This is a genomic window from Nocardioides aquiterrae, from assembly GCF_039526625.1.
GTDB classification, from domain to species: Bacteria; Actinomycetota; Actinomycetes; order Propionibacteriales; family Nocardioidaceae; genus Nocardioides; species Nocardioides aquiterrae.
Window position 1 is genome coordinate 1 of the sequence record NZ_BAAAJE010000007.1, and the last position, 54,708, is coordinate 54,708.

The 54,708-nt window shown below is 72.0% G+C and carries 57 protein-coding genes (1 of these 57 only partly in view); 28 read left to right on the plus strand and 29 right to left on the minus strand.

Going from position 1 to position 54,708, the window contains the following annotated elements; translation table 11 throughout:
- Together ABD086_RS10085 and ABD086_RS10090 are read left to right on the plus strand one after the other, a co-directional pair.
- A partial coding sequence (locus ABD086_RS10085) for an HNH endonuclease signature motif containing protein (RefSeq protein ID WP_343907387.1) occupies positions 1–1,010 on the plus strand: 1,010 nt, incomplete at its 5' end.
- A 37-nt stretch (positions 1,011–1,047) separates the two neighbouring features.
- Positions 1,048–1,314 carry a hypothetical protein gene (locus tag ABD086_RS10090; protein WP_343907388.1) on the plus strand — a complete coding sequence of 89 codons (267 nt, stop codon included), beginning with the start codon at positions 1,048–1,050 and terminating at the stop codon, positions 1,312–1,314.
- Between the two features lie 15 nt (positions 1,315–1,329).
- On the opposite strand, the gene ABD086_RS10095 is transcribed toward ABD086_RS10090, so the two are convergent.
- Genes ABD086_RS10095 through ABD086_RS10105 form a run of 3 tightly spaced genes read right to left on the minus strand, consistent with a single transcriptional unit; the run spans position 1,330 to position 3,607 of the window.
- A complete protein-coding gene (locus ABD086_RS10095) occupies positions 1,330–2,271 on the minus strand; it encodes an esterase/lipase family protein (RefSeq protein ID WP_343907389.1) in 942 nt (313 codons plus the stop codon).
- 52 nt (positions 2,272–2,323) lie between these two features.
- Entirely contained in the window at positions 2,324–2,818 is a 495-nt protein-coding gene (locus ABD086_RS10100; protein ID WP_343907390.1) for a mismatch-specific DNA-glycosylase, read from the minus strand.
- 12 nt (positions 2,819–2,830) lie between these two features.
- Entirely contained in the window at positions 2,831–3,607 is a 777-nt protein-coding gene (locus ABD086_RS10105) for an SDR family NAD(P)-dependent oxidoreductase (protein ID WP_343907391.1), read from the minus strand.
- A gap of 107 nt (positions 3,608–3,714) precedes the next feature.
- Between ABD086_RS10105 and hsaA the strand changes: the two genes are divergently transcribed.
- The 4 genes from hsaA (at position 3,715) to ABD086_RS10125 (ending at position 7,392) form a co-directional block, all read left to right on the plus strand.
- Positions 3,715–4,881, plus strand: coding sequence for a 3-hydroxy-9,10-secoandrosta-1,3,5(10)-triene-9,17-dione monooxygenase oxygenase subunit (gene hsaA / locus ABD086_RS10110; protein WP_343907392.1), 1,167 nt, complete (start codon positions 3,715–3,717; stop codon positions 4,879–4,881).
- Complete coding sequence (gene hsaD / locus ABD086_RS10115; protein ID WP_343907393.1) at positions 4,882–5,787, plus strand: 4,5:9,10-diseco-3-hydroxy-5,9,17-trioxoandrosta-1(10),2-diene-4-oate hydrolase; 906 nt, start codon at positions 4,882–4,884, stop codon at positions 5,785–5,787.
- Positions 5,784–6,686 (plus strand): iron-dependent extradiol dioxygenase HsaC, encoded by a 903-nt coding sequence (gene hsaC / locus ABD086_RS10120; RefSeq protein WP_343907394.1) that lies wholly within the window; start codon positions 5,784–5,786, stop codon positions 6,684–6,686. The genes hsaD and hsaC overlap by 4 nt, the downstream gene beginning before the upstream one ends.
- 94 nt (positions 6,687–6,780) lie before the next feature.
- On the plus strand, positions 6,781–7,392 hold the full coding sequence (locus ABD086_RS10125; RefSeq protein ID WP_343907395.1) for a flavin reductase family protein: 612 nt from the start codon (positions 6,781–6,783) through the stop codon (positions 7,390–7,392).
- Between the two features lie 147 nt (positions 7,393–7,539).
- Here ABD086_RS10125 and ABD086_RS10130 read toward each other — a convergent pair whose 3' ends face one another.
- The 6 genes from ABD086_RS10130 to ABD086_RS10155 all read right to left on the minus strand — a co-directional run bounded on the left by ABD086_RS10130 (position 7,540) and on the right by ABD086_RS10155 (position 12,605).
- The gene (locus ABD086_RS10130; protein ID WP_343907396.1) at positions 7,540–7,707 is read right to left on the minus strand and encodes a hypothetical protein; all 168 of its coding nucleotides are present in this window, start codon (positions 7,705–7,707) and stop codon (positions 7,540–7,542) included.
- A gap of 132 nt (positions 7,708–7,839) precedes the next feature.
- A complete protein-coding gene (locus ABD086_RS10135) occupies positions 7,840–8,229 on the minus strand; it encodes a cupin domain-containing protein (protein WP_343907397.1) in 390 nt (129 codons plus the stop codon).
- 4 nt (positions 8,230–8,233) lie between these two features.
- On the minus strand, positions 8,234–9,187 hold the full coding sequence (locus tag ABD086_RS10140; RefSeq protein WP_343907398.1) for an acyl-CoA dehydrogenase family protein: 954 nt from the start codon (positions 9,185–9,187) through the stop codon (positions 8,234–8,236).
- Positions 9,187–10,017 carry an acyl-CoA dehydrogenase family protein gene (locus ABD086_RS10145; protein WP_343907399.1) on the minus strand — a complete coding sequence of 277 codons (831 nt, stop codon included), beginning with the start codon at positions 10,015–10,017 and terminating at the stop codon, positions 9,187–9,189. The genes ABD086_RS10140 and ABD086_RS10145 overlap by 1 nt, the downstream gene beginning before the upstream one ends.
- Positions 10,014–11,159: an acyl-CoA dehydrogenase family protein gene (locus tag ABD086_RS10150; RefSeq protein ID WP_343907400.1), complete on the minus strand. Its 1,146-nt coding sequence runs from the start codon at positions 11,157–11,159 to the stop codon at positions 10,014–10,016. The genes ABD086_RS10145 and ABD086_RS10150 overlap by 4 nt, the downstream gene beginning before the upstream one ends.
- A complete protein-coding gene (locus ABD086_RS10155; protein ID WP_343907401.1) occupies positions 11,160–12,605 on the minus strand; it encodes a FadD3 family acyl-CoA ligase in 1,446 nt (481 codons plus the stop codon).
- A gap of 21 nt (positions 12,606–12,626) precedes the next feature.
- Between ABD086_RS10155 and ABD086_RS10160 the strand changes: the two genes are divergently transcribed.
- The 5 genes from ABD086_RS10160 to ABD086_RS10180 all read left to right on the plus strand — a co-directional run bounded on the left by ABD086_RS10160 (position 12,627) and on the right by ABD086_RS10180 (position 18,855).
- Positions 12,627–13,820 (plus strand): acyl-CoA dehydrogenase family protein, encoded by a 1,194-nt coding sequence (locus ABD086_RS10160; RefSeq protein ID WP_343907402.1) that lies wholly within the window; start codon positions 12,627–12,629, stop codon positions 13,818–13,820.
- A complete protein-coding gene (locus ABD086_RS10165; RefSeq protein ID WP_343907403.1) occupies positions 13,817–14,599 on the plus strand; it encodes an SDR family oxidoreductase in 783 nt (260 codons plus the stop codon). The genes ABD086_RS10160 and ABD086_RS10165 overlap by 4 nt, the downstream gene beginning before the upstream one ends.
- Positions 14,592–15,179 (plus strand): TetR/AcrR family transcriptional regulator, encoded by a 588-nt coding sequence (locus tag ABD086_RS10170; RefSeq protein WP_343907404.1) that lies wholly within the window; start codon positions 14,592–14,594, stop codon positions 15,177–15,179. The genes ABD086_RS10165 and ABD086_RS10170 overlap by 8 nt, the downstream gene beginning before the upstream one ends.
- Positions 15,176–16,339 carry an acetyl-CoA C-acetyltransferase gene (locus tag ABD086_RS10175; RefSeq protein WP_343907405.1) on the plus strand — a complete coding sequence of 388 codons (1,164 nt, stop codon included), beginning with the start codon at positions 15,176–15,178 and terminating at the stop codon, positions 16,337–16,339. Before ABD086_RS10170 ends, ABD086_RS10175 begins: the two co-directional genes overlap by 4 nt.
- A gap of 326 nt (positions 16,340–16,665) precedes the next feature.
- Complete coding sequence (locus ABD086_RS10180) at positions 16,666–18,855, plus strand: M4 family metallopeptidase (RefSeq protein ID WP_343907406.1); 2,190 nt, start codon at positions 16,666–16,668, stop codon at positions 18,853–18,855.
- 54 nt (positions 18,856–18,909) lie between these two features.
- Here the strand turns inward: ABD086_RS10180 and ABD086_RS10185 are convergent, their stop codons facing one another.
- Positions 18,910–19,281, minus strand: a complete 372-nt coding sequence (locus ABD086_RS10185; protein WP_343907407.1) for a hypothetical protein — start codon at positions 19,279–19,281, stop codon at positions 18,910–18,912.
- A gap of 54 nt (positions 19,282–19,335) precedes the next feature.
- On the minus strand, positions 19,336–19,794 hold the full coding sequence (locus tag ABD086_RS10190) for a hypothetical protein (RefSeq protein ID WP_343907408.1): 459 nt from the start codon (positions 19,792–19,794) through the stop codon (positions 19,336–19,338).
- 70 nt (positions 19,795–19,864) lie between these two features.
- Here ABD086_RS10190 and ABD086_RS10195 point away from each other — a divergent pair, with 70 nt between their 5' ends.
- Positions 19,865–20,851: a GNAT family N-acetyltransferase gene (locus ABD086_RS10195; RefSeq protein WP_343907409.1), complete on the plus strand. Its 987-nt coding sequence runs from the start codon at positions 19,865–19,867 to the stop codon at positions 20,849–20,851.
- A 52-nt stretch (positions 20,852–20,903) separates the two neighbouring features.
- Positions 20,904–21,575: a sulfotransferase family protein gene (locus ABD086_RS10200; protein WP_343907410.1), complete on the plus strand. Its 672-nt coding sequence runs from the start codon at positions 20,904–20,906 to the stop codon at positions 21,573–21,575.
- Here the strand turns inward: ABD086_RS10200 and ABD086_RS10205 are convergent.
- From ABD086_RS10205 to ABD086_RS10220, 4 genes are read right to left on the minus strand one after another with little or no spacing between them, the layout of a single operon-like run.
- Complete coding sequence (locus ABD086_RS10205) at positions 21,542–22,645, minus strand: NAD(P)H-dependent flavin oxidoreductase (RefSeq protein ID WP_343907411.1); 1,104 nt, start codon at positions 22,643–22,645, stop codon at positions 21,542–21,544. The genes ABD086_RS10200 and ABD086_RS10205 overlap by 34 nt on opposite strands.
- Positions 22,642–23,397, minus strand: coding sequence for a CoA-transferase subunit beta (locus ABD086_RS10210; protein ID WP_343907412.1), 756 nt, complete (start codon positions 23,395–23,397; stop codon positions 22,642–22,644). The genes ABD086_RS10205 and ABD086_RS10210 overlap by 4 nt, the downstream gene beginning before the upstream one ends.
- Positions 23,394–24,287, minus strand: a complete 894-nt coding sequence (locus ABD086_RS10215) for a CoA transferase subunit A (protein ID WP_343907413.1) — start codon at positions 24,285–24,287, stop codon at positions 23,394–23,396. The genes ABD086_RS10210 and ABD086_RS10215 overlap by 4 nt, the downstream gene beginning before the upstream one ends.
- Positions 24,284–25,039 (minus strand): enoyl-CoA hydratase family protein, encoded by a 756-nt coding sequence (locus ABD086_RS10220; RefSeq protein ID WP_343907414.1) that lies wholly within the window; start codon positions 25,037–25,039, stop codon positions 24,284–24,286. Before ABD086_RS10220 ends, ABD086_RS10215 begins: the two co-directional genes overlap by 4 nt.
- A 147-nt stretch (positions 25,040–25,186) precedes the next feature.
- Here ABD086_RS10220 and ABD086_RS10225 point away from each other — a divergent pair, with 147 nt between their 5' ends.
- Complete coding sequence (locus ABD086_RS10225) at positions 25,187–25,945, plus strand: SDR family oxidoreductase (protein ID WP_343907415.1); 759 nt, start codon at positions 25,187–25,189, stop codon at positions 25,943–25,945.
- Complete coding sequence (locus ABD086_RS10230; protein ID WP_343907416.1) at positions 25,945–26,826, plus strand: SDR family oxidoreductase; 882 nt, start codon at positions 25,945–25,947, stop codon at positions 26,824–26,826. The genes ABD086_RS10225 and ABD086_RS10230 overlap by 1 nt, the downstream gene beginning before the upstream one ends.
- 101 nt (positions 26,827–26,927) lie before the next feature.
- On the opposite strand, the gene ABD086_RS10235 is transcribed toward ABD086_RS10230, so the two are convergent.
- On the minus strand, positions 26,928–28,091 hold the full coding sequence (locus ABD086_RS10235) for a steroid 3-ketoacyl-CoA thiolase (RefSeq protein WP_343907417.1): 1,164 nt from the start codon (positions 28,089–28,091) through the stop codon (positions 26,928–26,930).
- Positions 28,092–28,200: 109 nt separating this feature from the next.
- Here ABD086_RS10235 and ABD086_RS10240 point away from each other — a divergent pair, with 109 nt between their 5' ends.
- A complete protein-coding gene (locus ABD086_RS10240) occupies positions 28,201–29,439 on the plus strand; it encodes a cytochrome P450 (protein WP_343907418.1) in 1,239 nt (412 codons plus the stop codon).
- Between the two features lie 3 nt (positions 29,440–29,442).
- On the opposite strand, the gene map is transcribed toward ABD086_RS10240, so the two are convergent.
- Positions 29,443–30,210, minus strand: a complete 768-nt coding sequence (map, locus tag ABD086_RS10245) for a type I methionyl aminopeptidase (RefSeq protein WP_343907419.1) — start codon at positions 30,208–30,210, stop codon at positions 29,443–29,445.
- Positions 30,211–30,309: 99 nt separating this feature from the next.
- Here map and ABD086_RS10250 point away from each other — a divergent pair, with 99 nt between their 5' ends.
- The 4 genes from ABD086_RS10250 (at position 30,310) to ABD086_RS10265 (ending at position 33,250) form a co-directional block, all read left to right on the plus strand.
- Positions 30,310–31,203 carry an aldo/keto reductase gene (locus ABD086_RS10250; RefSeq protein ID WP_343907420.1) on the plus strand — a complete coding sequence of 298 codons (894 nt, stop codon included), beginning with the start codon at positions 30,310–30,312 and terminating at the stop codon, positions 31,201–31,203.
- Between the two features lie 62 nt (positions 31,204–31,265).
- The gene (locus ABD086_RS10255; RefSeq protein WP_343907421.1) at positions 31,266–31,862 is read left to right on the plus strand and encodes a ClpP family protease; all 597 of its coding nucleotides are present in this window, start codon (positions 31,266–31,268) and stop codon (positions 31,860–31,862) included.
- Complete coding sequence (locus ABD086_RS10260) at positions 31,859–32,461, plus strand: ClpP family protease (protein ID WP_343907422.1); 603 nt, start codon at positions 31,859–31,861, stop codon at positions 32,459–32,461. The genes ABD086_RS10255 and ABD086_RS10260 overlap by 4 nt, the downstream gene beginning before the upstream one ends.
- A gap of 15 nt (positions 32,462–32,476) precedes the next feature.
- Positions 32,477–33,250 carry a maleylpyruvate isomerase family mycothiol-dependent enzyme gene (locus tag ABD086_RS10265; RefSeq protein ID WP_343907423.1) on the plus strand — a complete coding sequence of 258 codons (774 nt, stop codon included), beginning with the start codon at positions 32,477–32,479 and terminating at the stop codon, positions 33,248–33,250.
- 98 nt (positions 33,251–33,348) lie between these two features.
- On the opposite strand, the gene ABD086_RS10270 is transcribed toward ABD086_RS10265, so the two are convergent.
- From ABD086_RS10270 to ABD086_RS10290, 5 genes are all read right to left on the minus strand, one after another.
- Positions 33,349–33,660: a helix-turn-helix domain-containing protein gene (locus ABD086_RS10270; protein WP_343907424.1), complete on the minus strand. Its 312-nt coding sequence runs from the start codon at positions 33,658–33,660 to the stop codon at positions 33,349–33,351.
- A gap of 80 nt (positions 33,661–33,740) precedes the next feature.
- Entirely contained in the window at positions 33,741–33,962 is a 222-nt protein-coding gene (locus ABD086_RS10275; RefSeq protein ID WP_343907425.1) for a putative signal transducing protein, read from the minus strand.
- A 24-nt stretch (positions 33,963–33,986) separates the two neighbouring features.
- Complete coding sequence (locus ABD086_RS10280) at positions 33,987–35,153, minus strand: thiolase domain-containing protein (RefSeq protein ID WP_343907426.1); 1,167 nt, start codon at positions 35,151–35,153, stop codon at positions 33,987–33,989.
- Positions 35,153–36,205: a thiolase domain-containing protein gene (locus tag ABD086_RS10285; RefSeq protein ID WP_343907427.1), complete on the minus strand. Its 1,053-nt coding sequence runs from the start codon at positions 36,203–36,205 to the stop codon at positions 35,153–35,155. The genes ABD086_RS10280 and ABD086_RS10285 overlap by 1 nt, the downstream gene beginning before the upstream one ends.
- A 12-nt stretch (positions 36,206–36,217) precedes the next feature.
- Positions 36,218–37,225 (minus strand): Zn-ribbon domain-containing OB-fold protein, encoded by a 1,008-nt coding sequence (locus ABD086_RS10290; RefSeq protein WP_343907428.1) that lies wholly within the window; start codon positions 37,223–37,225, stop codon positions 36,218–36,220.
- An 81-nt stretch (positions 37,226–37,306) separates the two neighbouring features.
- Here ABD086_RS10290 and ABD086_RS10295 point away from each other — a divergent pair, with 81 nt between their 5' ends.
- On the plus strand, positions 37,307–38,350 hold the full coding sequence (locus ABD086_RS10295) for an LLM class F420-dependent oxidoreductase (RefSeq protein WP_343907429.1): 1,044 nt from the start codon (positions 37,307–37,309) through the stop codon (positions 38,348–38,350).
- A 27-nt stretch (positions 38,351–38,377) separates the two neighbouring features.
- On the opposite strand, the gene ABD086_RS10300 is transcribed toward ABD086_RS10295, so the two are convergent.
- Both ABD086_RS10300 and ABD086_RS10305 read right to left on the minus strand, forming a co-directional pair.
- Positions 38,378–39,943: a peptide chain release factor 3 gene (locus ABD086_RS10300; protein ID WP_343907430.1), complete on the minus strand. Its 1,566-nt coding sequence runs from the start codon at positions 39,941–39,943 to the stop codon at positions 38,378–38,380.
- Between the two features lie 53 nt (positions 39,944–39,996).
- Entirely contained in the window at positions 39,997–41,013 is a 1,017-nt protein-coding gene (locus tag ABD086_RS10305) for a zinc-dependent alcohol dehydrogenase (RefSeq protein WP_343907431.1), read from the minus strand.
- A gap of 69 nt (positions 41,014–41,082) precedes the next feature.
- Here ABD086_RS10305 and fadD8 point away from each other — a divergent pair, with 69 nt between their 5' ends.
- Complete coding sequence (fadD8, locus tag ABD086_RS10310) at positions 41,083–42,687, plus strand: fatty-acid--CoA ligase FadD8 (protein WP_343907432.1); 1,605 nt, start codon at positions 41,083–41,085, stop codon at positions 42,685–42,687.
- Here the strand turns inward: fadD8 and ABD086_RS10315 are convergent.
- Complete coding sequence (locus ABD086_RS10315) at positions 42,614–43,474, minus strand: phosphatase PAP2 family protein (protein WP_343907433.1); 861 nt, start codon at positions 43,472–43,474, stop codon at positions 42,614–42,616. The two genes, fadD8 and ABD086_RS10315, sit on opposite strands and share 74 nt — an antisense overlap.
- Before the next feature lie 65 nt (positions 43,475–43,539).
- Complete coding sequence (locus ABD086_RS10320) at positions 43,540–44,340, minus strand: crotonase/enoyl-CoA hydratase family protein (RefSeq protein WP_343907434.1); 801 nt, start codon at positions 44,338–44,340, stop codon at positions 43,540–43,542.
- Positions 44,341–44,387: 47 nt separating this feature from the next.
- Between ABD086_RS10320 and ABD086_RS10325 the strand changes: the two genes are divergently transcribed.
- The 4 genes from ABD086_RS10325 to ABD086_RS10340 all read left to right on the plus strand — a co-directional run bounded on the left by ABD086_RS10325 (position 44,388) and on the right by ABD086_RS10340 (position 48,295).
- Positions 44,388–46,040 (plus strand): acyl-CoA synthetase, encoded by a 1,653-nt coding sequence (locus ABD086_RS10325; RefSeq protein ID WP_343907435.1) that lies wholly within the window; start codon positions 44,388–44,390, stop codon positions 46,038–46,040.
- A 3-nt stretch (positions 46,041–46,043) separates the two neighbouring features.
- Complete coding sequence (locus ABD086_RS10330) at positions 46,044–47,144, plus strand: NAD(P)H-dependent flavin oxidoreductase (protein ID WP_343907436.1); 1,101 nt, start codon at positions 46,044–46,046, stop codon at positions 47,142–47,144.
- Positions 47,145–47,244: 100 nt separating this feature from the next.
- Complete coding sequence (locus ABD086_RS10335) at positions 47,245–47,412, plus strand: hypothetical protein (RefSeq protein ID WP_343907437.1); 168 nt, start codon at positions 47,245–47,247, stop codon at positions 47,410–47,412.
- Between the two features lie 28 nt (positions 47,413–47,440).
- On the plus strand, positions 47,441–48,295 hold the full coding sequence (locus ABD086_RS10340; protein ID WP_343907439.1) for an NAD(P)-dependent oxidoreductase: 855 nt from the start codon (positions 47,441–47,443) through the stop codon (positions 48,293–48,295).
- Positions 48,296–48,338: 43 nt separating this feature from the next.
- On the opposite strand, the gene ABD086_RS10345 is transcribed toward ABD086_RS10340, so the two are convergent.
- The 3 genes from ABD086_RS10345 to ABD086_RS10355 are packed head-to-tail and all read right to left on the minus strand — an operon-like array spanning position 48,339 to position 52,158.
- Positions 48,339–49,388: an NAD(P)H-dependent amine dehydrogenase family protein gene (locus ABD086_RS10345; RefSeq protein ID WP_343907440.1), complete on the minus strand. Its 1,050-nt coding sequence runs from the start codon at positions 49,386–49,388 to the stop codon at positions 48,339–48,341.
- A 47-nt stretch (positions 49,389–49,435) separates the two neighbouring features.
- Positions 49,436–50,680: a DUF1501 domain-containing protein gene (locus ABD086_RS10350; RefSeq protein WP_343907441.1), complete on the minus strand. Its 1,245-nt coding sequence runs from the start codon at positions 50,678–50,680 to the stop codon at positions 49,436–49,438.
- Positions 50,681–50,688: 8 nt separating this feature from the next.
- Positions 50,689–52,158, minus strand: a complete 1,470-nt coding sequence (locus ABD086_RS10355) for a DUF1800 domain-containing protein (protein ID WP_343907442.1) — start codon at positions 52,156–52,158, stop codon at positions 50,689–50,691.
- Positions 52,159–52,342: 184 nt separating this feature from the next.
- Between ABD086_RS10355 and ABD086_RS10360 the strand changes: the two genes are divergently transcribed.
- Positions 52,343–53,704, plus strand: coding sequence for a hemolysin family protein (locus ABD086_RS10360; protein ID WP_343907443.1), 1,362 nt, complete (start codon positions 52,343–52,345; stop codon positions 53,702–53,704).
- Positions 53,701–54,708 carry the 5' portion of a hemolysin family protein gene (locus ABD086_RS10365; protein ID WP_343907444.1) on the plus strand. 39 nt of this gene lie beyond the right edge of the window, so 1,008 of the gene's 1,047 nt are visible here — the first part of the coding sequence; the start codon lies at positions 53,701–53,703; the stop codon falls past the right edge of the window. Before ABD086_RS10360 ends, ABD086_RS10365 begins: the two co-directional genes overlap by 4 nt.

Consider the following 54,708-nt stretch of genomic DNA (forward strand, 5'->3'; position numbering starts at 1 on the left):
GCCGCCGCGACCGCGGCGAGTGCCGCCGCCGGCTGCGGCTCGGCCGGGCCCTGGCCCAGCATCCGGCCGTCGGGGGCGCGCTGCGGGCCGGCGGCGTCAACGTCGCGCAGGCCGAGGTGGTGGTCCGCGCCGTGGACGCGCTCCCGGCCGAGGTGGACGACCAGACCCGGGTGGCGGCCGAGGAGCGGCTGGTGACCGAGGCCGGCCGGTTCGGGCCCCGGCAGCTGCGGATCCTGGGCCGCCGGGTCCTCGAGGTCGTCGCCCCCCAGGTCGCCGAGGACATCGAGGGACGGCTGCTGGCCCAGGAGGAGGCCCACGCCGCGGACAACGTGTTCGTCCGGGTCCGGCGCCGCGGCGACGGCACCACCGACCTGCACATCCGCACCGACCACGCCACCGCGGACCGGTTCCTGGCCTACCTGCACGCCTACACCGCACCCCGCCACGAAAGCGCCCAGGGCGCCAGGCGGGAGAGTGCCGGGCCGGTCGAGGACCGCCGCCCCTACGACCAGCGCCTCGGGGCCGCGTTCGCCGCGTTCCTCGAAGCGATCGACCCGCAGCGGCTGCCGCTGCACGGCGGCGACGCCACCACCGTGATCATCACCGTCGGCCTCGACCAGCTCCGCAACCAGCTCGGCGTCGCCCACCTGGCCGACGAGCCCATCACCGCCGCCCAGGCCCGCCGGCTGGCCTGCACCGCCTCGATCCTGCCCGCGGTCCTCGACGGGAAGAGCACCGTCCTCGACCTCGGCCGCGCCCGGCGGCTGTTCTCACCCGCCCAACGCAAAGCCCTCGCCGTGCGCTACCCGGTCTGTGCCGCCGACGGCTGCGACATCCCCGCCCCCTGGTGCGAAGCCCACCACGCCGGCCACCCCTGGGCCCACGGCGGCCACACCGACCTCGCCGACGGCGTCCTGCTCTGCTCCTTCCACCACCACCGCGCCCACGACACCCGCCACCGCACCGACCGGATGCCCGACGGCAGCGTCCGCTTCACCAGGCGGACGTGAGGAGCAGTCGATCGACGGGCGAGGCACGATCCGACCCATGCTCAGTGACAAGCCTGGCCCACGAGCTCGGGCGCGCAGCCGGCTCGGCCCGGTCGCGATCGCGGTGGCCGTCTGCGCAGTGCTGCCGGGATGCACCGCGGCCGACGAGACCGATGGCGACTGCGTGGGCCGCGTGAGGCTCGACGGCGTGCTGTACGAGCCCAGGTACGACGTGACGCTCGCGCCAGCTGCGGTCGGCGGGCCGCTGGGACGTGCGGACCGGGTCGCCGTTCGGCATGGCCGCCTGCCCTACGACAGGCGCTGACGTCCGAGGAGTGACTCAGCGCGCGTACGCCGGCAGCGGCGGCTCCTGGTCGACCCAGCGGGTCGGGTCGGCGAGACCGGTGGCGAAGCGCGCTACGGCCTGGAGGAACACCGGCGACCCGGCGAGGTCGCCGTGCGGGATGAACGTCTGCGAGCAGGTGTCGGCGGGGAGCCGCGCGGGATCCGCCGGACCGCGGTGGGTGAGCGCGTCGAGCGCGAGAGCGTAGGCGACCGGGTCGCCGAGGATCACCCCGTGCTCCGAGGGATCCGGGGCGCACACGTCCTGGAGCAGGATGTTCGTCGCGCCGTCGAGCTGGCTCGCGGCCGGCTGCGGCCGGACGATCTCGTCGTACCGTGAGGCGATCGAGGTCACCGCGACGCCGGCCGGCAGGGGAGCGGCGCGCAACGCGGCGACCGTGTTCGCCCCCTGACGCAGCTGCCAGGCGAGCGGGGCGCAGCGGCCGGGAGCGCACAGCTCGTTGCCGAGCGCGGTGCCGCCGAACGGCCCGGCCAGGCTGACCACGTCGGTCACCCGGCCGGCGAGGCCGGGCCAGTACTTCACCGCCCAGACCGGCAGGGCGCCGCCCTGGCTGTGCCCGACGACGGCGATCGGCCCGCCGGCGCGCCGCGCTGCGGTGCGGATCGCCGCGACGACGTACGGTGCGGCCTCGGTGAAGCTGCCCAGCGCGTGGTCCGGCAGCTCGACCGTGCAGGTGGCGAAGCCGTCGGCCCGCAGCGCGGGCTCGTAGCTCCACGACCAGGTCTCGTCGGGGGTCGAGCCGGTGCCGGCGACCAGCAGCACGACACCCCGGGCGGCTCGCAGCTCAGCTCGCGGCGGGCAGCTCGTCGCCGCCCGCAGGTCCGGCCCGCCCGGGGCCGACGCGGGGGCGGGTTGGGGAGCGAGGCCGACGGTGAGGCCGAGAACGAGCGTGAGCGCGGCGAGGGCGAGTCGGTGCACGGGCCTTCAACGACGCCCGGGCGCCCGGGTGACGACACCTGGGCGCGCGCGGTCAGCGGGCGAGCGCCGCCAGGTCGCGCCACCACGAGAGCCGGTTCGGCCGGCCGTCGTAGTCCTTGCGCTGGTTGGCGCCGCTGACGCCGGGGAGGACGAAGACCTGGGCCGGGCCGAGGTACCAGTCGGCCGGTCCGAGCCCGGGACGGCGGACGCCGAGGGCTCGAGCCGCCTCGTGGGCGACGGCCTTGCTGGTGAACGCCAGCCAGTCCGGCTGCCACCGCTCGAGCTTCTCGACCAGCGCGTCGATCTCCACCCAGCGCGGGTCCCAGTGGCCGACCAGGTCGGTGAGCCCGAGGCCGAGGTCGGCGACCAGGCGGTCCTCGTCCGGCCGGAGCCGCCGGGGGGAGAGGCCGCTGCGGTGCAGCGACTCCCAGAAGCTGTTGCCGGGCGTCTCGTAGTAGTGGTCGCGGAGCTTGGTGCTCTCCGCGCCCGCCAGTCCGCAGAAGACGATGACCGGCTCGGGCGCGACGATGTCGGGCAGGACCTCCACCTGGACAGCGTGTCAGCCGCCCGGTGAGATCGAGATCCCGCCGTCGACGGTGAGCATGGACCCGGTGACGTAGCGGGCGTCGTCCGAGCACAGCCAGGCGACCGCCTCGGCGATCTCCTCGGGGTCGGCGCGCCGGCGCAGCGGCACCATGCCCTCGATCATCGCCACGTTCTCGGGCGTGGCGCCGCCGATCGACTCCAGCACGCCGTCGTGCATGGGCGTCACCACGAAGCCGGGCCGGATCGAGTTCACCCGGATGCCGCGGTCCGCGTTCTCCAGCGCCGCGACCTGGGTGAGCATGTCGAGGCCGGCCTTGCTGGTGCAGTACAGCGCAGCGCCGCGCTCGGGCAGCGTGGCGTTCGCGGAGCTGACGTTCACGACCGCCGCGCCGTCGGCCATGGCGGCGAGCTCGTGCTTGAGGCACAGGAAGGCGCCGCGCAGGTTGGTGCCCATCGTCAGGTCGAAGTCCGCGGCGGTCAGGTCCGTGATCGCGCCCTCGGGGCCGACGATCGCGGCGTTGTTGCAGGCCAGGTCGAGCCCGCCGAAGGCCGCCACGGTCGCGTCGACCAGTCGCTCCACGTCCGCCTCGACGCTCACGTCCGTGGGTACGGCGAGCGCCTCGCCGCCCGCGTCGCGCACCAGCCGGGCGGTCTCCTCGAGGGCGTCGGCGCGCCGTCCGGCGACGGCGACGCGCGCGCCGTACCGGGCCAGGACCACCGCGACGGCGCGGCCGATCCCGGAGCCGGCGCCGGTGACGAGGGCGGATCGGCCGGTCAGATCGATGGTCACCGTCCGAGGCTAGCCAAGGGTCACGCCGGCCGTGGGCGATCCGCCTGGTCCAAAACGAGAACGTGTTCTAGTATTGCTGACTGTCCGTACACGTGACAGGAGATGCGATGTCCCAGGCTGTTCTCGACGGCGTCCGTGACCTGCTTCCCGGGATCCGGGAGCGGGCCGACGAGGCCGAGCGACTTCGCGTGGTTCCCGAGGCCTCGATCAAGGAGCTGGAGGAGGTCGGGTTCTTCCGGCTGCTCCAGCCGCGCCGCTTCGACGGCTACGAGGCCGACCCCGTCGACTTCTACACCGCCGTCCGCGACATCGCGAGCGCGTGCGGCTCGACCGGCTGGGTGTCCAGCGTGGTCGGCGTGCACCCCTGGCAGGTCGCGCTGTTCGCCGACGAGGCGCAGCAGGCCGTGTGGGGTGCCGACACGACGACCCGGCTGAGCTCGTCGTACGCCCCGACCGGCAAGGCGGTGCTGACCGACGGCGGCTACACGCTGTCCGGCAAGTGGAGCTTCTCGTCCGGCTGCGACCACTGCGGCTGGGTGCTGCTCGGCGGCCTGGTGTTCAACGGGGAGGGCAACGTCGTCGACTTCAAGACGTTCATGGTGCCCCGGGAGAGCTACACGATCGTCGACGTCTGGAACGTCGTCGGGCTGGCCGGGACGGGCTCGAACGACATCGTGGTCGAGGACGTGTTCGTGCCCGAGGCGTTCACGCTGTCGATGAGCGACACCGGCCGCTGCTACGGTCCCGGTCAGGAGCAGAACACCTCCGACCTCTACAAGCTGCCGTTCCACTCGATCTTCACCGGCACCATCACCACGCCGATCATCGGCATGGCGATGGGCGCGTACGCCGAGCACGTCGAGATGCAGCAGAAGCGCGTGCGCGCGGCGTACCTCGGCGAGAAGGCCTCCCTGGACCCGTTCGCCGCGGTGCGGATCGCGAAGGCGTCCTCGGAGATCGACGCCGCCTGGGCGCTGCTGGTCAACAACATCCGCGAGGAGCAGGCCTGCATCGTGCGCGGCGAGAAGATCCCGCTCCAGCTGCGGCTCAAGGTCCGCCGCGACCAGGTGCTCGGCACCCAGCGCGCGATCGACGCCATCGACTCGCTCTTCGAGGCGTCCGGCGGCCGCGCGCTCGCGACCGGCAGCTACCTGCAGCGGGCCTGGCGGGACGCGCACGCGGGCCGGGTGCACGCCGCCAACGACCCCGAGCGGGCGCTGCAGATGTACGGCGCCCACGAGTTCGGGCACAAGATCGACCCGGGGATGTACTGAGTGACGATCACCAAGGACTCCGTCCAGCGGTCCGCCAAGGCCAAGGACATCACCCTCACCTACTACGAGGCCGGCCCCTCGACGACAGAGGCGACCGACCCGGGCGGCGGACTGCCGCTCGTCATGCTGCACGGCGGTGGGCCGGGAGCATCGGCGTGGTCGAACTTCGGCAGTGCGCTGCCGAGGTTCGCCGCGTCGTTCCGGACCCTGCTCGTGGACCAGCCCGGCTTCGGCGGCTCCGACAAGCCGCCGGTCGTCGGCAACTACTACCGGCACGCGGCCGACCACGTGGTGGCGCTGCTCGACGAGCTCGGCATCGACCGCGTGCACCTGCTCGGCAACAGCCTGGGCGGCGGTACGGCGATGCGGCTGGCGCTCACCTACCCCGACCGCGTCGGCCGGCTGGTGCTGATGGGCCCGGGCGGGCTGTCGCTCAACCTGTTCCACGCCGACCCGACCGAGGGCGTGCAGCGGCTGATGGCGTTCGGCGCCGAGCCGACCCGCGAGAACCTCCGGGCCTTCATCTCGACGATGGTCGTCAACCAGGACCTGGTCACCGACGAGCTGGTCGAGGAGCGGTTCGCGGACGCGACCGCCCCCGGCGCTCAGGAGGCGATGCGCTCGATGGGCATGTCGTTCTGGAACCCGGAGACCGCCGAGGACGGCATGCTCTGGCGCGAGGCGCACCGCCTGCGCAAGCACACCCTGCTGACCTGGGGCCGCGAGGACCGGGTCAACCCGCTCGACGGCGCGTTCACCGCCCTCAAGCTGATCCCGAAGGCCCGGCTGCACGTGTTCCCCAACTGCGGGCACTGGGCGCAGATCGAGGCCGCCGACGAGTTCGCCGAGGTCGCCACGTCGTTCCTCGCGCGACACGTCGAGAAGAGCAGGGAGGAGCGCTCATGACCATCGACATCAAGTCCATGGGCTACGTCCGGGTGGCCAGCACCGACCTCGAGCAGTGGGAGACCTTCGCGGGCAAGGTGCTCGGCCTGGCCAAGGGCCGCGGCCCGCACCCGGACCACCAGTACTGGCGGATCGACGAGGTCTCCGCCCGGCTCGTCGTGTTCCCGTCCGACGTCGACCAGCTGTCCTGCGTCGGCTGGGAGGTGGCCGACCACCGGGCGCTGCAGGAGGCGCGCGAGCACCTGCAGAAGGCGGGGGTCGACTTCGAGGAGGGCAGCCGCGACGAGCTCGACGAGCGGCGCGTGCAGGAGCTGGTCCGGTTCACCGACCCGTTCGACAACGTCTTCGAGCTGTTCCACGGCATCACCTACGAGTCGCGGCCGCTGGTCACGCCGTACGCCGCGAGGTTCGTCACCGGCGACCAGGGCATGGGCCACATCGTGCTGCCGGTGACCGACGACGTGGAGGCCCTGCGGTTCTACGCCGACGTGCTCGGCTTCCGGCTCCGCGACTCGATGAGCATGCCGGGGGAGTTCGTCGGGAAGGAGCCGGGCTCGAAGGTCTGGCTGCGCTTCCTCGGCGTGAACCCGCGGCACCACTCGCTGGCGTTCCTCCCGATGCCCAACCCGGCCAAGTGCGTGCACATCATGCTCGAGGTCGACGAGCTCGACCACGTGGGCCGCGCCCTGGAGCGGGTGCGCAAGCACCAGGCGCCGCTGTCGGCCACGCTGGGCCGGCACATGAACGACGAGATGATCTCGTTCTACGTGAAGTCGCCCGGCGGCTTCGACGTCGAGTTCGGGACCGACGGGCTGACGGTGGACGACGCGCGCTGGGTGGCGCGGGAGTCGACGGCGGTGTCGTACTGGGGCCACGACTTCGGCGCCGGCGGCCAGTGAGCTTCGACGCAGTGAGACCATCGACCTCATGAGCTCGGAAGCCCGGCGCCCGGAACCCAGGCGTGAGATCCCCAGCTCCGAGGTACCGGAGGGGATGAACCCTGACGCGCGGGAGACCTGGCCGAGCCCGGAGCTGATCTCGTCGTGGCTCGGCGACCAGGACATCGACTTCGAGTTCCGTCCGGGTGAGGACGTCCCGGTCCACGACGACCCCGAGCACGTCGCCGCCGCACGCCGGTTCCGCGACGTGCTGGGCCGGTTCGCGTCGGGCGTCACGGTCGTGACCGGTACGTCGAACCACGAGCCGGTCGGCCTCACCTGCCAGTCGTTCTCGAGCGTCTCCCTCGAGCCGCCGCTGGTGGTGTTCATCCCGGCCAAGTCGTCGCGCGCCTGGCCGCTGATCCAGCGCTCCGGCAAGTTCTGCGTGAACTTCCTCGCGGCCGACCAGGCCGAGCTGTCGAACACGATGGCCAGTCGCGGCACCGACAAGTTCGCCGACGTGAAGTGGACGCCGTCGCCCGAGACCGGCTCGCCGATGCTCGAGGGCGCGCTCGCGCAGGTGGACTGCACGATCCACGCCGTACACGAGGCGGGCGACCACTACCTCGTGATCGGGCGGGTCGTCGACCTGATCACCGACGACGACGGCGAGCGGGACCCGCTGCTGTTCTACCGCGGCGAGTACCGGACGATCAACGCCCGCTGAGGTGCGCCCGTCTGATCCGGATGGGTCAGATCCGGATGCGCGACTGGTTCGCGGTCGAGGTCGGCCAGTCGTCGGCGGCGGTGTCGTCGGTGGTCTCGGTCTCGAAGGTCTCGTCCGCGGGCATGACCCCGACTTTACGAGGTGCGTTCAGACCGACGGCAGCCGGTCCCCGGCGTCCTTCGCGTAGCCGGTCCAGGTCGTCCGGCGCGGGTTCGCCACCGTGGTGGGGGCCGGCTCCTGACGATCCCCGACGCCGTCGAAGAGCGGCTCGAGGTGGAGGTCGAGGTCCGTCGGGTTGGACATGAAGGTCGTCATGTCCCGACGGTAGGAGTGACGGGTGTGACGGAGGAGAATTCCGCTGGAACTGCTGGCAACGGTCCAGAGCGATCGGTAACGAGTCGCCCACATCCGGTCAACAGAGCCGGAACAGCCCTTGACGCGCCCGTCTCAGTGCGGCGGCGGGGGCTGGTCGACGTTCACCGTCGGTACGCCGCCGCCCACCCGCGCGATGACCGCCAGCGAGGGCTCGCCGGCCGGGTTGCTCTCGCGGTGCACGGTCCAGGCCGGCACGTGCACGAAGTCGCCGGCGACGGCGTCCAGGTAGCCCTCGTGCCCCTCGAACTCGAAGCGCAGCACCCCACGCACGATGTAGAGGCTCGACTCGTTGCGGTCGTGGTGGTGCCAGCCGGACGTGACGCCGGGGGCGGTCTCGACCTGACCGGCCCACAGCAGCGGCAGCTCGAAGGCGCGCTGCCGGTCCATGCCCGGCGTCGGGTCGGCGCCGACGAGGTCGGCCGGACCGAGGACCCGCACGGGGCGGGGGAGCTCCAGACCCATGGGATCAGAGTGTCACAAGCGCCCGGTGCTCGCGGGACGACCCGAACAGCCGGCCGAGCGCGTGCGCGCGCTTGAAGACCAGGTGGGCGTCGTGCTCCCAGGTGATCGCGATGCCGCCGTGCAGCTGGATCGTCTCGCCGGCGATCGTCGACAGGGCGTCGCAGCAGTACGACTTCGCGACGTGGGCGAGCTGCTCGGCGTCCTCGGCGTGGGTGGCGACGGCGTACGACGCCGCCCAGGACGCCGAGCGGGACATCTCGGAAAGCACCAGCAGGTCGGCCATCCGGTGCTTCAGCGCCTGGAACGAGCCGATCGGCCGGCCGAACTGCACCCGCTCCCGCGAGTACGCGACGGTCATCTCCAGGGCGCGGGCCGCGAGCCCGGAGGCCAGCGCCGCGCAGCCGACGGCGCCGACGAGCCGGGCCCGCCCCCGCGCGGCCGGCCCGTCGCCGATCCGGGTCCTCGTGCCGCCGCTGACGGTGGCGAGCCGGATCGTCTGGTCCATGGTCGGCACCCAGGCGGTCTCGGGGCCCTCGACCTCGAACAGGCCGTCGTCGGTCACGGCCACCACGATCGAGGCGAGGTCGCCGTCCAGGGTGGGGCCGTCGCCGTCGACGAGCGCCGCGACCTCGCCCGCGGCGATGCGTGGGAGCAGCCGGGCCTTCGCGTCGTCGTCCGCGCCGGCGAGCAGCGCCTCGGCCGTGACGACCGAGCTCAACAGCGGGGAGGGTACGAGGTGGCGCCCGAGCTCTTCCAGGACCACGGACGTCTCGAAGGACGAGGCCCCGAAGCCGCCGTGCTCCTCGGGGATCGCCAGGGACGCCACCCCGATCTGCTCGCACAGCGTCCGCCAGAGCTCCGCGTCGTACCGCTCGACGCGGGGGTCCGCGCGCTTCGCGAGCAGCGACCGGACCGTCGCGGCCAGCTCCTGCTGCTCCTCCGACAGCGCGAACTCCATCAGCGCAGCCCTTCCAGCACCCGGGCGCGGTGGTACGCCGGCGTGCCCCACGCGGTGACCAGGGCGCGGACCTTGGTCAGCCAGATGCTGAGGTCGAGCTCCTGGCTGTAGCCGATCGCGCCGTGCACCTGCAGGCCCGTGCGGGCGGAGCCGTAGGCCGCGTCGCCTGCGGCCACCTTCGCCGCACTCGGGGTGATCTCCCCGAGGGCCGCGCCGTAGACCAGCGGCCGGGCGAAGTCGAGGGCGATCCGGACGTCGGCGAGCGCGTGCTTGATCGCCTGGTACGACCCGACCTCCCGGCCGAACTGCTTGCGCTGCTTCACGTAGGCCACGGAGTCGGTGAGGATCCGCTCGCCGGCGCCGAGCAGCTGGGCCGAGACGGCGAGGACGGCCCTGTCGAAGGCCACCTGGTCGACGTCGGCCCGGTCCGCGACCTCGAAGAGGTGTCGCGTGCGGTCGATCGAGGCGTGCGCGGCACCGAGGTCGGTGACATTGTCGGCGATGTCCGCGTCCAGGGCGTAGGGCACGTGCGGCGGGAGGGCGACCGTGTGGATCCCGTCCTCCGCTCCGACGTAGGCGACCGACTCGACCCACGGGCCGGGTACGGCGTGCCGGCCGAGCGCCTCGAACGCGAGGCACAGCTCCACCGGGGTGTCCTCGGTCGCGAGTGAGGTGACGCCCATGTCCGCGAGCCGCGACCAGAGCTCGAGGCCGGGTCCGTGGTCACCGTCCGCCCACGCCCGGGCGACCGCGACGGTGTCCGCCGACGCGAGCAGCGAGTCCAGGGCGGCGGCGAAGTCGCGCTGGTCGGCGTCGAGCTCGAACCTCATCCTCTCCCCTCCCGGGGAAGGCCGAGGATCCGCTCGGCCACGATGTTGCGCTGGATCTCGTTGGTGCCGGCGTAGATCGGCCCGGACAGCGCGAACGTGTAGCCGTCGAGCCAGCGCGACTCGACCTCTGCCTCCGGGCCGAGGATGTCGAGCGCGGTCTCGTGCAGCGCGATGTCGAGCTCGGACCAGAACACCTTGTTGACCGACCCGGCCGCGCCGACTCCGTCACTGGTGGGTCCGCCGTCCCGCAGCTTGGTGACCGTGCCCCACGTGTAGAGCCGGTAGGCCTGGGCCTTGATCCACGCGTCGACCACGGCGTCATCGAAGCCGCCACGCTCCCGGTGGAGGTCCACCAGCCGGTCCGCGGCCGCGCAGAACCGGCCGGGGGAGCGCAGCGACAGGCCGCGCTCGTTGCCGGCGGTCGACATCGCGACCCGCCAGCCGTCGCCCGGTGCGCCGAGCACGTCGGCGTCCGGCACGAAGACGTCCTCGAAGAACACCTCCGCGAAGCCGGCCTCGCCGTCCAGCTGCGCGATCGGGCGGACGGTCACGCCGTCGGCGTCGAGCGGGAACAGGAAGTAGGTGAGCCCGTGGTGGCGCTGCGCCTCCGGATCGGATCGGAACAGCCCGAACCCCCAGTGCGCGTACGTCGCGCGCGACGACCAGGTCTTCTGGCCGTTCAGCACCCAGCCTCCGCGCTCGTCGTCGCGGCGTGCGGTCGACCGGAGGGACGCGAGGTCGGAGCCGGCCTCGGGCTCCGACCAGCACTGCGCCCAGATCTGCTCGCCGGTGGCCATCGACGGCAGGAACCGGTCCTGCTGCTCCTTCGTGCCGTGCTCGAAGAGGATGGGGGAGAGCAGGAAGATGCCGTTCTGGCTCACGCGTCCGGGGCTGCCGGCGCGGTAGTACTCCTCCTCGAACAGCACCCACTCGACCAGCGACGCCCCGCGGCCGTGGTACTCCCGCGGCCAGGAGACGACCGACCAGCGGGCGTCGGCGAGCCGGCGCTCCCACTCCTGGTGGGCGGCGAAGCCCTCGGCGGTGTCCATCGACGGCAGCGGCTCCGGGGGGACGTTCGCGGCCAGCCAGGTGCGGGCTTCGTCGCGGAACGCGAGCTCGCTCTCGGAGAGGTCGAGATTCATCTACTTCCTCAGCTCGTTCTTCAGGACCTTGCCGGGCAGGTTCCGCGGCAGCGCGTCGACGAGCTCGACGTACCGCGGCACCTTGAAGTTCGCGAGTCGCTCCTTCGCGAAGGCGACGACGTCGTCGGGCTCCACCGTGCCCACGACGTAGGCCTTGCCGACCTCGCCCAGCCGCTCGTCGGGGACGCCGACGACCGCGACGTCGGCGACGCCGTCCATCCGGGCCAGCGCCTGCTCGACCTCGGCGGGGTAGACGTTGAAGCCGCCCGAGATGTACATGTCCTTGAGCCGGTCGGTGATTGCGAGGTTGCCGTCCTCGTCGAGGACGCCCACGTCGCCCGTGTGCAGCCAGCCGTCCGCGTCGATCGCCTCGGCGGTGGCCTCGGGGTCGTCGAGGTAGCCGAGCATGACGTACTCGCCGCGCACCAGGAGCTCGCCGTTCTCCTCCGCGATCCGGACCTCCATGCCGGGGATCGCGCGGCCGTTGGTGGTCGCGACCGTCTCGGCGGAGTCGCCCTCGCGGCACATCGTCACGACGACGGCCTCAGTCATCCCGAACGCCGTGACCACCTGGTCGATCTGCAGCTCGTCGCGCATCCGCTCGATCAGCACGACCGGTACGACGGCCGCACCGGTGACCGCGAGCCGCAGCGACGACAGGTCGCGCTCGGCTCGTCCCGGAGCGTTGAGCAGCGAGGTGAAGATCGTCGGCGCCCCGGGGAGCACGGTGATCCGCTCCTCCTCGATCAGGCGCATGGTCTCGTCGAGGTCGAAGGTCGCCATCGGGTACAGCGTCGCGCCGGTGAGCAGGCCGACGACGATGCCGATCTTGTAGCCGAACGAGTGGAAGAACGGGTTGACCACCAGGTAGCGGTCGTCCTGGCGGACGCCGCCGAGCTCCGCCCAGGCGCGCGCGACGCCGATCGTCTGGCGGTGCGCACTCATCGCGCCCTTGGACCGGCCGGTGGTGCCGGAGGTGAAGAGGATGTCGGCCACGTCGTCGGGCGAGAGGTCCGCGGGCGCCGCCGGCACCTCGTCCCTGGAGACGACGTCGTGGAGCGCGATGACCTGCTCGGACACACCGGCGTCGGCGAGCTCCCGGACCTGGTCGCGGCCCAGGAAGCCGTCGTGCACGACGACCACGCGGGCGGCGGTGCGCTCGACCACGTCCGCGACCTCGTGACCGACGTAGCGCGAGTTCACGGGCACGAGCACGCCGCCCGCGTACGAGACCGCGAGCGCGGCCACCGCCCAGTCGATGCTGTTCGGTCCCCACAGCACGACCCGGTCGCCGCGGTCCAGGTCGTACGCCGCGGCGGTGCTCTCCACCAGGCGCAGCAGCCCGGCGTACGACACGGTGCGACCACCCTCGACGTACGCCGGGTGGTCGCCGAACCGCTCCGCGGCGTCGCGGAGCAGGGCGGGCAGGGTCTCCAAACCAAGCATTTGCTTGGTAGGGTAGCACCTGTGGACCTGACCTACTCCGAGGCCGACCAGGCCTTCCGCGCCGAGGTGCGGGGCTGGCTCGAGGAGCACCTGACCGGCGAGTGGGCCGCGCTGCGCGGCCTCGGCGGTGCCGGTCGCGACCACGAGGCCCACGAGGAGCGGGTGGCCTGGAACCGGCTGCTCGCCGAGCACGGCTGGACCTGCGTCGGCTGGCCGGAGGAGTACGGCGGCCGCGGGCTGAGCCTGGTCCAGCAGGTGATCTTCCACGAGGAGTACGCCCGGGCGGACGCGCCGGTGCGGGTGAACCACCTGGGGGAGGAGCTGCTCGGCCCCACGCTCATGGCGTTCGGCACCGAGGAGCAGAAGGCGCGGTTCCTGCCGAAGATCGTGGCGGTCGAGGAGCTGTGGGCGCAGGGCTACTCCGAGCCGGACGCCGGCTCCGACCTGGCGAACGTGCAGACCCGGGCGCGGCTGGACGGCGACCACTGGGTGATCGACGGCCAGAAGGTGTGGACGTCCAACGCGCACGTCAGCCAGTGGGCGTTCGTCATCGCGCGCACCGAGCCCGGAAGCGAGCGGCACCGCGGGCTGTCGTTCCTGCTGGTCCCGCTCGACCAGGACGGCGTCGAGATCCGGCCGATCGAGCAGCTGACCGGCGGGTCGGAGTTCAACGAGGTCTTCTTCACCGGCGCCCGCACCGCGGCCGACCTGGTCGTCGGGGAGCCCGGCGAGGGCTGGCAGGTCGCGATGGCGCTGCTCGGCTTCGAGCGCGGCGTCTCGGTGCTCGCGCAGGTCGTCGGGTTCGCCCGCGAGCTCGACGGCGTCGTCGAGCTGGCCACGGGCAACGGCGCGATCGACGACCCGGTCCTCCGTGACCAGCTGGCCGCGCTGAGGGTCGAGCTGGAGGTGATGCGCTTCCAGGCGCTGCGCGGCCTCTCCTCCGAGGCGCCGGGCGGCGACTCGATCTTCAAGCTGGTCTGGGCGAACTGGCACAAGAAGCTGGGCGCGGCCGCCATGGACGTCCTCGGCCCCAGCGGGCTGGTCGCGGGTGCGCCGTACGAGCCGGATCGTTGGCAGCGGCTGTTCCTGTTCTCGCTCGCCGACACGATCTACGGCGGTAGCGACGAGGTCCAGCGCAACATCCTCGCCGAGCGCGTGCTCGGCCTTCCCCGCGAGCCGAAGGGAAGCCCGTCCGACAGAGAGGCACGCGGATGACCGCACCGCAGTACGTCCCTGGCCACGACCTGCTCGCGGGCAAGGTGGTCGCCGTGACCGCCGGCGCCGGGGCGGGCATCGGGGCGTCCGTCGTACGACGGGTGCTCGAGGAGGGCGCGAAGGCCGTGGTCTTCGGCGACACCCACGAGCGCCGGCTCGCGGAGGCCGAGGAGACGCTGGCCGCCGAGTTCGGCGCGGAGCGGGTCCGTCAGGTGGTCTGCGACGTGACCGACGAGGCGCAGGTGGCGGCGTTCCTCGACCTCGCCGACGAGCTGGGCGGCGCGGACGTGCTGATCAACAACGCCGGCCTCGGCGGGACCGCGAGCATCCTGGAGATGACCGACGAGCAGTGGTCGAAGGTCCTCGACGTCACCCTGACCGGCACCTTCCGCTGCATCCGGGCGGCCGGGCAGCGGATGGTCGCGGCGGGCCGGGCCGGCGTGATCGTCAACAACGCCTCGGTGGTCGGCTGGCGGGCGCAGGAAGGTCAGGCGCACTACGCCGCCGCGAAGGCCGGCGTGATGGCGCTGACGCGCAGTGCCGCCATGGACCTGGCGCCGCACGGCATCCGGGTGAACGCGGTGTCGCCCAGCCTGGCGATGCACCCGTTCCTCGCCAAGGTCACCTCCGACGAGCTGCTCGAGGAGCTGACGAACCGCGAGGCCTTCAAGCGCGCGGCGGAGCCGTGGGAGGTCGCGAACGTGATGGTGTTCCTGGCGAGCGACTACTCGTCGTACCTGACCGGTGAGGTCGTGAGCGTGAGCAGCCAGCATGCCTGACCGGGCCCCCGCCGACCGGCGCGGCGAGCTGCTGGCGATCGCGGCCCGGCTGTTCGCCGACAAGGGCTTCAAGAACACCACGGTCCGCGACATCGCCGACGCCGCCGGGATCCTGTCCGGCAGCCTCTACCACCACTTCGACTCCAAGGAGTCGATGGTCGACGAGATCCTGCGGACCTTCCAGGAGGAGCTCTTCGGGCAGTACGACGAGATCCTCGCCAGCGACGCCGACCCGCTCGCGAAGCTGGAGCAGGCGGTCCTGGTCTCCTTCGACGCCATCGACCAGCACCACGACGAGGTCGCGATCTTCCAGAACGAGGCGGCGTACCTGCTGACCTTCGACCGGTTCTCCTACCTCGCGGACCGGAACCGGCAGTCCCGCGAGGTCTGGCTGACGCTGCTGCGCAACGGCATCGACGCGGGCGTCCTGCGCGACGACCTCGACGTCGAGCTCACCTACCGGTTCATCCGCGACACCGTCTGGGTGGCCGTCTCCTGGTACCGCCCCGGCGGCCGGCGGACGCACACCGAGATCGCGAAGCAGTACCTCTCGATACTGCTGGAAGGGATCCACTCATGAGCGAGGCCTACATCGTCGACGCCGTGCGCACCCCCGTCGGGAAGCGCGGTGGTGCGCTGGCCGGCGTGCACTCGGCCGACCTGGCGGCGCACACGATCGCGGCCCTGGTCCGGCGTACCGGCGTCGACCCGGGAGCCGTCGACGACGTGATCCTCGGCTGCTGCGACACCATCGGCTCGCAGGCCGGCGACGTCGCGCGGACGGCCTGGCTGGTCGCCGGCCTGCCCGACCACGTGCCGGGGGTGACGATCGACCGGCAGTGCGGCTCGTCCCAGCAGGCGGTGCACTTCGCCGCCCAGGGCGTGCTGTCCGGCACCCAGGACCTCGTGATCGCCGGGGGAGTCCAGAACATGAGCGCGATCCCGATCTCGGCCGCGATGCTGGTCGGTCAGCAGTACGGCTTCTCGACGCCGTTCGCCGAGTCGCCGGGCTGGCGGGAGCGGTACGGCGACCAGGAGGTGAGCCAGTTCCGCAGCGCGGAGCTGATCGCCGAGAGGTGGGACATCTCCCGGGAGGAGATGGAGGCGTTCGCACTCGCCTCGCACGACCGGGCGCGGACCGCGATCGCGGAGGGGCGGTTCGAGAACGAGATCGAGCCGGTGGTCCTGCCCGACGGGCAGGGCTTCGACACCGACCAGTGCCCGCGCGAGACCTCGATGGAGAAGATGGCCGGCCTCGAGCCCCTGGCTCCGGGCGGCCGGATCACCGCCGCCGTCGCCTCGCAGATCTGCGACGCGTCGAGCGCGATGCTGGTCGCGTCGGAGACCGCGGTGCGCGAGCACGGCCTGACGCCGCGGGCCCGCGTCCACCACCTCTCGGTGCGCGGCGACGACCCGGTCTGGATGCTCACCGGTCCGATCCGCGCGACCAAGCACGCCCTCGACCGGACGGGGCTGGCGATCGAGGACATCGACCTCTTCGAGTGCAACGAGGCGTTCGCGTCGGTCGTGATCGCGTGGATGCGCGAGACCGGCGCCCCGCACGAGAAGGTCAACGTCAACGGCGGCGGCATCGCGCTCGGCCACCCGATCGGCGCGACCGGGACCCGGCTGATGACCACGCTGCTCAACGAGCTCGAGCGCACCGGCGGCCGCTACGGCCTGCAGACCATGTGCGAGGGCGGGGGCCAGGCCAACGTGACGATCATCGAGCGGCTCTGACTTCGACCCGATCCGGTCCTAACCGGTGATCTGCGGAAACGGTCCGCTTCTGCACGTCTTCGCACTGCACATTTCCGCAGGTCCGTGCCGTTGACGCGACGATCTCGCCGGGGCGAGAGTTCGCGAGGTTCGTGTCTCGGGACGGTACACCACGACCCTCCTTGGTCCGAGCCATCTCATCGGGGGCTCCACCACGAGCCCGTACCCAAGGAGTGTCAGTGAAACGACTCGTCGCGGGGGGCTTCACAGCAGCCCTCGTCTCGGCGTTGGCAGTGGTATCGGTGCCGGTCGGCGCCGACGCAGCAGCCACGAAGAGTGCTCCAGCAGTGAAGTCCGTCCATCCGCACGGCTCGGCGAAGAAGCAGGCCGCCGACACGGCCCGCAAGCTCGTCGCCTCGCCCCCGGTGGTCCTGAAGGCGTCGGCACACGACGCGTTCCGGCCGCGCCCCGTGGTCTCCTCCCACGGCATCCAGTACGTGCCCTACGACCGCACCTACCGCGGCCTGCCCGTCGTCGGCGGCGACTTCGTGGTCGTCACCGACGCCGCCGGACGGCTGCTGAACACCAGCGTCGCCCAGAGCAGGCCGGTGGCGCTCGCCACCGTCACTCCGACGGTGTCGAAGGCGGCCGCCCGGCACACGGCGCTGCGCCAGGTCCGGCAGGGCCGGTACGACGGCGCCTCCCGCCTGGTCGTGCTGCAGCGGGCGGCGTCGAAGCTGGCGTGGGAGACCACCGTCGTCGGGTCGCGCAACGGCGAGGCGTCGCGTCTCAGCGTCTACGTGGACGCTCTCTCCGGACGGGTGCTGGACCGCGTCGAGCACGTCCTCGAGGGCACCGGCAACGGCGCCTGGGAGGGCACCGTCACGATCCCGACGTCCGGCTCGGGCACGTCGTACTCGATGACCAACCCGAACGCCACCACGATGAAGTGCCAGAACGCGACCGGGAACGCGACGTTCACCGGCACCGACGACGTGTGGGGCAACGGCGACGCGACCAACCGGGAGACCGGCTGCGTGGACGCCTTCTACAGCGCCGAGAAGGAGCGCCAGATGCTGTCCGGCTGGCTCGGCCGCAGCGGCATGGACGGCTCGGGCGGCTGGGTGCCGATCCGCGTCGGCCTCGCGGACGTCAACGCCTACTACGACGGCACCCAGGTGCAGATCGGTCACACGCAGACCGGCAGCAAGTGGATCGGCTCGATCGACGTCGTCGCGCACGAGTTCGGTCACGGTGTGGACGACCACACCCCGGGCGGCATCTCGGGGAACGGCACCCAGGAGTTCGTCGCCGACACGTTCGGCGCCGCGACCGAGTGGTACGCCAACAACCCGGCCGACGTGCCCGACTACACCGTCGGTGAGGAGGTCGACCTGGTCGGCAACGGCCCGATCCGGTACATGTACAACCCGTCCCTGGCCGGCGACTCGAACTGCTACACCTCGTCGACGCCGACCGACGAGGTCCACGCCGCGGCCGGCCCCGGCAACCACTGGTTCTACCTGCTCGCCGAGGGCACCAACCCGACGGACGGCCAGCCGACCAGCCCGACCTGCAACAGCACGTCGATCACCGGCATCGGCATCCAGAAGGCCATCACCATCATGTACAACGCGATGCTGATGAAGACCTCGACCTCGTCGTACCTGAAGTACCGCACCTGGACCCTCACCGCGGCCAAGAACCTGTACGGCACCACCACCTGCACGGAGTTCAACGCGGTCAAGGCCGCGTGGAACGCCGTCTCCGTGCCGGCGCAGACCGGTGACCCGACCTGCACGCCCAGCTCCGGCGGCGTCACGGTGGCCAACCCGGGCAGCAAGTCCGGCACGGTCGGCACGGCGATCTCGTCGTTCACGGTGACCGCCTCGGGCGGCTCCTCGCCGTACACCTGGTCCGCGACCGGCCTCCCGCCGGGCGTCACCATCGGCGCGTCCACGGGCACCGTCTCGGGCACCCCCACCACGGCCGGCACCTACACGGCCACGGTCACCGCGAAGGACTCCACGAACGCGACCGGCTCGGCCACGTTCACCTTCACGGTCTCCGGCAGCGGTGGTGGCTCCTGCTCGGGCCAGAAGCTGCTCAACCCGGGCTTCGAGTCCGGCGCGACCTCCTGGACCGCCAGCACCGGCGTGATCACGTCCGACGCCGGCCAGCCGGCGCACGCCGGCACCTGGAAGGCCTGGCTGGACGGGTACGGCACCACCCACACCGACACGCTCAGCCAGTCGGTGACGATCCCGGCCGGGTGCAGCGCGACGCTGTCGTTCTACCTGCACGTGGACACGGCGGAGACGACCACGTCGACGGCGTACGACAAGCTCACCGTGAAGGCGGGCTCGACCACGCTGGCGACGTACTCCAACCTCAACGCGGCGTCGGGCTACGTCCTGAAGTCGTTCAACGTGTCGTCGCTGGCGGGCCAGACGGTCTCGATCAGCTTCTCCGGCGCGGAGGACAGCTCGCTGCAGACCAGCTTCGTCGTCGACGACACGGCGCTGACGCTGAGCTGATCAACCCGCAGTAGGTGGTCGGCCTCGTCCTCCGCGCAGAGCTCAGCCCAGAGCTCAGCGCAGCACGAGGACGAGGCCGACCACACCGGGAAGCACGCCGAGCAGCAGCCACGGCGAGGCGAACTTCTTCTGGTGGATCGCGCGGAAGACGGCGATCGACATGACGCCGAAGGCCGCGGCGATGACGTTGAGGCCGATCCGGGCGCTCGGGCGGTCCTCGTCGATGTAGAGCGAGGCGATCACGATGCCGATCGACATGTGGATGATCGTGGTGAAGGCCAGCGCGGACAGCACCCACTTCTGCACCGGCTCGAGGTGCATCGGTCCGGAGTCGCCGGCCTTCCGCACCTCGCGGCGCGGGTTGTTCGGGTCCATCAGGTGCCGGGGTCGCTTCTTCGGCTTCTGGGTGGACTGCTGGTCGGACACGTCCTCATTGTCCCGCGCGGCCTTCCGCGCCGGTGAGCGGCCCCCCAGGTACACCTAGGCGGGGACCGGGGCCTGCCGCCGCGCGAAGACCAGCGACGAGAGCAGCACGACGTACGCGGCGATCGCCGCGAGCGCGCAGCCGATCGTGATGGTGTAGCTGAGGTCCAGCAGGCCGCGGCTCCGGCCGAAGACCTGGGTCAGCAGCGAGACCTCGCTGTCCTCGGTGTCGCCGAAGTCGGGGCAGAAGGCGCCGAACAGGAAGAGCGACAGCCAGGTGAGCAGTTGGGCCCACGCCTGGAACCGCGTGAGCGCCCGCGGGCGGCCGGGTTGGGTGTAGGCGAGGACCGTCGTGAGGACGAGCGCGACGAGCACCACCGGGACCACGGAGAACAGGAAGACCAGGAAGAACCAGCCCCCCACGCCGAACACGATCCGCCCCACCCAGACCCACCCGACCAGCAGCAGGTTGACGGGGATCATCCAGAGGAGGACGGCGCGTCCCAGCGTGCTCACGACCCGCAATCTAGGGGCGCTGCGCGAAAACCGAGGTGCGGCGCGCGGGCTCGAGGACCATCCTCGTGGCATGGAGATCACCGAGGTCGCCTGGTCCGACGAGGACGGCGTACGCAGGTTCGCGGCCGTCGAGGAGGCCGTGCGCGCCGTCGACGAGCCGTGGAGCCACCCGATCCTCGCCACCCAGACCGCCGGGCACCTGCGGCACGGCTGGGACGGCGAGCCCGCCGTCGCGTTCCTCGTCTCCGCGGACGGCGCCGACGTGGCGGCGGCGCGGTACGAGACCTCGTCGTACGACAACCAGCACCTCGCCTGGCTGGGGATCGACGTCCACCCCGAGCACCGGCGCCGCGGCCACGGGGACGCCGTGCTGGCCCACCTCCTCGAGCGAGCCCGCGACGAGGGCCGCACGTCGGTCGGCGGCAACAGCTGGGACGCGCCCGCGCCGCGGACCTGGGCGCCGCGGCACGGCTTCGAGTGCAAGGCCGTCGAGGTGAACCGGCGGCAGCACCTCGCCAACGTGGACCGCGCCGAGGTGGACCGGCTGCACGCGGACGCGCTGGCCCACGCCGCCGGCTACGAGCTGGTCCGCCGGACCGGCGCGACCCCGGCCGACGAGCTGCCCGCCCTCGCCGAGATGACGGCCGCGATCAACGACGCGCCGACCGACGACCTCGACATCGAGGACGAGGTGTTCCCGCCGGAGCGGGTGGCGGCGTACGAGACGGCCCAGCTCGGCAAGGGCGACCGCCTGTTCCGCGTCTACGCCCGGCACCGGGAGACCGGCCAGCTGGCGGGCCAGACCGTGGTCGCGGTCGAGGGGCTGCGGCCGCACGTCGCCCACCAGCACGACACCTCGGTCGTGCGGGCGCACCGGGGCCACCGCCTCGGCGTGCTCCTCAAGACCGAGATGCTGCGCTGGCTGGCCGAGGAGCAGCCGCAGATCGAGTCGATCGACACGTGGAACGCCGAGTCCAACGACCACATGATCGGCGTCAACCGGGCCCTCGGCTACGAGATCATCGGGCGCGCGCTGGCCTGGCAGCGGCCGCTGTAGCCCCCAACCGTTAGGCTGCCGCAGGTCCGCCGGATCTGCGACAGGGGTGCTGATGATCGGGCTCCCGGCCCACGGCTTCGTGCTGCTGTCCATGCCGAAGTGCGCGTCGACCTCGCTGGTGCAGGCCCTCCAGGGCCGGGCCGAGCTGGTGCTGCGGAGCAACCCGCGGCTCAAGCACATGAACTGCCGGTCGTTCCACGCGCTGATCGTGCCGGTGCTCAACAACGGCGGCTACCAGCGCGACGACTACGAGCTGATCTCGCTGTTCCGGGAGCCGGTCGCGTGGGTCGAGTCGTGGTGGCGCTACCGCCAGCGGCCGGCGCTGGCGCGCGAGGACCCGTCCAAGTACACCGGCGAGATCTCGTTCGAGGAGTTCGTGGGGCGGTACGTCGACAACGACCCGCGCCCCGGGACGCTGCGCGGCCGGCCGGCGAAGTTCGTCTCGCTCAGCGACCGCCTCGACATCGGCGTGGACCGGCTGTTCGCGCTCGAGCAGCCCGAGGTGTGGAAGCGCTGGATCGGCGAGAAGGTCGGCGGGGACCTCGACGTGCAGGTCGACAACCGGTCGTCGGTCCGCACTGAGCCCGAGCTGAGCCGCACGATGCGGGCGCGGCTCGACGAGTTCTTCCGGCCCGAGCTGGAGATCTACGAGCGGCTCCGGCCCACGGGGGAGTGGGCGCCGCCGCGCGGCTACGTGCCCGGCGCGTCCCCGGTCAGCACGTAGGACGCCGCCCGCCGCAGCTCGCCGGCGGCGCGGGTGACGACGCGGTCGACGAGCTCCTCACAGGTCGGCAGGTCGTCGATCACGCCCACCACCTGGCCGCTGGCCAGCACGCCGGCAGACGTGTCGCCCTCGACCAGCCCCGCCTTGAGCATCGTGGGGGTGTTCGCGGCGAGCGCCATCTGGCCCAGGCTCCGGCCCTGCGCCTTCCGCATCGCCCGGCCGTCCTTGAGCAGCGCCGCCCAGGACATGCCGGAGTCCCTCTTGAACTCCAGCGTGCGCCGCATCGTCGGGCCCATCCGGCGCAGCGCGCTGGTGCCCTCGAGCTCCTCGACCAGCTCGGTGCGGAGCATCCGGTGCGGCATGCCGTCCACCTTGGCAGTCACGACGGTGTCGGTGAGGCCGCGCTCGAGGTACAGCCGCTTGACCGCGTCGGGCACCGCCGAGTCCGTGGTGAGCAGGAACCGGGTGCCCATGCCGATCCCCGCGGCGCCGTACGACAGCGCGGCCGCGAGGCCGCGGCCGTCGAAGAAGCCACCCGCCGCGATGACCGGGATGTCGCTCCCGGCGTCCCGGAGGGCGTCGAGCACCGTCGGCAGCAGGAGCGTGGTGGGGACCGGCCCGGTGTGGCCGCCGCCCTCGCCGCCTTGCACCATCACCGCGTCGGCGCCCCAGGAGGCGACCTTGACCGCGTGCTTGGCCGCGCCGATCGACGGCATCACCACGATGTCGTGCTCCTTGAGCCGCGCGATCAGCTCCGGCTTCGGGGCGAGCGCGAACGACGCGACCTTCACGCCGTGCTCGATCAGCAGCTCGCACCGCGCGGGTGCGTCCGCGGCGTCCGCGCGGAGGTTGACGCCGAACGGCTGGTCGGTGCGGTTCTTCACCTCGACGATCGCCTTCTCGAGCTCCTCGAACGTCATGGTGGCGCTGGCCAGGATGCCGAGGCCGCCGGCGGCGGCGGTGCCGCTGACCAGGCGCGGGCCCGACACCCAGCCCATGCCGGTCTGCACGACGGGGTGGCGGACGCCGACCAGGTCGGTGAACGGCGTGCGGATCAGCTGCTCAATCATCTCGGGACCTCCTTGAACCGAAGACCCTTCGGGTCCAGCACCTCGCGGATGAGCACCAGCTCCTCCGTGGTCGGCTCGCGGGTCGTGGGGACGTCGGCCGGGACGTCGAGCTCGAAGCCGGTCGCCTCCCGCACCTCGTCGGCGGTCACGCCCGGGTGCACGCTCAGCAGCCGCAGGGTGTCGTCGGGCCCGTTGACGTCGAAGACCGCGAGGTTGCTGACGATCCGGTGGATGTCGTGGTAGCGCGCGGCCGCCGGCCCCGCCTCCTTCGCGCGCTTCGGTCCGACCCCGGACACGATGTCGACGCGCTCGACGAAGACCCGGGGGGAGTGCTTCGGCACCCAGTACGACGTGCGGTTGTTGACCGTGTTGCCGGGCGCGCCACGGCTCCCGAGCAGCTGGCGCTTCGGCTGCTTCCAGTCGCCGATCGCCGAGATGTTCTGGTTACCGTGCCGGTCGACCTGGGTCGCGCCCATCATCACGTGCCGCTTGCCGTAGGCGACCACGTCGAAGACCCTGCGGAAGGGGATCCAGCCCTCGACCACGTCCCCCAACGCGTTCAGCGGCGGGACGCCGGCGAGGAACAGCGACTCCCCGTCCGAGATCACCAGGTCCGGGTTGCTCGTCAGCTTCGCGAGCCGGACACCCAGCATGGGCAGCATTCCCATCGGGCTGGCGAAGATCTCGCCGTCGTCCCGGAACGCGTCCGCGATCGCGGCGGCGCAGACGTCCGCCCTCGTGGCGTCGCTCATGCCTGCTCCTCCCCGAAGGCCGCCACGGCGGCCTGGTAGGCGGCCTCGTCGCCGGCCAGGAACCGGTCGTGGAACGCCGCCCACTCCTCGTCGGTCCCGGAGGCGGCCGCGGCGTACGCCCGCTGGAACCTCTCGTCGCGCTCGTAGTCCGGCGTGCAGGTGGTGAAGTGCGCGCCGTGGGGCGTCTCGACCACGCCGGTGACCATCATCCGGCTGAGCAGCAGCCGCTGGACCGGGGTGTCGACCGTGAGGCCGGCGGTGTCCACCACCTGCTCGACGCTGACGTAGCACCGGTCGGCGGCCATCGCGAACAGGTCGTCGAAGTACGGGTCCGGCCCGAGGTACGTCGCGTTGCCGTGCCGGTCGGCGCGGTTCAGGTGGACGAGTGCCACGTCGAGGTTCAGGGCCGGCACGGCGACCAGCTCCTCGTGCTGGTCGTCGGGGCCGGCGTACGGGCTGGTGACGGTCCTGATCCCGGGCTGGTTCACGAGGACGTCCGAGCCGAGCCCGGCGCGCATCGGGAGGAACGGCAGCCGCTGGGCCGCGGCCCGGAGCCCGGTCTGGAACATGCCCTCGTCGAGCTCGACCAGCTCGGGGATCGTGCCTTCCTGACGAGCCTTCTGGAAGTTCGGCTCCAGCGGCACGGAGTCGAGCGAGACGAACGCGAAGACCAGCTTGCGGATCTTCCCCGCGCGGGCCAGGAGGCCGACATCCGCGCCGCCCCAGCTGACGATCGTCAGGTCCTTCAGGTCCGAGCGCAGGATCGCGCGGACCAGCGCCATCGGCTTGCGGCGCGGCCCCCAGCCGCCGATGCCGATCGTCATCCCGTCCTTCAGGTCGCCGACGACCTCGTCGATCGTCATCCGCTTGTCGCGTGGTCCCTTGCTCACTTGGTGGCCTTGTCCGTTCCCGCGAAGTCATCGCGCAGCTCGTCGCTCACCCCGGCGAGGTTGAGCTCGAACGTGAACCCCTGCTCGAACCGGTAGCTCTTGTTGACGTCGATGGGGTCGATCCCGTTGAGCGCCTCCTTCGCGGCGCGAATCACCCGGGTGTCCTTGGCCGCGATCTCGCCGGCGACCTTCAGCGCCGCGTCGTCCAGCTGGTCGCGCGGGACCACCTCGAGCACGGAGCCGAACTGCACGAGGTCGGCCGCCTTGATGGTGCGTGCGGTGAAGTAGAGGGTGCGCATCAGGTGCTGCGGCACGAGGCGAGCCATGTGCGTCGCGGCGCCGAGCGCGCCCTGGTTGACCTCGGGCACGCCGAAGTACGCGTCGTCGCTCGCCACGATGCAGTCCGCGTTGCCGACCAGCCCGACGCCGCCGCCGAGGCAGAAGCCGTGGACGGCCGCGACGACGGGGACCGCGCACTCGTAGACGGCCTTGAAGGCCGCGTAGCAGCCGCGGTTCGCGCCGATCAGGGCCTCGAACCCGCTGGTGTGCTGCATCTCCTTGATGTCGACACCGGCGTTGAAGCCGCGGCCCTCGGCGCGCAGCACGACGACCTTCGTGTCCCGGTCGCGGCCCGCCTCGTCGAGCGCGGCGGCGACGTCGTACCACCCCTGGACGGTGAGCGCGTTCACCGGCGGCGCGGCCATGGTGACGACCCGGATCCCGTCCGGCCTCAGCTGGCTGGTGATTGTCATGTGGCTCCTCATGGGTCTCGACCCGCCCGTCGCGACCTCGTTCCTCGGCCGCGGGGCTTGCTCGACCTCCTCGCGGTCGCCGCCCGCGCTGACGCGCGATCGACGAGGCTCGGACCTAACCAAGCAAGTGCTTGGTAGGGTACCAGCATGGCACTCGCGGTGGACCTCTCCGGCCGGGTCGCGCTCGTCACCGGCGGGACCCGAGGGATCGGGCTCGGCATCACCCGCGCGCTCCTCGAGGCGGGCGCGTCGGTGGTGACCTGCTCGCGCTCGGAGGCCGAGCCGCTGCCCGGGACGACGCACCGGGTGTGCGACGTCCGCGACCCCGAGGCCGTGCGGGCGCTGGTGGGCTCGCTGGACCGCCTCGACGTCCTGGTGAACAACGCCGGGGGAGCGCCGGCGGCCGGCGCGGCCACGGCGTCCCCGCGCTTCCACGAGAAGATCGTGGGGCTCAACCTGCTGGCGCCGCTGCTCTGCGCGCAGGCGGCCAACGCGGTCATGCAGGACCAGGACGCCGGCGGCGCGATCGTGAACATCTCCTCCGTCGCCGCGCACCGGCCGGCGCCGACGATCGCGGCGTACGGCGCGGCCAAGGCGGGCCTGGACTCGCTCACCGCGTCGCTCGCGATGGAGTGGGCGCCGAAGGTGCGGGTGAACGCCGTCGACGTCGGCCTCTGCCGCACCGAGCAGACCGACGACCACTACGGCGACGACGCGTCGGTCGCCGCGATCGAGCGGACCATCCCGCTCGGCCGGATGGCGGAGCCCGAGGAGGTCGGGAACGTCGTGGCGTTCCTGGCGAGCGACCTGGCGTCGTACGTCTCGGGCGCGACGGTCGCCTGCCACGGCGGGGGAGAGCCGCCCGCCTTCCTCGCCGTCAAGAACGTCGTCCAGAAGGGACTGTGATGAGCAAGCTTCTCGAGGGTCGGGTCGCGATCGTCACCGGCGCCGGCCGCGGCATCGGGCGGGCGCACGCGCTCGAGCTCGCCCGGCACGGCGCGGCCGTGGTGGTCAACGACTACGGCGTCTCGCTGTCGGGCGAGGGCACCGCGGAGACCCCGGCCGAGGCCGTCGTCGCCGAGATCGAGGCCGCCGGCGGCCGGGCCGTCGTGAACACCGCGGACGTGGCCGACTTCGAGCAGGCCGCCGCGATGGTGCAGCAGGCGATCGACACGTACGGCGGGCTCGACATCCTGGTCAACAACGCCGGATTCGTGCGCGACCGGATGCTCGTCAACACCTCCGAGGAGGAGTGGGACGCGGTGGTCCGCGTGCATCTCAAGGGCCACTTCGCGCCGCTGCGGCACGCCGGCGCCTACTGGCGCGCGGAGGCCAAGGAGGGCCGCCAGCGCGCGGCCCGGGTGATCAACACGTCGTCCGGAGCCGGGCTCCAGGGCTCGGTGGGCCAGGCGACGTACTCGGCGGCGAAGGCGGGCATCGCGGGCCTCACCCTGGTCGCCGCACAGGAGCTGGGCCGGTACGGCGTGACCGTCAACGCGATCGCGCCGGTCGCGCGGACCCGGATGACCGAGGGCGCGTTCGACACCTCCGCGATGGCGCTGCCGGAGGACAACTCGCCGGTCGTCGCCTGGCTCGCCTCCGTCGACGCCGGTGACGTCACCGGCCGGGTGATCGAGGTCGACGGCGGCACGATCACGGTCGAGACGGGCTGGCGGCACGGCCCCGCCCACGACCTCGGCCGGCGCTGGGAGGCCGCCGAGGTCGGCCCCGCGCTCCGCGACCTGCTCGCCGCCGCCCCGTCCCCGGAGCCGGTGTACGGCGCCTGACGTCGAGTTGGGCTGAAATCGCCCTCGAGTTGGGCCGAAATCGCCCTCGAGTAGGGCGAACGTCCCCGAGCCCGGGGAACGAGGCCCAACTCGGCGGGGTGTCAGATGCGCTCGAGGACCGTGCCGGTGGCCATCGCGCCGCCGGCGCACATCGAGATCAGCGCGGTCGAGGCGTCCCGGCGCTCCAGCTCGTGCAGCGCGGTGGTGATCAGCCGGGTGCCGGTCGAGCCGACGGGGTGGCCGAGCGCGATCGCGCCGCCGTTGACGTTCACCTTGTCCATGTCCACGCCGTGCTGGCCGGCCCAGGAGAGCACGACGGACGCGAACGCCTCGTTGACCTCGAACAGGTCGACGTCGCCGATGCCCATGCCGGTGCGGTCGAGCACCTTCTGCGTGGCCTCGATCGGGCCGTCGAGGTGGTAGTACGGGTCCGAGCCGACCAGGCAGTGCGTCACGATCCGGGCCCGCGGCGTGAGCCCGAGGGCGCGCGCCTTCTCCTCGTCCATGATGAGTACGGCGGACGCGCCGTCGCTGATCTGCGACGACGTGCCGGCGGTGTGCAGGCCGTCGGGGAGCACCGGCTTCAGTGCGGCCAGGCCCTCGAGGGTGGTGTCGCGCAGGCCCTGGTCGGTGTCGACGAGACGCGTCTCGCCCGTGGGCTCGCCGTCCTCGCCCAGGACGGGCGCCGCCACCGCCGCGATCTCGCGCTTGAAGCGGCCCTCGTCGACGGCGACGCGCGCCTTCTGCTGCGAGGCCAGCCCGAACGCCTCGAGGTCGGCGCGCGTGAAGCCGCGGTTGCGGGCGATCCGGTCGGCCGCCTCGAACTGGTTGGGCATGTCGATCGTCCAGTCCGCCGGGCGCGGGTCGCCGGTCCCCGGCGGGACGTTCGCGCCGAGCGGGATGCGGGTCATCGCCTCGACGCCGGCGGCGATGCCCACGTCGATGGTCCCGGCGACGATCATGTCGTTGACCAGGTGCGCGGCCTGCTGGCCGGACCCGCACTGGGCGTCGACCATGGTGCCGCCGGTGTGCTGCGGCAGCCCGGCGTGCAGCCAGGCGCGGCGCACCATGCCGTTGGACTGCTCACCGGCCTGGGTGACGCAGCCGGCCACGACCTGGTCGACGAGGTCGGGGTCGACCCCCGACCGCGTGAGGACCTCGCGCATCGCGTGGCCGACGAGGACGCCGGGGTGCACACCGGCGAGCCAGCCCCGGCGCCTGCCGAGGGGAGTGCGGACGGCGTCGACGATGACCGGGGTGCCCATGGGAGAAAACTAGAACACGTTCTTGTCGTGGACAACCTTCCCCTGCGTACCTTCGGTATGTATTCTCCGTCACTAGAACGTGTTCCACACCGATGCCGAGGGAGTTCCCGTGACCGCAACCGTCCTGCCCCAGGGATTCGACTTCACCGACCCGGACGTGAACCACCGCGCGATCCCGCACGAGGAGTTCCGCGCCGCGCGCCAGCACGCCCCGATCGTGTGGGTCGACCAGGAGCCGACGTGGACCACCGGCTTCGCCCCGGAGGGTCAGGCGGGCTACTACGCGATCACCCGGCACGAGGACGTCTCGGCGATCTCCAAGGACAGCAAGAACTGGTCGACGTACGAGAACGGCGCGATCATCCGGTTCCCCAACGAGATGATGCGCGAGCAGATCGAGCTCCAGCGCGTCATCCTGATCAACCAGGACCCCCCGGAGCACACCCAGACCCGCGCGATCATCTCCCGCGGCTTCACGCCGCGCTCGATCGCCGAGCTCGAGGACACGATGGTGGTGCGGGCCAAGCAGATCGTCCAGGACGCCGCGGCTCGCGGCACCGGCAACTTCGTCGAGGAGATCGCGGCCGAGCTGCCGCTCCAGGCGATCGCGGACCTGATCGGCGTGCCGCAGGAGGACCGGCACAAGCTGTTCGAGTGGTCGAACCAGATGCTCGCCGGGGAGGACCCGGACTTCGCGGGCAACAACGACGTCGCGGCGGCGGAGATCCTCGGCTACGCGATGATGCTCGCCGCCGACCGGCAGGCGAACCCCCGCGACGACCTGATCACCAAGCTGATCAACGCCCACAAGGGCGAGCGCGGCCTCACCGACGACGAGTTCGGGTACTTCGTGATCCTGCTGGCCGTGGCCGGCAACGAGACCACCCGCAACGCGATCTCGCACGGCATGAACGCCTTCCTCGACAACCCGGAGCAGTGGGAGATCTGGAAGCGCGACCGGCCGGCCACCATGGTCGACGAGGTCGTCCGCTGGGCGACCCCGGTGAGCGTCTTCCAGCGCACCGCGCTGCACGACGTCGAGGTCGGCGGCCAGCAGTTCACGAAGGGCGAGCGGGCGGCGCTGTTCTACGCCAGCGCCAACTTCGACGAGGACGTCTTCGAGGACCCGTTCACGTTCAACATCCTGCGCGACCCGAACCCGCAGCTGGGCTTCGGGGGGCACGGCGCCCACTACTGCCTGGGCGCCAACCTGGCCCGCCAGGAGATCCGGGTGATCTTCGACGCGCTGGCCGACCACGCGCCGGACATCACCAAGCTCGAGGAGCCGACCCGGCTGCGCCACTCCTGGGTCAACGGGATCAAGGACCTCCAGGTCAAGTACGCGTAGGCGTCAGCCGCGGGCGGTGAGCACCAGCGGGCCGTCCTCGGTGACGGCCACGGTGTGCTCCATGTGGGCGCCGCGCGACCCGTCCTTGCTGCGCAGCGTCCAGCCGTCGGCGTCGGTGTAGATCTCGTCGGTCGTGTGCAGGAACCACGGCTCGATGGCGATCACCAGGCCGGGCTTGAGCTTGAAGCCCCGGCCCGGGCGCCCGTCGTTGGGGACGTGCGGCTCGCCGTGCATGGTGCGGCCGACGCCGTGCCCGCCGAACTGGAGGTTGACTCCGAGTCCGGCCGACCGGGCGACCTCGCCGATCGCCGCGGAGATGTCACCGAGCCGGTGCCCCGGTCGGGCCTGGTCGATCCCGGCCTCCAGGGCGCGACCGGTGACCTCGATCAGCTCGAGGTCCTCCGGGCGCGGCGTGCCGACCACGACGCTGAGCGCGGAGTCGGCGACCCAGCCGTCGACGTTCGCGGCGAAGTCGACGCTGAGCAGGTCGCCGTCCTGGAGCACGTAGTCGTGGGGGAGGCCGTGCAGCACCGCGTCGTTGACCGACGTGCACAGCACCTTGCCGAACGGCGAGGCGCCGAACGACGGGTGGTAGTCGATGTAGCAGGACTCGGCACCGTGCTCGCGGATCATCGCGTGCGCGAGCTCGTCGAGCTCGAGCAGGTTCACCCCGACGTCCGCCTTCTCCGCCAGGGCGGTGATGACGTCGGCGACGAAGCGCCCGGCGGGGCGCATCTGCTCGATCTGGGCGGGGGTGCGGAGCTCGATCATTCGGGGTCCCTGCGGAATCGTGGGTGGAGGAGCGTAGCGGGGGAAGCCCACGATTTCGTGGGGTGGAGGTCACGGCACGACCCTATCTAGGGTGGGGAGGTGGACCTCGTACTCGGCACCATGTACTTCGGCACCCGCACCGACGAGGCGACGTCGTTCGCGATGCTCGACCGGTTCGTGGAGGCCGGCGGCCGGATGCTCGACACCGCGAACTGCTACTCCTTCTGGTCCTCGCCCAGCGGCCACGGCGGCCAGAGCGAGGCGGTGCTCGGCCGGTGGCTCGCCGCGAACCCCGGACTGCGCGACGAGCTCGTGATCGCCACCAAGGTCGGGGTCGAGCCGCGCGACGAGGGCGGCGTCGAGGGCCTGTCCGCCGCGGTCATCGAGCGGGAGTCCGCGCGCAGCCTGGAGCGGCTGGGCATCGAGACGATCGACCTGTACTGGGCGCACGGCGAGGACCGCGCGACCGACCTGGAGGAGACCGTGGCGGCGTTCGGCGCGCTGGTGTCCGCGGGGCTGGTGCGCCGGCTGGGCGCGTCGAACCACCCGACCTGGCGGGTCGAGCGGGCCCGGGCCATCGCGGCGCGGCTGGGCGTCGAGCCGTGGACCGCGCTGCAGCTGACGACGTCGTACGTCGAGCCGCGGCCCGGTGCGGCGGTGCCCGGCAAGGACCACCGGTTCGGGTTCGTCACCGACGAGACCGTCGACTACCTCGACGAGCACCCGGACCTGGAGCTGTGGGTCTACAGCCCGCTGGTGCAGGGCAGCTACGACCGCGCGGACCGGCCCTTCCCGGAGGCCTACGACCACCCGGGCACGACCGCGCGCCTGGCCGAGCTGACCCGGGAGGCCGCCGCGCTCGGCGTACCCCGCTCCCAGGTCGTGCTGGCCTGGATGCTCTCGAAGGGCTGGAAGCCGATCGTCGGCGTGAGCACCCTGGAGCAGCTCGACTCGGCGCTCGCCGCGGCGTCCATCCGCCCCGCGATCAGCTGACAGCAGATCCGCCTCGGGCGGATTCGCTGGAACGGCGGGTGGCCGCCGCCGACGCTGGAGCCATGACCCAGACTCCCGGCCCCTCCGCGGCCGACCGGCTGCTCCACCAGCGGATCATCGTCCTCGGCCAGGAGGTCGACGACGCGATCGCCAACAGGATCTGCGCCGAGCTGCTGCTGCTCTCGGCCGAGGACCCGCACCGCGACATCAGCCTCTACATCAACTCGCCCGGCGGCTCGGTCAGCGCCGGCCTCGCGATGTACGACACGATGCGGCTGATCCCCAACGACGTCAGCACGCTCGCCATGGGGCTCGCCGCCAGCATGGGCCAGTTCCTGCTGTCGGCCGGGACGCCGGGCAAGCGCTACGCGCTGCCGCACTCCCGGATCCTCATGCACCAGGGCTCCGCCGGCATCGGCGGTACCGCGATCGACATCGAGATCCAGGCCGAGAACCTCGAGCACACCAAGAACGTGATGCTCGGCCTGATCGCCGAGCACACCGGTCAGCCGCTCGAGCAGGTCGAGCGGGACTCCCTGCGCGACCGGTGGTTCACGGCCGAGGAGGCACGCGAGTACGGCTTCGTGGACCGGGTGCTGACCGACGTCGCCGACGTGACGCCGGCCCGGCCGACGGCGACGTTCGGGGTGGCGCGATGAGCCAGTACACGATCCCGTCGGTCGTCGAGAAGACCGTGCGCGGCGAGCGGGCGGTCGACATCTACAGCCGGCTGCTCACCGACCGCATCGTCTACGTCGGCACCGAGATCGACGACGGCGTGGCGAACGTGGTGATCGCCCAGCTGCTGCACCTGGAGTCCGAGAGCCCCGAGACTCCGATCAACCTCTACCTGAACTCGCCGGGCGGCTCGGTGACGGCGATGCTGGCGATCTACGACACCATGCAGTTCGTCCGCTCACCGATCGGTACCACCTGCGTGGGGCAGGCGGCCTCGTCGGCGGCGGTGCTGCTCGCGAGCGGTACGCCGGGCAGCCGGATGGTCCTGCCGCACGCCCGGGTCGTCCTGCACCAGCCGTCCGGCGGCGGCCAGGGACCGCTGCCCGACCTCGCCCTGCACGCCAAGGAGATCGTGCGGTTGCGCGCGGAGATGGAGCGCATCCTGTCGTCGCACACCGGCCGCTCGGTCGAGCAGGTCCGCGAGGACACCGACCGCGACCTGATCCTCGCCGCCGAGGAGGCGGTCGCCTACGGCGTCGCCGACGGGATCCTGGGATCGCGGAAGATTCCCGCGCCCTGACCGGTTGCCCCGGACATGAGCGAACTCGTGGACCGGACCATCGCCGCCCTCCGCACCGAGCACGACACGCTGGTGACGCTGCTCCCGAACCTGCCCACCGAGTCCTTGGCCGCGCCGAGCGGGGCCTCCGAGTGGACCGTCGCCCAGGTGCTGTCGCACCTGGGGAGCGGCGCCGAGATCGGCCGGGCGCCGATCGGCCGGGCGGCGGGGGAGGACGTCGAGCCCGTCGACAACCAGGAGGTCTGGGCGCGCTGGGACGACTCCGCGCCGCTCGACCAGGCAGCCGGTTTCGTGGAGCACAACACCCGGTGGATCGAGACCGTCGAGGCGCTCTCGGACGAGCAGCGCGCGACGCTCACGGTCGACCTCGGGTTCCTGCCGGAGCCGGTTCCGCTGGTCGTCGCGCTCGGGATGAGGCTCAACGAGGTAGCGAACCACTCGTGGGACGTGCGCGTCGCGCTCGACCCGTCGGCCGAGCTCCACGCCGACTCCGCCGACGTCCTCGTGGAGCTGTTCCGCGGCCCGCTGAGCTTCATCCTCGGGTTCTCGGCCAAGCCCGCCGAGCTGACGGAGCGCGCGGCCGTGGCCGTTCCGGGCGCCGGGCTGGTCATCGACGACGACGCCACGATCGTCGGCGGCGTCGACGAGCCCACGGCCACGTTCCGCGGCGCCCCGGAGGCGTTCATCCGTCTCCTCAACGGGCGCCTCAAGGACCCGTACGCCGGCGGCGCGACCGTGGAGGGCAACGTGACCCTGGACGACCTGCGCCGGGTGTTCCCGGGGTACTGAGGGGGCGGCGGTTTCCCCGGTCGACCGGGGAAACCTGTACTTGTCGGCCGAAGTTTCCGCCGACAAGTACAGGTTTCGGACGACAGGTCCGGGTACAGCTAGGCGGCGAGGCAGACCGGGCCGGAGATGCCGGTCAGCCGGCGGCTGACCCGCGTGGTGAGGTCGACGAGCCGCAGGCCGAGCGCGCCGGCGACGGCGCCGAGCACCTCGGAGCTGGGCTCCTTCAGGCCCCGCTCGACCTCGGAGAGGTACTGCGTGGAGACCCCGGCGTCGCCGGCCACGTCGGCCAGCGTGCGGCCCGCCGTACGCCGCTCCTCGCGCAGCTCGTGCCCGACGGCCTCGCGCCAGAGGGGCTCGGGCTCGGGGGTCTGCGGTGCTGGCCGGGAGGGGAATGCGACGACGTCACCCATGTGCCGACCCTAGGCCCGCAGGGCGCCGGCGGCGCGCACCGTTCGCCCACGGCGAACGGCCGGCGGTCACCGGAGCGGCATCAGTCGCGCAGCCACTCGCCGAGGTCGGCCTCGCGGATCAGTTCGCGGGCCTCGTCGGCGCGGTCGTCGGGGACCAGGACGCGCATCTGGATGAACCGCAGCGACCCGTCGATCACACTCGAGTGCCGGTCGGCGACGTGCACGGGGATCTCCTCGCCGTTGAGCAGCGCCTCGACCACCGCGATCAGCGCGACGTCGTTGGTCCGGATCAGCTCGGCCATGCACCGAGAGTAGAGGCACCCCGGCTAGTTCGAGGGCTTCTCCGAGCCCACGACCCACATCGCGAAGAACTGCGAGCCGCCGCCGTACGCGTGCCCGAGCGCGCGCCGGGCGCCGTCGACCTGGTGCTCGCCGGCGGCGCCGCGGACCTGCAGGGCGGCCTCGCCGAAGCGGAGCATCCCGGACGCGCCGATCGGGTTCGAGGACAGCACGCCACCCGAGCAGTTCACGGGGAGCCGGCCGTCCATCGCGGTCGCGCCGGACTCCGTGAGCCGCCAGCCGCCGCCGTTCTCCTCGGCGAAGCCGAGCGACTCGAGCCACATCGGCTCGAACCACGAGAACGGCACGTAGATCTCGGCCGCGTCGATCTCCTCGACCGGGTCGGTGATGCCCGCCTGCTTCCACAGCGCGGCCGCCGCGTCCCGCGACGCCTGCGGGTTGACCTGGTCGCGCTCGGCGGCCGTGGTCGCCTCCGACCGCATCACCGTGCCGTGGATCCAGGCCGGGTTCGGCGAGGCCGCCGCGACGTCCTCGGAGACGATGACGAGCGCGCACGCGCCGTCCGAGGACGGGCAGGTCTCGTCGTACCGGATCGGGTCCCAGAGCATTTGCGAGGCCAGCACCGACTCGACGGTCGTGTCCGGGTTCTTGAGGTGGGCGTACGGGTTCTTGAGCGCGTTCTGCCGGTCCTTGGCCGCGACGATCGCGCCGACGTGCGTGGGCGCCTCGGAGCGGCGGATGTACGAGCGCACGTGCGGGGCGAAGTAGCCACCGGCGCCGGCGTGCACCGGCATGTTGAACGGCAGCGGCACCGACAGCGCCCACATCGCGTTCGACTCCGACTGCTTCTCGTAGGCGACGGTCAGCACCTTGCGGTGCACCCCGGCCTGCACCAACGACGAGGCGACGATCGCGGTCGAGCCGCCGACCGAGCCGGCGGTGTGCACGCGCAGCAGCGGCTTGCCCGCGGCGCCGAGCGCCTCGGCCAGGAACAGCTCGGGCATCATCACGCCCTCGAACAGGTCGGGTGCCTTGCCGACGACGATCGCGTCGATCTCGTCGAGCGACATGTTCGCGTCGAGCAACGCGCGGTCGATCGCCTCGCGGCACAACCCCGCCATCGAGACGTCCTCGCGCTTGGCGCGATGGTGGGTCTGACCGACACCGACCACCGCGGCGGGCTGCTTGGCCATCAGTTCTTCCCTTCCAGGGTGCACAGGAGGTTCTGCTGCAGGGCCGGGCCGGAGGTCGCGTGCGCGACCGCCTTGGTCACCTCGCCGGACCAGATCCGGGACGCCGCCTCGCCGATCCGGATGCCGCCGGCGGAGAACATCGGGTTGCTGGTGAGCGCGCCACCCGAAGGGTTGATCCGGACGTCGTCCGCGAGGCCGAGCTCGCGCCGCAGGATGAGCTCCTGGTGGCTGAACGGCGCGTGCAGCTCGGCCAGCTCGACGCCGTCGAGGTCGACCGCCGCCGCGGCGCGGGCCGCCGACGGGGCCCGGGTCAGGTCGCGGGTGCCCATGCTGATCGGGTCGATGTAGTGCGAGATCGCGCCGATCCAGGCGGGCCGGTCACGCACCTCCCGCGCGCGGTCGTCCGCGGCCAGCACGATGGCCGCCGCCCCGTCGGTGACGGGGGAGCAGTCGTGCTTGCGCAGGGGGTCGGCGTACCGGGGCCGAGACAGCAGCTCCTCGACCGACGAGCCACCCTTGCGGATCGCGTACTCGTTCTTCTCTGCGTCGGTGAGCGAGCGGTTGGCCACCTCGGCCATCGCCCGCTCGTCCCACAGCCCGGCGTCGATCCCGGCGCGCGCCTGCAGGCCCGCGAGCGACACCGTGTCCGGCCAGAGCGGGGTCATCGTGTACGGCTCGAGCTGGAGCGCGAGGGTTCGCCGCAGCACGCCGGCCGAGGCCTTCCCGAACGCGTACACCAGGGCGGTGTCGACCTCGCCGGTCTGGATCTTCAGCCAGGCCTCGTACATCGCCCACGCCAGGTCCATCTCGACGTGCGACTCGTTCACCGGCGGGATCACGCCGATCGCGTCGACGGCGGACACGAACGAGAACGACCGCCCGGCCAGGTAGTCCGACGAGCCCGAGCACCAGAACCCGATGTCCCGGCGACTCCACCCGGTCTGCTCGTAGCACTCCGCGAACAGCGGGACCAGCAGCTCCACGCAGGTCGGCGACCCGTCGAACTCCTCCATCTGTCGCTGGGCGAACCCGACGACCGCAACGTCTCTCATGGTGTCAGCCCCTCAGAGGTGGTGCCGGTAGGACTCGTAGTCGGCGTCCGGCTCGCCGGTCGGCTCGAAGTGGTCGATGTTCTCCAGCGAGTACGTCCACTCCTCCCGCGGCTTCCAGACCGCCTTGACCCGCATGCCCATCCGGACCTCGTCGGCGGGCACGCCGAGGATCAGGTGGAGCACGGCGATGTCGGCGCCGTCGAGCAGCACGTACGCCGAGACGTACGGCGGGGTGATCTTCTGGCCCAGGAACGGCACGTTGACGATGCAGAACGTCGTGATCGTGCCGGTCTGGGCGACCTCGACCTCCTCCGCCGTCGGGGTGCCGTCAGCGGGGCAGGCGCTGCGCGGGGGCACGTAGACCTTCTGGCACGCCGGGCAGCGCTGGCCCACGATCCGGCCCTCGTTCAGCCCGCGGTAGAACGCACTCTCCTCCGGGCTCGCCGCGTACTGGTAGTCGAGCGAGACGGGGGTGACCACTCCCGTCACGTCGGTGGATCTCGACTGCTCCGTCGCAGCCTCGTCCCTCGGCTGCGGTCGCGCTCGATCTGGCCCGCCAGCGCCGTCCTCGACTCCGTCGAGTCCGGCGACGGGCTCAAAGCACGCGATGTCGGTGATGGCGCCGACCCGCTCCGCGGCCCAGCGCACCTGGACCCGCATCCCGGTGGACACCTGGTCGGGGGAGGACACGTCGAGCGCGTGCAGGAGCGGGGCGTCCGCGCCGTCCAGGGTCACCAGCGCGAACGCGAACGGGCGGTCGAACGGTTGGCCCTTCACCGGCTCCGGCACCCACGTCCACGACGTGACCGTGCCGGTCGGGGCGACCTCGACGAAGTCCTCGATGGCGGCGTGCGTCACCGGGTCGAACTCCGGCGGCGGCACCACCACCTGCCCCTCGGAGGTGCGGCCGCCGACCAGCGTCGCGTCCCGCAGCCCGGTGAGGAAGCGCCCGAGGACCGGTCCCGTCGAGCGGGTGTAGTCGAACGCTACGGTGACCGGTGCTGACAGTGTTCGTGTCATGGTCCGAAAGTAGAACACGTTCTACACTTCGACAAGCTCAGTGACCGACATGTGAAGCTTGCGACTGTTGAGGAGAGAGACATGAAGCTCGGACTGCAGCTCGGCTACTGGGGAGCCCAGCCCCCGCAGGGCGTCGGCGAGCTGGTCGCCGCGGCGGAGGACGCCGGCTTCGACGCGGTCTTCACCGCCGAGGCGTGGGGGAGCGACGCGTTCACGCCGCTGGCCTGGTGGGGCCGCGAGACCTCCCGGATCAGGCTCGGTACGTCGATCGTGCAGATGTCCGGGCGCACCCCGACCTCGATCGCGATGCACGTGCTGACCCTCGACCACCTCTCGAACGGCCGGGTCGTCCTCGGCATGGGCGTGAGCGGGCCGCAGGTCGTCGAGGGCTGGTACGGCCAGCCCTTCGGCAAGCCGCTGGCGCGGACCCGCGAGGTCGTCGAGATCATCCGCAAGGTGCTGGCGCGCGAGGCGCCGGTGACCAACGACGGCCCGCACTACCCGTTGCCCTTCCATGGCGAGAACTCGGTCGGGCTCGGCAAGCCGCTCAAGCCGATCGTCCACCCGCTGCGTGCGGACGTGCCGATCTGGCTCGGCGCGGAAGGCCCGAAGAACGTCGCGCAGACCGCCGAGATCGCCGACGGCTGGATCCCGATCTTCTACACGCCCAAGTCGGCCGGCATGTACCAGCCGTGGCTGGACGAGGGCTTCGCCCGGCCCGGCGCCCGGCGTACCAGGGCCGACTTCGAGATCGCGGCGACCTGCCACCTGCAGGTCGTGAACAGCGCGGAGGAGAAGGCCGCGGTCCTCGACGCGATGCGGCCGTTCGTGTCGCTCTACATGGGCGGGATGGGCGCCAAGGAGGCGAACTTCCACAACCAGGTGTTCGTGCGGATGGGCTACGAGGACCTCGCCGCCGAGGTGCAGAAGCTCTACCTCGCGGGCGAGAAGGACCGCGCCACCGCGCTGATCCCCGACGAGCTGGTCGACGACATGCACATCATCGGCACCGCGGGCGAGGTCAAGGAGCGCGTCGCCCAGTGGGAGGAGACCGGGGTGACCACGCTGCTGCTCAGCTGCCGGTCCGCCGAGGAGGTCCGCTCGGTCGCCGAGCTGCTCGCGTAGCGGCGTGTCCCGCCGGCCGGGAGCGGTTCAGCTCCCGCCGGCCGGCAGGGCTTCGAGCAGGACGTCGGGGTGGTCGCGCTCGGTCGTCTTGGCCCGCCACGCGTCGACGAAGAGGGCGAGGTGGGTGCCGTCGCTGCGCTGCAGGACCTCGACCCCGCGGATCCCGGCGAGCGCGGCCGCGCCGGCGGCGTCGGTACGGCGGGCCACCTGGTAGTCGAGCCGCGAGAAGCGGATGGGTGTGTTGAACTCGTTGACCATCCGGTCCTCGACCACCTCGAACTGCATCGGCCCGACCGCCGCGAGGACCGGGTTCTGGTCGCCGCGCAGGTCCGAGCGCAGCACCTGCACCACGCCCTCCTGGTCGAGCTGCTCGATCCCGCGCCGGAACTGCTTGTAGCGGCCGATGTCGCCGGCGCTGGCCGTCATGAAGTGCTCGGGGGCGAAGGTCGGCACCGGCGGGTACTCGATGGGCGGGCCGACGTACACGGTGTCGCCCACCCGCAGGGCGGTCGCGTTCACCAGGCCGATGATGTCGCCGGCCTCGGCAGTCTCGACCGAGGTCGTCTCGCGTCCGAAGACCGTCTGGGCGAACTTCGTGGCGAACGGCCGGCCGGTGGCCGCGTGGGTGACGACCATGCCGCGCTCGAAGGATCCGGACACCACGCGCGCGTAGGCCAGGCGGTCGCGGTGGGCGGCGTTCATCCCCGACTGCACCTTGAAGACGAACGCGCTGAAGTCGTCGGTGACCTGGCGGACCGTCCCGTCGACGCCCGCGGTCGCGCCCGGCGCCGGGGCGAGCTCGAGCAGCAGGTCGAGGAGCTGCGCCACGCCGAAGTTCTGCAGCGCCGAGGCGAACATGACCGGCGTGGTCGCCCCGGCCAGGAAGGACTCCTGGACGTGGTCGGCCCCGTCGAGCTCGAGCAGCTCGTGCTCCTCGACGGCGGCGGCCCACACGTCGGCGTCCGGCTCCTCCACCTCGCCGGGCCCCATCCGCCGCTCGGGGGCACGCGTCGCGCCGCCGGCGGTGCGGGTGTACTTCACGAACTCACCCGTACGACGGTCCAGCACCCCGCGGAAGTCGCCCGCCTCGCCGACCGGCCAGGTCAGCGGCGTCGGACGGAGCCCGATCTTCTCCTGGATCAGGTCCATGAGCTCCAGCGCCGAGAGTCCCGGCCGGTCCCACTTGTTGATCACGGTGATCACCGGGATGCCGCGCAGGGCGCAGACCCGGAACAGCTTGAGGGTCTGGGGCTCCAGGCCCTTGCCCGCGTCGACCAGCATGACCGCGGCGTCGACGGCCGAGAGCACCCGGTAGGTGTCCTCGGAGAAGTCGCTGTGGCCGGGGGTGTCGACCAGGTTGACCACGTGGTCGCGGTAGGCGAACTGGAGTGCGGCCGAGGTGATCGAGATGCCGCGGGCCTTCTCCATGGCCATCCAGTCGGACACGGTGCCGCGACGGTCGCCCTTGCCGTGCACCGCCCCGGCCTCGTGGATGGCGCGCGCGTGCAGGGCCAGCGCCTCCGTCAGGGTCGACTTGCCCGCGTCGGGGTGGCTGATCACGGCGAACGTACGGCGCGGGCGGGTGTCGGGCACCGAGAGAACCTAACCGGCGACCTGCGCGCTCCACCGACCAGGTCCCCAGCGGACTACGAGCCGGCCGACACCTGGACCACGGTCTTGTCGCCGGTGCGGCCGACGGCGTGCTCGAACGCCGCCGCCGTCCGCTGGAGCGGGAACCGGTCGTTCACCAGGTCGTCGAGGTCGATGCCGGACGTCGCGAGCCGCAGCGCCCGCGGGTAGGTGTCGTGCATCCGCCGGACCATCGCGAAGGTCAGCCCCTTGCGGCGGGCCGGCGCCGCGGGGAACGCCGACAGCGGCTCGGACGGGATGCCGCCCAGCGCGATCCGGGCGCCCGGCCGGGCGCACGCCACCGCCGTCGCGATCGCGTCGTCGGCACCCGCCATCTCGACCACCACGTCGACGCCGCGGCCCGATGTCGCCGCCATCAGCTCGTCCTCGACGGCCTCGGGTGACCAGGCCGCGTGGGCGCCGAAGCGCAGCGCGGTCTCCCGGCGGTGGGCGAGCGGCTCGCTGACGAACACCCGGGCCGCGCCGGCCCGCCGGGCGACGGCGCCGGCCAGCACACCGATCGGCCCGGCGCCCACGACGAGCACGTCCTGGCCGAGCCGGACGTGCGCGTGGTGCACCGCGTGGATCGCGACGCCGAGCGGCTCGAGCAGCGCGCCGGCGTCGTCGCTGAGCTCGTCGGGGAGCGGGACCAGCAGCTCGTCGGGCCACAGCAGGCGCTCCTGCAGGCCGCCGTCGAGCCCGCCGTGCCCGGCGAACCGGATGTCGGGGCACAGGTTGCCGTGCCCGCGGCGGCACCACTCGCAGCGGCCGCACGGGATCGCCGGGTCGACCGCGACCCGGCGCCCGGCGTACGGCCCGTCCAGCGCCACGCCGGCGAACTCGTGGCCCGGCACGACGGGGTCCACGATCGACACCTCTCCGGTGCCGCCCTCGGCGTACCAGTGCAGGTCGGAGCCGCACAGCCCGACCGAGGTGACCGCGACCGTCGACCAGCCCTGGGGCGGCGCCCCTGGACCCGCCGTCTCCTCGACCCGGAAATCCCCGACGGCATGCAGCTTCGCGACATGGTGCACCCGCCCATCCTCGCGCACCGCGGCGACAGGGGCTGGCGAAGAACTGGAACACGTTCTACTCTCGCCCCCATGACGGACGAGATGCGGCTCGGGACCCATAACGGCCACCTGATGGTGGCCGCGCTGAAGCGGCACCGCGACAAGCCGGTGATGCACCTCGGCGACACGACCATCACCGGCGGCCAGGCGGCCGACCGGATGAGCCAGTACGTGCAGGCGTTCGAGGCGCTGGGCGCCGGCCGGGGCACGGCGGGGGCGCTGCTCGCGCTGAACCGGCCCGAGGTGCTGTTCATCCTCGGCGCCGGACAGACGCAGGGCTACCGGCGCTCCTCCCTGCACCCGCTGGGCTCGCTCGAGGACCACGCGTACGTCATCAACGACGCCGAGATCACCTCGCTCACCATCGACCCGGTGCCGATGTTCGTCGAGCGGGCGCTCGGGCTGCTCGAGCGCTGCCCGAAGCTGGAGAAGATCCTCACCATCGGCCCAGTGCCCGAGGAGCTCAGCCACGTCGGGCAGGACCTGGTCGCGGCGGCGGCGTCATTCGACCCCGAGCCGCTGGAGGCGGTCACCCTCGACCCCGACCACATCGTCTCGATCACCTACACCGGCGGCACCACCGGCAAGCCCAAGGGCGTCATCGGCCTGTCGCGGCAGATGAACACCATGACCCAGATCCAGATGGCCGAGTGGGAGTGGCCGGAGTCGCCGCGGTTCTTGATGTGCACCCCGCTCTCGCACGCCGGCGCGGCGTTCTTCGTGCCGACCGTGCTCAAGGGCGGCTGCCTCTACGTGCTCGCGAAGTTCGACCCGGCCGAGGTGCTGCGGACCATCGAGGAGCAGCAGATCACCGCGACGATGCTGGTGCCCTCGATGCTCTACGCGCTGATGGACCACCCCGACTCGCACACCCGCGACCTGTCGTCGCTGGAGACCGTCTACTACGGGGCGTCCGCGATCAACCCGGTGCGGCTGAAGGAGGCCATCGACCGGTTCGGGCCGATCTTCGCCCAGTACTACGGGCAGTCCGAGGCGCCGATGGCGATCACGTACTTCGCCCGCGCGGACCACGTCGGCGGCGACGAGCGCCGGCTCGCGTCCTGCGGCCGCCCCTCGGCGTTCATCCGGACGGCGCTGCTCGACGAGGACGGCAAGCCGGTCCCGGTCGGCGAGCCGGGGGAGATCTGCGTGGCCGGGCCGCTGCTGGCCGGTGGCTACTGGAACCTGCCGGACGAGACCGCCGAGACGTTCCGCGACGGCTGGATGCACACCGGCGACGTGGCCCGCGAGGACGAGGACGGCTTCTGGTACATCGTCGACCGGACCAAGGACATGATCGTGACCGGCGGCTTCAACGTGTTCCCGCGCGAGGTCGAGGACGTGGTCGCCGAGCACCCGGCGGTGGCCCAGGTGGGCGTGATCGGGACCCCGCACGAGAAGTTCGGCGAGGCGGTCACCGCGATCGTCGTGCTCCGTCAGGACGCGCCGCGCGACGAGGAGTCCGTGGCGCGGATGACCGAGGAGATCCAGCAGATGGTCAAGGACCGCAAGGGCTCGGTCCAGGCGCCCAAGCAGGTGATCGTGGCCGACTCGCTCCCGCTCACGGGACTGGGGAAGCCGGACAAGAAGGCACTGCGGGCTCGGTTCTGGACCGGGGACCGGGCGGTCGGCTGACCGCCCGGCTCGCGAGGTACCGCCGCCAGGCGCTGTCGGCCGCCAGCCCGCCGGCCAGCAGGAGCACGGCGACCACGCCGTCGAGCCACCAGTGGTTGGCCGTCGCGGAGACGACGAGCGTCGTCAGCACGACGTGCGAGAGGTACAGCCAGCGCCACACGCTGGTGCTCGCCGCCACGATCCCGAACGAGACGATCGCCGCCCAGCCCACGTGGATCGAGGGCATCGCGGCGAACTGGTCGGAGATGCCGCGCTGCACGTCCGCGCCGTACACGGAGATGCCGTAGTGCTGCGCGAGGTCCTCGTAGCCGAGGTCCGGGAAGAACCGCGGCGGCGCGACCCGGACGAACCGGATCACCAGGCAGCCGGCGGTCAGCAGGACCAGGCCGTTGCGCCAGTGCGGGTACTGGTCGCGGTGGCGGAAGAACAGCCAGACCAGGAAGGCGAGCAGCGCCGGGACGTGCAGCGTGGCGTAGTACCAGCTGGTCGCCGACGCCAGCCAGTCGTGGGACAGCACGTACCGCTGGAGCGAGAGCTCGGTGGGCAGGCGCAGTGCGTGCTCGATGTCGGCGATGTCGCGGCCGCGCGCCATCGCGCCGGTGGTGGTCGCGAGGGGCAGCATCCGGGCGAGCCGCCAGACCGAGTACAGCGAGGCGATCAGCGCGAACTCGAGGGCGACCGGCGCGACGTGCGGTGTGAGGCGGCTCGGGCGCAGCCTGACGGCGAGCCAGGCCAGCATCGCGAGGGCGGCCGCGATCGCAGCTTGATCCCAGGTCGGCCACGGCACACCCGGATTCTGTCACCCCGGGTGCGGGCTACGACGGCGAACGCGGGTCGCTGCCCGCAGGTGTTCTAGCGGCCCCGGAACTCCGGCGTGCGCTTCTCGGCGAACGCCCGGGGGCCCTCCTTGGCGTCCTCGGAGGCGAAGACGGCCATGCCGACCTTGGCGTCGTCGGCCCAGCACTCCTCCTCGTGCTTACCCTCGGAGTCGCGGACGGTCTTGAGGATGGCCTGGACGGCGAGCGGGCCGTTCGCGCAGATCAGGTCGGCGATCTGGTGCGCCTTGGCGAGCGCCTCGCCGTCGGGCACGACGTGGCCGATCAGCCCGATCTCCTTCGCCTCGGGTGCCTTGATGAGCCGGCCGGTCAGCAGCAGGTCCATCGCGACCGTGTACGGGATCTGGCGGGGGAGGCGGACGGCGGAGCCGCCCATCGGGTAGAGGCTCCACCTCGCCTCGGCGACGCCGAACCGCGCGGACTCGCCCGCGATCCGGATGTCGGTGCCCTGGAGGATCTCGGTGCCGCCGGCGACCGCCGGCCCCTCGACGGCGGCGATCAGCGGCTTGGTCAGGCGGAAGCCCTTGAGCAGCCCCTTGATCACCGAGGGGTCGAACCCGGCCTTGAAGCTGTCGTCGGGCGACCGCTGGGTGGCGGCCTTGAGGTCCATGCCCGCGCAGAAGTAGCCGCCGGCGCCGGTGAGGATGACGACCCGGACCGAGTCGTCGGCGTTGGCCCGGTCCCAGGCCTCCTCCATGATCGCCATCATCTCGCCGGACAGGGCGTTGCGGGCCTCCGGCCGGTTCATGGTGACGACGAGCTTGTGACCGTCCTGCTCGACCAGGCAGTGCGGCGCAGCGGTGGGGGAGTCGCTCATGACGGGTGATGCTAGCCAAGAACGAGAACGTGTTCTAGTCTCGCGCCGTGGCTCACAACATCGCTGACCTCTTCGAACACGCCGTCGATGCCGCGCCCGACAACCTCGCCGTGAAGGTGGGCGACCGGGCCGTGACCTACGCCGAGCTGGAGGCCGACGCCAACCGCCTCGCGCACTACCTGCAGGCGCAGGGCGTGCACCCGGGGGACCACGTCGCGATCTACGCCAAGAACAGCATCGAGCACGTCGTCGCCACGCTGGCGATCGTCAAGATCCGGGCGACCACGATCAACGTCAACTACCGGTACGTCGAGAGCGAGCTCGACTACATCTTCGACAACGCCGACGTCGTCGCGCTCATCCACGAGCGCTCGTACGCGCCGCTGGTCGAGAGGTGCTGGCCCAAGCACGAGAAGCTGCGGGTCGCGGTCGTCCTGGACGACGCGCTCGACCCGGCCGACCGGTCGGACCACTCCTCCTACGGTGGGGTCCACTACGACGAGGCGCTGGCCGGCCAGAGTGCCGAGCGCGACTTCGGCGAGCGCAGCCCGGACGACATCCACATCATCTACACCGGCGGGACGACCGGCTTCCCGAAGGGCGTGATGTGGCGCCACGAGGACTTCTGGCGGGTGCTCGGCGGCGGCATCGACTTCTACACCGGCGAGCCGCTGGACGAGTACACGCAGTCCAGCCAGGCCAACGACCCCCGGATGGTGACCTTCCCGCTCAGCCCCCTGATGCACGGCGGCGCCCAGGCCGGCCTGCTCATGCACCTGTTCGCGGGCCACCTGACGATCCTCGAGCCGAAGTTCGACCCGGTGCGCACGTGGGAGATCATCGAGCGGGAGAAGGTCCAGCTGATCTTCATGACCGGCGACGCCATGGCCCGCCCGCTGATCGAGGCCTACGAGGAGAAGGCGGCCACCGGCACGCCGTACGACGGCTCGAGCCTGTTCGCGATCTCCAGCAGCGCGGCGATCTTCAGCCCACCGGTGAAGGCGCGGTGGATGGCGGCGTTCCCGAACGCCGTGTTCACCGACTCCGTCGGCTCGACGGAGACCGGCTTCGGCGGCATGGGCATGCAGGACCCGAACAACATCTCCACGGACGGTCCCGTCGTCGGCCTCGGCCCCGGCAGCGTGGTGCTCGACGAGGAGAACCGGATCCTGGACATGGAGACCAGCGTCGGCCGGACCGGCCGGCTGGCCCGGGGCGGCTCGGTCCCGGTCGGCTACTACAAGGACCCGGAGAAGTCCGCGGCCACGTTCATCGAGGTCGACGGCGCCCGGTACTCGGTGCCCGGCGACTTCGCCCGGATCGAGGAGGGGGGCCGGGTCACCCTGCTCGGGCGCGGCTCGAACTGCGTCAACACCGGTGGGGAGAAGGTCTACCCCGAGGAGGTCGAGATGGCGATCAAGGGCCACCCGGCCGTGTACGACGTCCTCGTGGTCGGGGTCCCCGACGAGAAGTACGGCCAGGCCGTCGCCGCGGTGGTCGAGCTGCGCGAGGGCGCGAGCCTCGAGCTCGACGAGCTGCGCGCGTACCTGCGCGAGCACCTCTCGGGCTACAAGCTGCCACGGGCGCTGACGGTCGTCGACCGGGTGCCCCGCAACGCCACGGGCAAGGCGCAGTACCCCGCCGCCAAGGAGATGGCGATGGCCTCGGTCGCCGCCAAGCACCCGACGACGGTGGTGTGAGGCATGCGCACTCCGCTGTGTGACGAGTTCGGGATCGACTACCCGATCTTCGCGTTCACCCCCTCCGAGCACGTCGCCGCGGCCGTGTCGCGGGCCGGCGGCCTGGGCGTGCTCGGCTGCGTCCGGTTCAACGACACCGACGAGCTCGAGCAGACGCTGACCTGGCTGGACGAGAACACCGACGGCAAGCCGTACGGCGTCGACATCGTGATGCCGATGAAGATCCCGACCGAGGGCAAGTCGGTCGACCTGAAGGCGATGATCCCCCAGGACCACCTCGACTTCGTCGAGCGGACCCTGCACAGGCTCGGCGTGCCGCCGCTGCCCGAGGGCGAGGGCCGCGAGGGGGTCCTCGGCTGGCTGCACTCGGTGGCCCGGTCGCACCTCGACGTCGCGCTCAACCACCGTCCGGTGCTGATCGCCAACGCGCTCGGCTCGCCGCCGGTCGACGTGATCGAGAAGTGCCACGAGCACGGCATCAAGGTCGCCGCGCTGGCCGGCGCCGCCAAGCACGCGCTCTCGCACGTGCAGAACGGCGTCGACATCATCGTCGCCCAGGGCTACGAGGCCGGGGGGCACACCGGCGAGATCGCGAGCATGGTGCTCCAGCCGGACATCGTGGACGCGGTCGGGCCCGACGTACCCGTGCTCGGGGCCGGGGGCATCGGCTCCGGCCGGCAGATCGCCGCCTCGCTCGCGCTCGGCTCCCAGGGCGTGTGGACCGGGTCCATCTGGCTCGGCACGGAGGAGTACCAGAACCTGCAGTCGAACGCCGGCTGGACGCAGGCCTTCACCCGGGCGACGTCCTCGGACACCGTGCGCACGCGGATCTACACCGGCAAGCCCGCGCGGCTGCTCAAGACGAAGTGGACCGAGGCCTGGGCGGAGGAGGACGCGCCCGAGCCGCTGCCGATGCCGTTGCAGAACCTGCTGGTCTCCGACGCGCACAACCGGATCAACGCCTCCGGCGACCCCGACGTCATCTCGATGCCGATCGGCCAGATCGTGGGCCGGATGAACGAGGTGCGCCCGGTCGCGGACGTGGTCGCGTCGCTCGTCGCGGAGTTCGAGGAGGCCGTGGCGCGGCTGAACAAGGTGGTCTGAGGAGGGCACCTCCAGACATCCGCAAGATGCGCGTGGCGGCGTTGTCCGCGCGCTCGCGTGTGCGACGATGGACGCACACGAGGGTCTGGGGGGAACTTCGATGAGGGACGTCCTGCACGCCGTTGGGGCGGCTGCGGTGATCGCCGTGGCGGCGCTGTGCACGCTGGTGCAGCTGAGCGACGCCAACCACGCGTTCGACCGGCTGGGGCACGACGACCGCGCCGTCATCCAGCAGGTCAGCAGCGACGCCGACCACCAGCGCAGGTGAGTTGCCGGCTCGACGTACCGTCGAGCCCATGACTGCTGCCCCCACGGTCGCCCTGCTCGGTCTCGGCACGATGGGCGCCGCCATGGCGCGCAACATCGCCGCCGCCGGGCTCCCGCTGCGGGTCTGGAACCGCACGACCGACAAGGCGGAGCCGCTCGCGGACGTCGCCACCGTCGCGCCGTCGGCCGCGGCGGCGGTGGACGGCGCGGACCTCGTGGTCACGATGCTGTTCGACGGCGACTCGGTCGCCGAGACGATCGAGGCCGCGCGGGCCGCGCTGCGCCCGGGCACCATCTGGGTGCAGACCACGACGGTCGGCGTCGACGCCGCCGAGCGCCTGGGCCGGCTGGCCGCGGACCTCGGCGTCTCGTACGTCGACGCGCCCGTCCTCGGCACCAAGAAGCCCGCCGAGGACGGCGAGCTGGTGGTCCTCGCGTCCGGGCCCGAGTCGGTGCGCGACGCCGTGACGCCGGTCTTCGACGCGATCGGCGGCCGGACCGTCTGGGTCGGCGAGGCCGGCGCCGGTTCGCGGCTCAAGCTGGCGGCCAACGCCTGGGTCTTCACGATCGTCGAGGGCGTGGCGGAGTCGCTCGCCCTGGCCCGCGACCTCGGCCTCGACCCGCGGCTGTTCCTGGAGGTGGTCCGGGACGGCGCCCTGGACGCGCCGTACGTCCAGCTCAAGGGCACCGCGATGCTCGACGACGAGCTGGCGCCGGCGTTCGGCCTGGCCAACGCCCTCAAGGACGTCGAGCTGATCCTGGCCGCGGCGGAGGGCGCCGGGGTGGACCTGGCCCTGATGCCCGGGATCCGCGCCCACTTCGCCCGCGCCGTCGACGCCGGCTACGGCGACCTCGACCTGGCCGCGACCTACCGGGAGCACTGAGCGCTCCCGATGCCGGAGTGCCTGAGACTGCGCCGACTCGGCGTCAGCGCAGGTCGGGGTGCGCGCGGCCGGCGACGAGCGGGAGGTCGAGGTAGGTCTTGATCCCCGGGTCGGCCGCCACGACGTACGGGATCGAGTTGACGCAGTGCGCCGCGGTGGCGACCACCCCGGGGTTGCGGACCAGGCCCTCCTCGACGGTGTCGGGCTGCCAGCCCTTGATGGTGACGAAGCAGTCCGGGTCGCCCTTGACCTCGACCTCGAACCGCTCGCCCTGCGGGCCGAAGGTCCACGGCGGGTCGAGGTGCTCCTCGCCCATCAGCCAGTTCACCGCGATCCGCACCACGCAGGCGTCGCCGACGAACGCCTCCCACACGAAGCGCTGACCGGCGACGTGGCCGGGCTCGATGACGCCGATCGGCGTGTCGATCGGGCGCGTCGCGACCGCGACCTCCTGCGACGTCCGGACGTGCGGGTCGGCCGCGAAGCCCAGCGCGGCGACGCACATCCGCGCCGACTGGATGAACCCGCCCGACAGCAGGCCGAGCATGGGGCCGCCCAGCGCCTCGCCGGGCTCGCCGCCGAACATCATGATGTGGCGGACCACGTCCGGCGCGTCGTAGGTGCGGATGTCGCTGAACTCCTCGCCGCGCACGAACGTCACGGCCGACGACAGCGCCGAGAACATCAGCGGGTGCAGCTCGGTGATCCCGCCGGGGTTGATCCCGGTGCCGTGCAGGGTGGTGCCGCCCTCGGCGCAGGCGGCCGCCAGGGGAGCGCCGTCCCTCTCGGTGGGGTAGAACCAGCCGACCGGGGTCACCACGTTCTTGCCCGAGCGGAGCAGCGCGGCGACCTCGTCGCGGTCCGGGATCAACGGCGCGTAGACGACCGCGTCCGCCTCCATCGCGAGGATCTCGTCCCGGCTGCTCGTGGCGCGGACGCCGAGCGGCTCGGTGCCGATGATCTCCCCGACGTCGACGCCGTGCTTGGCGTCGGAGTGGACCCAGCAGCCGGCCAGCTCGAGGTCCGGGTGCAGCAGGATGCTCTCGATCGCGGCCCGGCCCACGCCGCCGGTCGCCCACTGGATGACGCGCACGGCGCCACCCTCTCAACTAGAACGTGTTCTCGTCCAGGGCCGATCGGTCAGACGCCGCGCATGACCCCGACGGTCTCCGGGGAGAACCCGGGGAAGACCTTCGCCGTCGAGGCGCCGAACCGGGTCCGCACGACCTCGGAGAGCACGCTGCGGTAGTCGGTGGTCACCATGACGTCGGAGTCCAGGTCGTTGGTCAGGCCCTGCCAGCGCCCGAAGTAGCCGCCCTTGACGCCCGCGCCGGCCACGAGCATCACGTTGCCGTAGCCGTGGTCCAGCCCCTGGCTGGCGTTCTCGACGGTACGGCGGCCGAACTCGCTGATCGTCACGAGCGTGACCTTCGGGCCCTGGTCGCCGAGGTCGTCGAAGAACGCCGCGATCGAGCGGGCCAGGTCGCGCGCGTTGCGGTTCATCCAGCCCCCGTCGGTGGTGCCGAGGTCGGAGTGCATGTCCCAGTCGCCCTGGTCGACGGTGATCACCTCGACGCCGACGTCGCCGCGGATCACCCGAGCCACCTCGGACAGCGCGCGGCCGAGGTCGGTGTCGGGGTAGCGGTCGCGGTGGTCGTCGGTCGCCTGCACCGGCGCGAAGTCGTCGAGCGCGCCGAACATCGAGCGCATCGCGGTGCCGAGCGTGCTCCGGTCGTCGTCCCACAGCGTGTGCAGCGAGGCCCGCCGGCCCCGGGTGGTGTCCCACTTGTCGTCGCCCGGGATCTGCACGTCGTCGACGCTGCCGGCCGACATCACGGGCTGGGAGCCGAACAGCGACGTCGGGAGGACGCCGCCGGCGGCGTTGAAGCCCTGCAGCGGCGACGACGAGGCGTCGGTGCCGATCAACCGGTTGAGCCAGCCGCTGCGGACGTCGGACCCGGGGTCGGCGTCCTCGACCTCCTCCATCGCCGAGAAGTGCGACCGGTTCGGCGCGGGCAGGCCGGTGGCGTGCACGGCGGCGAGCTGGTTGCCCTCCCAGAGCGGCACGAGCGGCGCGAGCTCGGGGTGGAGGCCGAACATGCCGTCCTTGACCAGCAGCCGGTCCGACGGGATCGCGATGTTCGGCCGGGCGTCGTAGTACACGGGGTCGCCGTGCGGGACGACGAGCGAGAGCCCGTCGGCCGCACCGCGCAGCGACAGCACGACCAGCACCGACGGGGCCGGCGCCAACGCGGCCGCCGAGGTGGTGATCGCGGCCGAGCCCACGATGGTCGTGGCGCCGACCAGTGCGACCGTGCCGCCCAGGAAGGAGCGGCGGGACAGGCGGGCGAACTCGTCGCAGCACGGGGAGGTGGGAGCAGTCATCGCGGCACTCATCGGGTCAGGAAGTCGGGGGAGTCGAGGAAGGTGGTCAGCAGCCGGTACCAGTTCCAGCGCACCAGCCCGTGGTCGCGGGTGATCCGCTCGCGCGGCGAGACGTCGACCGCCTCGCAGCACGCCTGCAGCAGCTGCGCGGTCGACCGGCGGTGCAGGATTCGCTGCGAGAGGTGGTCGACCAGCAGGTCGAAGCGGATCGGGTAGCGGGGCACCCACCACGCGGGCGTGTGGTACGTCGCGCCCTTGCTCGGCCACCAGGTGCCGGCCAGGTTCACGTGGATCGCCATCGACGCGAGCATCCGCGACGGGGACGCCCAGGCGTCGTTGCCGATCGGCTGCCCGTCGGGCCGCGGCCAGTCGAACGGCTTGGTGCCGATCGCGTCGGCCTGCCAGAGGATCTGGTTCGCGGCGTACCCCTCACCCGGGCCGGTGGCCGGGGGCCGTTCGAAGCGCACGTCGAGGGCCCGGTACGTCGCCACGACGTCCTCGCCCGGGTCGCGGACCTTGGCGCCGACCGACGCCGCGAACTCCGCGGACCGCACCAGCGCCCGCAGCACCGCCCGGATCTCGGTGTCGTTGTCGAGGTAGACCTGCGCCAGCTCCTCGACCAGCGCGTCCGAGGGGTCGTCGCGCACGAACTTCACCGCGAGCTTGCGGGCCACGCGCCGCGCCGTCGCGGGGTGGTGGGCCAGGTAGGTGAGGTACTCCTGGGTCACGGGCTTGCCGTCGGCGTCGGCGTTCGGGTGCGTGAACCCGATGACGGTGACGGGCCCCTTCCAGTGCCACCGGGGGCGGTAGACCGGGTCGAAGGTGTTCCACATGTCGGCGCTCCAGCCGGTGAGGATGCGCGCCGAGGCCTTGACGTCGTCCTCGCCGTACTCGCCGCGGCCGACGGTGTGCAGCTCGAGCAGCTCGCGGCCGAGGTTCTCGTTGGGGTGCTGGGCGCTGGAGCTGACGTTGTCGAGGCTGATCAGCATCGCCGGGTGGGTGATCACCGCGTGCAGGAGGTCGTCGAACCGGCCGAGCGCCCCGGCCCGGATCGTGTCGCCGTACTGGGTGCGCCAGAACCACGCCGAGTCGTTGTAGACGGGGACGTTGAAGTGGTTCTCCCACAGCTCGGTCACGGCCTCGAGCACCTGCCGCTTGGAGTGGATGCGGCGGAGCAGCACCCAGCGCTGGTAGTCCGCCATCACCTCCCAGCCGCCCTCGATCTCGTTGCGCTGGCGCTGCCAGATCTCGGTGTGGCTGCGGGACAGCCCCGACCACCACGAGCGCAGCTCGTCGGTGCGGCCGTCCGCGATCGCCGCCGGGTCCAGCTGCTCCTCGAACCAGGCCAGCGGCCCGCCTGCGGCCCGGACCTGGCGGGCGAGCGCCGGGGTCACGCCGTACGAGAAGCGGCCGACGAGGTGGCGCGCCGCCGGGGACAGCAGCCGCTGCCCTCGGTAGTGCGCTGGTGTGTAGGTCATCCCGAGCTCCCGACCCTCCGCGGTTCCGGCACGAGCGTAGTGCTCACCGACGCTGGCCGTGGGCGGTTCGCCCGGTAGAGTGTCGGCTCGTTCGCCCCCGACCTTGAGGACACGATTCCCCGCCCATGGACGGCTCCCAAAGTCCCCGGCTCTCCCCGCATGACCGACGTGGAGGAGAGCCCCGATGACTTCCTGGCTGCTGCTGGTGGCAGCGCTTCTCCTGATCGCCGCGTGCGGCGTCTTCGTCGCGGCGGAGTTCTCCTTCGTCACCGTCGACCGCAGCCAGGTCGAGCGCGCCGCGGCCAGCGGTGACGGCAGCGCCCGCGGCGTGCAGCAGGCGCTCCGCTCCCTCTCGACCCAGCTCTCGGGCGCCCAGGTCGGGATCACGATCACCAACCTCGCGATCGGCTACCTGGCCGAGCCGGCGATCTCCGAGCTGATCGACGGGCCGCTGGCGAGCCTCGGCGTGCCCGAGGACGCCGTGAAGCCGGTCGCGGTCGGCGTCGGCCTGACGCTCGGCACCGTGCTCACGATGATCTTCGGCGAGCTGGTGCCGAAGAACCTCGCGTTGGCCAAGCCGATGCAGGTGGCCCGGGCGACGCAGCGGTTCCAGCGGGCCTTCACCGCCGCGATGCGCGGCCCGATCCGGGTGCTGAACGGCTCGGCGAACGCGTTCGTCCGGCGCCTCGGCGTCGAGCCGCAGGAGGAGCTGCGGTCGGCCCGCAGCTCGACCGAGCTCGCGTCGCTGATCCAGCGGTCGGCCGACCTCGGCACCCTGGACGTCGAGACCGCGGAGCTGATGGAGCGCTCGGTGGAGTTCGGCACCCGCACCGCCGGCGAGATCATGACGCCGCGGGTGCGCACCGTGAGCCTGGACGCCAACGACCGCGCCGGGGCGGTCATCGAGCTCACCCGGGAGACCGGCCACTCGCGGTTCCCCGTGCTCGACGCGGACGAGAACGTCGTCGGCACCGTGCACGTCAAGAACGCCGTCGCGCTGCCGGTCGCCGAGCGCGCGACCACCAAGGTCAAGCACCTGGTGGCCAAGCCGATCGTCGTCCCCGACTCGCTGCGGCTCGATCCGCTGCTGGCGCAGCTGCGCGACGAGAGCTTCCAGCTGGCGGTGGTCATGGACGAGTACGGCGGGTTCGCCGGCATCGTCACGCTCGAGGACGTCGTCGAGGAGATCGTCGGCGACATCTCCGACGAGCACGACCGGCTCAGCGCGAGCGCCCGCCAGCACCGCGACGGCACCTGGTCGCTCTCGGGCCTGCTGCGCCCCGACGAGGTCGAGGACGTGACCGGGGTCGAGCTGCCCGACCACGAGGACTACGACACGATCGCCGGCCTGGTCATGCAGGTCCTCGGCCGGGTTCCCGAGGTCGGCGACCTGGCCGAGGTGCCGGTGCCGGACCGGTCCGACCCCGACGAGCCGACCGAGCGGCTCGCGGTGCTGACCGTCGAGCGGATGGACGGGCTGCGCATCGACCGGGTCCGCCTCCGGGTCCTGGACACCGCGGCCGACGAGGACGGTGACCGACGATGAGCAGCGGCACCGCGGTCGTCGTCGCCGTCCTCCTCCTGCTCGGCAACGCGTTCTTCGTGGGCGCCGAGTTCGCCCTGGTGTCGGCCCGCCGCACCCAGCTGGAGCCGCGGGCGGAGGCCGGGTCGCGGATGGCGCGGACCACGATCAAGGCGATGGAGAACATCTCGCTGGTGATCGGCGTGAACCAGCTCGGCATCACCGTGTGCTCGCTGGTGCTCGGTGCGGTCGGCGAGCCGGCCGTGGCCCACCTGCTCGAGCCGGTGCTGCACGCCGTGCACGTCCCGGAGAACCTGCTGCACCCGATCTCGTTCGTGGTGGCGCTCGCGATCGTGGTCTACCTGCACGTGGTGATGGGGGAGATGATCCCGAAGAACCTGGCGCTCGCGGCGCCGGACCGGGCCGCGCTGGTGCTCGGTCCGCCGATCTGGGGCATCGTCACGGTGCTCCGGCCGATCGTCGTGGTGATCAACTGGATCGCGGGCGGCGTGCTGCGCCTCCTCGGTGCGCGGCTGACCGACGAGGTGAGCTCCACCTACACCCGCGAGGAGGTCGCGGCCCTGGTCGAGGAGTCGCGCGGGGAGGGCCTGCTGGCGGCCGACGAGTACGACCGGCTCGCCGGTGCGCTCGGCTTCACCGAGAAGACCGTGTCGGCCGTGCTGATGCCGCCGGACTCGCTGACGACCGTCACCCGGGGCACCACGCCGGCCGAGGTCGAGGCGCTGTGCGCGGCGACCGGCTACAGCCGGTTCCCGGTCCGCGACGGCGGCGAGGTGCTCGGCTACCTGCACATCAAGGACGCGCTCGAGACCGACGACGTACGCCGCGAGCGGCCGATCGACGACAAGTGGATCCGGCCCTTCGCGCCGGTGGCCGCGGACGACCTGCTGCACGACGCGCTGGAGACCCTGCAGCGGCGCGGGGCGCACATGGCGCGGGTCGTCGACGAGACGGGCCGCACGCTGGGGCTCGCCACCCTCGAGGACGTGATCGAGGAGCTGGTCGGC

Excerpts from the sequence above, each read along its gene's own strand:
- ABD086_RS10230 (WP_343907416.1), top strand. The coding sequence starts at position 25,945 with ATGAGCAAGCTTCTCGAGGGTCGGGTCGCGATCGTCACCGGCGCCGGC.
- ABD086_RS10290 (WP_343907428.1), bottom strand. The coding sequence starts at position 37,225 with ATGACACGAACACTGTCAGCACCGGTCACCGTAGCGTTCGACTACACC.
- ABD086_RS10170 (WP_343907404.1), top strand. The coding sequence starts at position 14,592 with ATGCCTGACCGGGCCCCCGCCGACCGGCGCGGCGAGCTGCTGGCGATC.
- ABD086_RS10295 (WP_343907429.1), top strand. The coding sequence starts at position 37,307 with ATGAAGCTCGGACTGCAGCTCGGCTACTGGGGAGCCCAGCCCCCGCAG.
- ABD086_RS10140 (WP_343907398.1), bottom strand. The coding sequence starts at position 9,187 with ATGGAGTTCGCGCTGTCGGAGGAGCAGCAGGAGCTGGCCGCGACGGTC.
- ABD086_RS10175 (WP_343907405.1), top strand. The coding sequence starts at position 15,176 with ATGAGCGAGGCCTACATCGTCGACGCCGTGCGCACCCCCGTCGGGAAG.
- ABD086_RS10090 (WP_343907388.1), top strand. The coding sequence starts at position 1,048 with ATGCTCAGTGACAAGCCTGGCCCACGAGCTCGGGCGCGCAGCCGGCTC.
- ABD086_RS10200 (WP_343907410.1), top strand. The coding sequence starts at position 20,904 with ATGATCGGGCTCCCGGCCCACGGCTTCGTGCTGCTGTCCATGCCGAAG.
- ABD086_RS10355 (WP_343907442.1), bottom strand. The coding sequence starts at position 52,158 with ATGACCTACACACCAGCGCACTACCGAGGGCAGCGGCTGCTGTCCCCG.
- hsaC (WP_343907394.1), top strand. The coding sequence starts at position 5,784 with ATGACCATCGACATCAAGTCCATGGGCTACGTCCGGGTGGCCAGCACC.
- ABD086_RS10155 (WP_343907401.1), bottom strand. The coding sequence starts at position 12,605 with ATGCTTGGTTTGGAGACCCTGCCCGCCCTGCTCCGCGACGCCGCGGAG.
- ABD086_RS10255 (WP_343907421.1), top strand. The coding sequence starts at position 31,266 with ATGACCCAGACTCCCGGCCCCTCCGCGGCCGACCGGCTGCTCCACCAG.
- ABD086_RS10205 (WP_343907411.1), bottom strand. The coding sequence starts at position 22,645 with ATGATTGAGCAGCTGATCCGCACGCCGTTCACCGACCTGGTCGGCGTC.
- hsaA (WP_343907392.1), top strand. The coding sequence starts at position 3,715 with ATGTCCCAGGCTGTTCTCGACGGCGTCCGTGACCTGCTTCCCGGGATC.
- fadD8 (WP_343907432.1), top strand. The coding sequence starts at position 41,083 with ATGACGGACGAGATGCGGCTCGGGACCCATAACGGCCACCTGATGGTG.
- ABD086_RS10135 (WP_343907397.1), bottom strand. The coding sequence starts at position 8,229 with ATGGGTCTGGAGCTCCCCCGCCCCGTGCGGGTCCTCGGTCCGGCCGAC.
- ABD086_RS10350 (WP_343907441.1), bottom strand. The coding sequence starts at position 50,680 with ATGACTGCTCCCACCTCCCCGTGCTGCGACGAGTTCGCCCGCCTGTCC.
- ABD086_RS10125 (WP_343907395.1), top strand. The coding sequence starts at position 6,781 with ATGAACCCTGACGCGCGGGAGACCTGGCCGAGCCCGGAGCTGATCTCG.
- ABD086_RS10360 (WP_343907443.1), top strand. The coding sequence starts at position 52,343 with ATGACTTCCTGGCTGCTGCTGGTGGCAGCGCTTCTCCTGATCGCCGCG.
- ABD086_RS10130 (WP_343907396.1), bottom strand. The coding sequence starts at position 7,707 with ATGACGACCTTCATGTCCAACCCGACGGACCTCGACCTCCACCTCGAG.
- ABD086_RS10225 (WP_343907415.1), top strand. The coding sequence starts at position 25,187 with ATGGCACTCGCGGTGGACCTCTCCGGCCGGGTCGCGCTCGTCACCGGC.
- ABD086_RS10275 (WP_343907425.1), bottom strand. The coding sequence starts at position 33,962 with ATGGCCGAGCTGATCCGGACCAACGACGTCGCGCTGATCGCGGTGGTC.
- ABD086_RS10235 (WP_343907417.1), bottom strand. The coding sequence starts at position 28,091 with ATGGGCACCCCGGTCATCGTCGACGCCGTCCGCACTCCCCTCGGCAGG.
- ABD086_RS10320 (WP_343907434.1), bottom strand. The coding sequence starts at position 44,340 with ATGAGCGACTCCCCCACCGCTGCGCCGCACTGCCTGGTCGAGCAGGAC.
- ABD086_RS10260 (WP_343907422.1), top strand. The coding sequence starts at position 31,859 with ATGAGCCAGTACACGATCCCGTCGGTCGTCGAGAAGACCGTGCGCGGC.
- ABD086_RS10340 (WP_343907439.1), top strand. The coding sequence starts at position 47,441 with ATGACTGCTGCCCCCACGGTCGCCCTGCTCGGTCTCGGCACGATGGGC.
- ABD086_RS10285 (WP_343907427.1), bottom strand. The coding sequence starts at position 36,205 with ATGAGAGACGTTGCGGTCGTCGGGTTCGCCCAGCGACAGATGGAGGAG.
- ABD086_RS10150 (WP_343907400.1), bottom strand. The coding sequence starts at position 11,159 with ATGAATCTCGACCTCTCCGAGAGCGAGCTCGCGTTCCGCGACGAAGCC.
- ABD086_RS10265 (WP_343907423.1), top strand. The coding sequence starts at position 32,477 with ATGAGCGAACTCGTGGACCGGACCATCGCCGCCCTCCGCACCGAGCAC.
- ABD086_RS10145 (WP_343907399.1), bottom strand. The coding sequence starts at position 10,017 with ATGAGGTTCGAGCTCGACGCCGACCAGCGCGACTTCGCCGCCGCCCTG.
- ABD086_RS10335 (WP_343907437.1), top strand. The coding sequence starts at position 47,245 with ATGAGGGACGTCCTGCACGCCGTTGGGGCGGCTGCGGTGATCGCCGTG.
- ABD086_RS10165 (WP_343907403.1), top strand. The coding sequence starts at position 13,817 with ATGACCGCACCGCAGTACGTCCCTGGCCACGACCTGCTCGCGGGCAAG.
- ABD086_RS10210 (WP_343907412.1), bottom strand. The coding sequence starts at position 23,397 with ATGAGCGACGCCACGAGGGCGGACGTCTGCGCCGCCGCGATCGCGGAC.
- map (WP_343907419.1), bottom strand. The coding sequence starts at position 30,210 with ATGATCGAGCTCCGCACCCCCGCCCAGATCGAGCAGATGCGCCCCGCC.
- ABD086_RS10220 (WP_343907414.1), bottom strand. The coding sequence starts at position 25,039 with ATGACAATCACCAGCCAGCTGAGGCCGGACGGGATCCGGGTCGTCACC.
- ABD086_RS10270 (WP_343907424.1), bottom strand. The coding sequence starts at position 33,660 with ATGGGTGACGTCGTCGCATTCCCCTCCCGGCCAGCACCGCAGACCCCC.
- ABD086_RS10330 (WP_343907436.1), top strand. The coding sequence starts at position 46,044 with ATGCGCACTCCGCTGTGTGACGAGTTCGGGATCGACTACCCGATCTTC.
- ABD086_RS10280 (WP_343907426.1), bottom strand. The coding sequence starts at position 35,153 with ATGGCCAAGCAGCCCGCCGCGGTGGTCGGTGTCGGTCAGACCCACCAT.
- ABD086_RS10195 (WP_343907409.1), top strand. The coding sequence starts at position 19,865 with ATGGAGATCACCGAGGTCGCCTGGTCCGACGAGGACGGCGTACGCAGG.